Origin of the sequence: Gulosibacter sp. 10 (assembly GCF_900163695.1) — a bacterium.
In the GTDB taxonomy this organism is placed as follows: Bacteria; Actinomycetota; Actinomycetes; order Actinomycetales; family Microbacteriaceae; genus Gulosibacter.
On sequence record NZ_FUIC01000008.1, the window covers coordinates 1 to 56,068 of the forward strand.

Annotated in this window: 53 protein-coding genes, 1 tRNA gene and 1 pseudogene (1 of these 55 cut by a window edge); 23 read left to right on the forward strand and 32 right to left on the reverse strand. The window is 71.4% G+C overall.

Features of this window, described 5'->3' with window-relative positions:
* The 3 genes from FM112_RS02480 to FM112_RS02490 form a co-directional block, all read right to left on the reverse strand.
* A partial coding sequence (locus tag FM112_RS02480; protein ID WP_303394033.1) for a biotin/lipoyl-containing protein occupies positions 1-599 on the reverse strand: 599 nt, incomplete at its 3' end.
* A gap of 37 nt (positions 600-636) precedes the next feature.
* Complete coding sequence (lpdA, locus tag FM112_RS02485) at positions 637-2,010, reverse strand: dihydrolipoyl dehydrogenase (protein ID WP_087002969.1); 1,374 nt, start codon at positions 2,008-2,010, stop codon at positions 637-639.
* Between the two features lie 169 nt (positions 2,011-2,179).
* Positions 2,180-3,649, reverse strand: a complete 1,470-nt coding sequence (locus FM112_RS02490) for a leucyl aminopeptidase (RefSeq protein ID WP_087002972.1) — start codon at positions 3,647-3,649, stop codon at positions 2,180-2,182.
* An 85-nt stretch (positions 3,650-3,734) separates the two neighbouring features.
* Here FM112_RS02490 and FM112_RS02495 point away from each other — a divergent pair, with 85 nt between their 5' ends.
* From FM112_RS02495 to ectB, 5 genes are all read left to right on the forward strand, one after another.
* Positions 3,735-4,646 (forward strand): proteasome assembly chaperone family protein, encoded by a 912-nt coding sequence (locus tag FM112_RS02495; protein WP_087002975.1) that lies wholly within the window; start codon positions 3,735-3,737, stop codon positions 4,644-4,646.
* Between the two features lie 66 nt (positions 4,647-4,712).
* Positions 4,713-6,056, forward strand: a complete 1,344-nt coding sequence (locus FM112_RS02500) for a nitrate/nitrite transporter (protein WP_254910333.1) — start codon at positions 4,713-4,715, stop codon at positions 6,054-6,056.
* A gap of 176 nt (positions 6,057-6,232) precedes the next feature.
* Entirely contained in the window at positions 6,233-7,639 is a 1,407-nt protein-coding gene (locus FM112_RS02505; RefSeq protein ID WP_254910334.1) for an RNA polymerase sigma factor, read from the forward strand.
* Positions 7,640-7,741: 102 nt separating this feature from the next.
* On the forward strand, positions 7,742-8,443 hold the full coding sequence (locus FM112_RS02510) for a coenzyme F420-0:L-glutamate ligase (RefSeq protein WP_087002980.1): 702 nt from the start codon (positions 7,742-7,744) through the stop codon (positions 8,441-8,443).
* 32 nt (positions 8,444-8,475) lie between these two features.
* Entirely contained in the window at positions 8,476-9,738 is a 1,263-nt protein-coding gene (gene ectB / locus FM112_RS02515; RefSeq protein WP_087002984.1) for a diaminobutyrate--2-oxoglutarate transaminase, read from the forward strand.
* A gap of 80 nt (positions 9,739-9,818) precedes the next feature.
* Here ectB and FM112_RS02520 read toward each other — a convergent pair whose 3' ends face one another.
* The 3 genes from FM112_RS02520 to FM112_RS02530 are packed head-to-tail and all read right to left on the reverse strand — an operon-like array spanning position 9,819 to position 12,632.
* Positions 9,819-10,835, reverse strand: a complete 1,017-nt coding sequence (locus tag FM112_RS02520; protein ID WP_087002987.1) for a sugar-transfer associated ATP-grasp domain-containing protein — start codon at positions 10,833-10,835, stop codon at positions 9,819-9,821.
* Positions 10,836-10,881: 46 nt separating this feature from the next.
* The gene (locus FM112_RS02525; protein ID WP_087002990.1) at positions 10,882-11,949 is read right to left on the reverse strand and encodes an alanine racemase; all 1,068 of its coding nucleotides are present in this window, start codon (positions 11,947-11,949) and stop codon (positions 10,882-10,884) included.
* A complete protein-coding gene (locus FM112_RS02530; RefSeq protein WP_087002993.1) occupies positions 11,946-12,632 on the reverse strand; it encodes an alanine racemase in 687 nt (228 codons plus the stop codon). Before FM112_RS02530 ends, FM112_RS02525 begins: the two co-directional genes overlap by 4 nt.
* Positions 12,633-12,752: 120 nt before the next feature.
* Here FM112_RS02530 and FM112_RS02535 point away from each other — a divergent pair, with 120 nt between their 5' ends.
* Positions 12,753-14,834, forward strand: coding sequence for a type IIA DNA topoisomerase subunit B (locus FM112_RS02535; protein WP_254910335.1), 2,082 nt, complete (start codon positions 12,753-12,755; stop codon positions 14,832-14,834).
* 47 nt (positions 14,835-14,881) lie between these two features.
* Here FM112_RS02535 and FM112_RS02540 read toward each other — a convergent pair whose 3' ends face one another.
* The 3 genes from FM112_RS02540 to FM112_RS02550 form a co-directional block, all read right to left on the reverse strand.
* Positions 14,882-15,511, reverse strand: a complete 630-nt coding sequence (locus FM112_RS02540) for an HAD family hydrolase (RefSeq protein WP_087002999.1) — start codon at positions 15,509-15,511, stop codon at positions 14,882-14,884.
* Between the two features lie 49 nt (positions 15,512-15,560).
* Entirely contained in the window at positions 15,561-16,931 is a 1,371-nt protein-coding gene (locus tag FM112_RS02545) for a S1C family serine protease (RefSeq protein ID WP_254910336.1), read from the reverse strand.
* Positions 16,932-17,031: 100 nt separating this feature from the next.
* On the reverse strand, positions 17,032-17,979 hold the full coding sequence (locus tag FM112_RS02550) for a DUF4031 domain-containing protein (protein WP_087003005.1): 948 nt from the start codon (positions 17,977-17,979) through the stop codon (positions 17,032-17,034).
* Positions 17,980-18,048: 69 nt separating this feature from the next.
* Here FM112_RS02550 and FM112_RS02555 point away from each other — a divergent pair, with 69 nt between their 5' ends.
* The 3 genes from FM112_RS02555 to FM112_RS02560 all read left to right on the forward strand — a co-directional run bounded on the left by FM112_RS02555 (position 18,049) and on the right by FM112_RS02560 (position 19,801).
* Entirely contained in the window at positions 18,049-18,774 is a 726-nt protein-coding gene (locus FM112_RS02555; RefSeq protein WP_176386632.1) for a M50 family metallopeptidase, read from the forward strand.
* 262 nt (positions 18,775-19,036) lie between these two features.
* On the forward strand, positions 19,037-19,216 hold the full coding sequence (locus tag FM112_RS16755) for a hypothetical protein (protein WP_140400548.1): 180 nt from the start codon (positions 19,037-19,039) through the stop codon (positions 19,214-19,216).
* Positions 19,217-19,312: 96 nt separating this feature from the next.
* Complete coding sequence (locus tag FM112_RS02560; protein WP_087003007.1) at positions 19,313-19,801, forward strand: SRPBCC domain-containing protein; 489 nt, start codon at positions 19,313-19,315, stop codon at positions 19,799-19,801.
* 63 nt (positions 19,802-19,864) lie between these two features.
* Here FM112_RS02560 and FM112_RS02565 read toward each other — a convergent pair whose 3' ends face one another.
* Positions 19,865-20,641 carry an SDR family oxidoreductase gene (locus tag FM112_RS02565; RefSeq protein WP_176386633.1) on the reverse strand — a complete coding sequence of 259 codons (777 nt, stop codon included), beginning with the start codon at positions 20,639-20,641 and terminating at the stop codon, positions 19,865-19,867.
* A 67-nt stretch (positions 20,642-20,708) separates the two neighbouring features.
* On the opposite strand from FM112_RS02565, the gene FM112_RS02570 reads away from it, so the two are divergent.
* Together FM112_RS02570 and FM112_RS17495 are read left to right on the forward strand one after the other, a co-directional pair.
* A complete protein-coding gene (locus FM112_RS02570; protein WP_176386634.1) occupies positions 20,709-21,458 on the forward strand; it encodes a glycerophosphodiester phosphodiesterase family protein in 750 nt (249 codons plus the stop codon).
* Positions 21,459-21,584: 126 nt separating this feature from the next.
* Positions 21,585-21,929: pseudogene (locus FM112_RS17495) on the forward strand (RNA polymerase-binding protein RbpA); the annotation flags it as partial.
* A gap of 249 nt (positions 21,930-22,178) precedes the next feature.
* Here FM112_RS17495 and lnt read toward each other — a convergent pair.
* The 11 genes from lnt to FM112_RS02630 all read right to left on the reverse strand — a co-directional run bounded on the left by lnt (position 22,179) and on the right by FM112_RS02630 (position 33,615).
* Positions 22,179-23,813 (reverse strand): apolipoprotein N-acyltransferase, encoded by a 1,635-nt coding sequence (lnt, locus tag FM112_RS02580; RefSeq protein ID WP_254910337.1) that lies wholly within the window; start codon positions 23,811-23,813, stop codon positions 22,179-22,181.
* A complete protein-coding gene (locus tag FM112_RS02585) occupies positions 23,810-26,242 on the reverse strand; it encodes an RNA helicase (protein WP_087003016.1) in 2,433 nt (810 codons plus the stop codon). Before FM112_RS02585 ends, lnt begins: the two co-directional genes overlap by 4 nt.
* A 71-nt stretch (positions 26,243-26,313) precedes the next feature.
* Entirely contained in the window at positions 26,314-27,144 is an 831-nt protein-coding gene (tatC, locus tag FM112_RS02590) for a twin-arginine translocase subunit TatC (RefSeq protein ID WP_254910338.1), read from the reverse strand.
* Between the two features lie 8 nt (positions 27,145-27,152).
* Positions 27,153-27,422, reverse strand: coding sequence for a Sec-independent protein translocase subunit TatA (gene tatA / locus FM112_RS02595; RefSeq protein WP_087003024.1), 270 nt, complete (start codon positions 27,420-27,422; stop codon positions 27,153-27,155).
* A gap of 3 nt (positions 27,423-27,425) precedes the next feature.
* Positions 27,426-27,791: a hypothetical protein gene (locus FM112_RS02600; RefSeq protein ID WP_087003027.1), complete on the reverse strand. Its 366-nt coding sequence runs from the start codon at positions 27,789-27,791 to the stop codon at positions 27,426-27,428.
* A gap of 11 nt (positions 27,792-27,802) precedes the next feature.
* The gene (locus tag FM112_RS02605) at positions 27,803-28,780 is read right to left on the reverse strand and encodes a YafY family protein (RefSeq protein ID WP_087003030.1); all 978 of its coding nucleotides are present in this window, start codon (positions 28,778-28,780) and stop codon (positions 27,803-27,805) included.
* Positions 28,777-29,793, reverse strand: a complete 1,017-nt coding sequence (locus FM112_RS02610) for a YafY family protein (protein WP_140400549.1) — start codon at positions 29,791-29,793, stop codon at positions 28,777-28,779. Before FM112_RS02610 ends, FM112_RS02605 begins: the two co-directional genes overlap by 4 nt.
* Before the next feature lie 21 nt (positions 29,794-29,814).
* Entirely contained in the window at positions 29,815-30,789 is a 975-nt protein-coding gene (locus FM112_RS02615) for an FKBP-type peptidyl-prolyl cis-trans isomerase (RefSeq protein ID WP_087003036.1), read from the reverse strand.
* A gap of 27 nt (positions 30,790-30,816) precedes the next feature.
* A complete protein-coding gene (locus FM112_RS02620; protein WP_087003039.1) occupies positions 30,817-31,749 on the reverse strand; it encodes an FKBP-type peptidyl-prolyl cis-trans isomerase in 933 nt (310 codons plus the stop codon).
* Positions 31,746-32,849, reverse strand: coding sequence for a tRNA (adenine-N1)-methyltransferase (locus tag FM112_RS02625; protein ID WP_087003042.1), 1,104 nt, complete (start codon positions 32,847-32,849; stop codon positions 31,746-31,748). The genes FM112_RS02620 and FM112_RS02625 overlap by 4 nt, the downstream gene beginning before the upstream one ends.
* A gap of 67 nt (positions 32,850-32,916) precedes the next feature.
* On the reverse strand, positions 32,917-33,615 hold the full coding sequence (locus FM112_RS02630) for an HAD family phosphatase (protein ID WP_087003455.1): 699 nt from the start codon (positions 33,613-33,615) through the stop codon (positions 32,917-32,919).
* Between the two features lie 73 nt (positions 33,616-33,688).
* Here FM112_RS02630 and FM112_RS02635 point away from each other — a divergent pair, with 73 nt between their 5' ends.
* The gene (locus FM112_RS02635) at positions 33,689-34,612 is read left to right on the forward strand and encodes a PAC2 family protein (protein WP_176386635.1); all 924 of its coding nucleotides are present in this window, start codon (positions 33,689-33,691) and stop codon (positions 34,610-34,612) included.
* Between the two features lie 58 nt (positions 34,613-34,670).
* On the opposite strand, the gene mshC is transcribed toward FM112_RS02635, so the two are convergent.
* The 3 genes from mshC to FM112_RS02650 form a co-directional block, all read right to left on the reverse strand.
* A complete protein-coding gene (gene mshC, locus FM112_RS02640) occupies positions 34,671-35,915 on the reverse strand; it encodes a cysteine--1-D-myo-inosityl 2-amino-2-deoxy-alpha-D-glucopyranoside ligase (protein WP_087003050.1) in 1,245 nt (414 codons plus the stop codon).
* A gap of 37 nt (positions 35,916-35,952) precedes the next feature.
* Entirely contained in the window at positions 35,953-36,798 is an 846-nt protein-coding gene (locus FM112_RS02645; RefSeq protein WP_087003053.1) for an undecaprenyl-diphosphate phosphatase, read from the reverse strand.
* Between the two features lie 67 nt (positions 36,799-36,865).
* A complete protein-coding gene (locus tag FM112_RS02650; protein ID WP_087003056.1) occupies positions 36,866-38,182 on the reverse strand; it encodes a M20/M25/M40 family metallo-hydrolase in 1,317 nt (438 codons plus the stop codon).
* Positions 38,183-38,351: 169 nt separating this feature from the next.
* Here FM112_RS02650 and FM112_RS02655 point away from each other — a divergent pair.
* Positions 38,352-38,437, forward strand: a tRNA-Leu gene (locus tag FM112_RS02655).
* Positions 38,438-38,503: 66 nt separating this feature from the next.
* On the opposite strand, the gene FM112_RS02660 is transcribed toward FM112_RS02655, so the two are convergent.
* Both FM112_RS02660 and FM112_RS02665 read right to left on the reverse strand, forming a co-directional pair.
* Positions 38,504-39,394 carry a formylglycine-generating enzyme family protein gene (locus FM112_RS02660; RefSeq protein WP_254910339.1) on the reverse strand — a complete coding sequence of 297 codons (891 nt, stop codon included), beginning with the start codon at positions 39,392-39,394 and terminating at the stop codon, positions 38,504-38,506.
* Positions 39,395-39,494: 100 nt separating this feature from the next.
* Positions 39,495-40,184, reverse strand: coding sequence for a TetR/AcrR family transcriptional regulator (locus FM112_RS02665; protein ID WP_087003059.1), 690 nt, complete (start codon positions 40,182-40,184; stop codon positions 39,495-39,497).
* Between the two features lie 226 nt (positions 40,185-40,410).
* Between FM112_RS02665 and FM112_RS02670 the strand changes: the two genes are divergently transcribed.
* Genes FM112_RS02670 through FM112_RS02690 form a run of 5 tightly spaced genes read left to right on the forward strand, consistent with a single transcriptional unit; the run spans position 40,411 to position 46,181 of the window.
* Positions 40,411-41,412 carry an ABC transporter substrate-binding protein gene (locus FM112_RS02670; protein WP_087003063.1) on the forward strand — a complete coding sequence of 334 codons (1,002 nt, stop codon included), beginning with the start codon at positions 40,411-40,413 and terminating at the stop codon, positions 41,410-41,412.
* 1 nt (position 41,413) lies between these two features.
* Positions 41,414-42,190, forward strand: a complete 777-nt coding sequence (locus FM112_RS02675; RefSeq protein WP_087003066.1) for an ABC transporter permease — start codon at positions 41,414-41,416, stop codon at positions 42,188-42,190.
* Positions 42,190-43,026: an ABC transporter permease gene (locus FM112_RS02680; RefSeq protein ID WP_087003068.1), complete on the forward strand. Its 837-nt coding sequence runs from the start codon at positions 42,190-42,192 to the stop codon at positions 43,024-43,026. Before FM112_RS02675 ends, FM112_RS02680 begins: the two co-directional genes overlap by 1 nt.
* Complete coding sequence (locus FM112_RS02685; protein WP_087003071.1) at positions 43,023-43,820, forward strand: ABC transporter ATP-binding protein; 798 nt, start codon at positions 43,023-43,025, stop codon at positions 43,818-43,820. Before FM112_RS02680 ends, FM112_RS02685 begins: the two co-directional genes overlap by 4 nt.
* Positions 43,821-43,823: 3 nt before the next feature.
* Complete coding sequence (locus FM112_RS02690) at positions 43,824-46,181, forward strand: arylsulfatase (RefSeq protein ID WP_087003075.1); 2,358 nt, start codon at positions 43,824-43,826, stop codon at positions 46,179-46,181.
* 105 nt (positions 46,182-46,286) lie between these two features.
* Here the strand turns inward: FM112_RS02690 and FM112_RS02695 are convergent, their stop codons facing one another.
* Both FM112_RS02695 and FM112_RS02700 read right to left on the reverse strand, forming a co-directional pair.
* Positions 46,287-47,492 carry a CE1758 family FMN-dependent luciferase-like monooxygenase gene (locus FM112_RS02695; protein WP_087003078.1) on the reverse strand — a complete coding sequence of 402 codons (1,206 nt, stop codon included), beginning with the start codon at positions 47,490-47,492 and terminating at the stop codon, positions 46,287-46,289.
* 101 nt (positions 47,493-47,593) lie between these two features.
* A complete protein-coding gene (locus FM112_RS02700) occupies positions 47,594-48,868 on the reverse strand; it encodes an MFS transporter (RefSeq protein WP_087003081.1) in 1,275 nt (424 codons plus the stop codon).
* Positions 48,869-49,092: 224 nt separating this feature from the next.
* On the opposite strand from FM112_RS02700, the gene FM112_RS02705 reads away from it, so the two are divergent.
* The 3 genes from FM112_RS02705 (at position 49,093) to FM112_RS02715 (ending at position 50,319) form a co-directional block, all read left to right on the forward strand.
* A complete protein-coding gene (locus FM112_RS02705; RefSeq protein WP_087003084.1) occupies positions 49,093-49,629 on the forward strand; it encodes a YdeI/OmpD-associated family protein in 537 nt (178 codons plus the stop codon).
* 88 nt (positions 49,630-49,717) lie between these two features.
* Positions 49,718-50,143: a hypothetical protein gene (locus tag FM112_RS02710; RefSeq protein ID WP_217874400.1), complete on the forward strand. Its 426-nt coding sequence runs from the start codon at positions 49,718-49,720 to the stop codon at positions 50,141-50,143.
* On the forward strand, positions 50,140-50,319 hold the full coding sequence (locus FM112_RS02715; RefSeq protein WP_087003091.1) for a hypothetical protein: 180 nt from the start codon (positions 50,140-50,142) through the stop codon (positions 50,317-50,319). Before FM112_RS02710 ends, FM112_RS02715 begins: the two co-directional genes overlap by 4 nt.
* Positions 50,320-50,352: 33 nt before the next feature.
* On the opposite strand, the gene FM112_RS02720 is transcribed toward FM112_RS02715, so the two are convergent.
* Positions 50,353-50,904: a DUF1648 domain-containing protein gene (locus FM112_RS02720; RefSeq protein ID WP_087003094.1), complete on the reverse strand. Its 552-nt coding sequence runs from the start codon at positions 50,902-50,904 to the stop codon at positions 50,353-50,355.
* A 149-nt stretch (positions 50,905-51,053) separates the two neighbouring features.
* On the opposite strand from FM112_RS02720, the gene FM112_RS02725 reads away from it, so the two are divergent.
* Positions 51,054-51,722 (forward strand): DedA family protein, encoded by a 669-nt coding sequence (locus tag FM112_RS02725; RefSeq protein ID WP_254910340.1) that lies wholly within the window; start codon positions 51,054-51,056, stop codon positions 51,720-51,722.
* Positions 51,723-51,742: 20 nt separating this feature from the next.
* Here the strand turns inward: FM112_RS02725 and FM112_RS02730 are convergent, their stop codons facing one another.
* Complete coding sequence (locus FM112_RS02730; RefSeq protein ID WP_087003100.1) at positions 51,743-53,557, reverse strand: DEAD/DEAH box helicase; 1,815 nt, start codon at positions 53,555-53,557, stop codon at positions 51,743-51,745.
* A 63-nt stretch (positions 53,558-53,620) separates the two neighbouring features.
* Positions 53,621-54,484 carry an RNA methyltransferase gene (locus FM112_RS02735; RefSeq protein WP_087003103.1) on the reverse strand — a complete coding sequence of 288 codons (864 nt, stop codon included), beginning with the start codon at positions 54,482-54,484 and terminating at the stop codon, positions 53,621-53,623.
* 58 nt (positions 54,485-54,542) lie between these two features.
* Between FM112_RS02735 and FM112_RS02740 the strand changes: the two genes are divergently transcribed.
* Positions 54,543-55,397 (forward strand): Sir2 family NAD-dependent protein deacetylase, encoded by an 855-nt coding sequence (locus FM112_RS02740; protein ID WP_254910341.1) that lies wholly within the window; start codon positions 54,543-54,545, stop codon positions 55,395-55,397.
* Here FM112_RS02740 and FM112_RS02745 read toward each other — a convergent pair.
* Positions 55,394-56,068, reverse strand: the 3' portion of a protein-coding gene (locus tag FM112_RS02745) for an NAD(P)H-binding protein (RefSeq protein WP_087003107.1). The gene runs 42 nt beyond the window's last position; the window shows 675 of its 717 coding nt (coding positions 43-717); the start codon falls outside the window, past its right edge; the stop codon is at positions 55,394-55,396. The two genes, FM112_RS02740 and FM112_RS02745, sit on opposite strands and share 4 nt — an antisense overlap.

A 56,068-nucleotide genomic window follows, 5' to 3' on the forward strand; every position in this document is an offset into this window, starting at 1 on the left:
GCGAGGACTGCGCCGACCTCGACGGTCTCGTCCTCCTGGACGAGGATCTCCTGCACGGTGCCCGCCACGGGGGAGGGGACCTCGGTGTCCACCTTGTCGGTGGAGACCTCGAGCAGCGGCTCGTCGACCTCGATGGTGTCGCCCACGTTCTTCAGCCACCGCGTGACCGTGCCCTCGGTGACACTCTCGCCCAGGGCGGGCAGGAGGACGTCCTCCGAGTCGCCGGACGCGGCTTCGGGGGCGGGCTGCTCGGCCGCGGGAGCGCTCTGCTGCGCAGGCTCCTCCTGGGCCGCGGGGGCCTGCTCCGCGGGAGCCTCCTCGGCGGCCGGCGAGCCGGCGTCGTCCGAGGCCTCGGGCGCGGCGCCGTCGCCGACCCGGGCGAGGACTGCGCCGACCTCGACGGTCTCGTCCTCCTGGACGAGGATCTCCTGCACGGTGCCCGCCACGGGGGAGGGGACCTCGGTGTCCACCTTGTCGGTGGAGACCTCGAGCAGCGGCTCGTCGACCTCGATGGTGTCGCCCACGTTCTTCAGCCACCGCGTGACCGTGCCCTCGGTGACACTCTCGCCGAGTGCCGGGAGCGTTACTTCCTGACTCATTACAAGTTCTCCTAAGTGTTGTTCTACGAGGGCCGGACTACATCGCGTGCAGCGGAGTGCCCGCGAGGGCCAGCATGGCCTCGCCGATCGACTCGCCCTGAGTCGGGTGGGCGTGCACGAGCTGCGCAACGTCCTCGGGGTAGGCGTCCCAGTTCACGATCAGCTGCGCCTCGCCGACGAGCTCGCCCACGCGGCCGCCGATCATATGGATGCCCACGACTGGGCCGTCGTTGACCCGGACGACCTTGACGGACCCGGCGGTGCCGAGGATCGAGCTCTTGCCGTTGCCCGCGAGGTTGTACTCGTAGGACGAGATCGCGTCCTCGCCGTGCTGCTCCTTGGCCTTGGCCTCCGTGAGCCCCACCGAGGCGATCTGCGGCTCGGAGTAGGTGACCTTGGGGATGTTCACGTCCGGCACGAGCACGGGGCTCTGCCCGGCGATCTGCTCGGCGACGAAGATGCCGTGCTGGTAGCTGCGGTGCGCGAGCTGCAGGCCGGGCGTGATGTCGCCGATGGCGTAGACGCCCGGCACCGTGGTCTGCAGCGTGTCGTCGACCTTGACGAAGCCGCGGTCGAGCTCCACGCCGACCTCCTCCAGGCCGATGCCGGAGGTGACGGGGCCGCGGCCGATCGCGACCAGGAGGACGTCCCCGTCGATGGTCTCGCCCTTGTCGGTCTTCACGTGCACGCCGTACTCGTCCTGCGTGACGCCGTCGAACTTCGTGCTGGTCTGGAAGTCGATGCCACGCTTGCGGTACGCCCGCTCGAGCTGCTTCGAGATCGAGGCGTCCTCGGCCGGCGCGAGCGAGGGGAGGCCCTCGACGATGGTCACCTCGGCGCCGAAGGAGCGCCAGAGGCTGGCGAACTCGAGCCCGATCACGCCGCCGCCGAGCACCACGGCCCGCTGCGGGATCCAGTCCATCTGGAGCGCCTGCTCGGAGGTGATGACGTTGCCGGTGATCTCGAGGCCGGGGATCGACTTCGAGTACGAGCCGGTCGCGAGCACGACGTGCTTGCCGGTCAGCGTGTCGTCGCCCACCTGCACGGTGGTCGGGGAGGTGAGGCGGCCTTCTCCGTTGAACACCTCGACCTTCTTGGCCTTGAGCAGCCCCTGAAGCCCCTTGTACTTGCCCGAGACGATGCCGTCGCGGAACGCGGCGACCTTCTCGGCGTCCACGCCGTCCAGCGTGAGGTTCACGCCGACGCGGGCGCCCTCTTCGGCGGCCTCGGCGAGCTCTGCGCTGTGCAGCATCGCCTTCGTCGGAATGCACCCGCGGTGGAGGCACGTGCCGCCGAGCTTGTCCTTCTCGACGACTGCGGCGCTCAGGCCCAGCTGCTTGGCACGGATCGCGGCGGCGTAGCCAGCGCTACCACCGCCGAGGACGACAAGGTCAAAATTGTGATCTGACACCCGGATTGCTCCCCTGGTTGTGTTGGACATTTCGCCTGCAGCGTGGGATTGCCCGCTGCTTCAAAGCGCGGCTATAGCCACGGGCAAGCCTACACCTCGGCACCTTACCCTTCCTCAGGCGGAAAGTTTATTCCGTCAGGCGAGAAAGTTTCGGTGCCGAGGCGGGGCTCTAGCCGTTCAGCGCCGCGATGGTCTCCACGAGCGTGCGGACGGGCACCCCGGTGGCGCCCTGCGGCACGTATCCGTAGGCCGACTTCGTGTCCGCGGGACCCGCGATGTCGAGGTGGATCCACGGGATGGCCCCGTCCCCGTCCTCGCCGATGAAGCGCTCGAGGAACGCGGCCGCGAAGAGCATCCCGCCCGAGCGGTCGCCCGGCTTGGCGTTCACGATGTCCGCGACCGGGGAGGTCAGGCGCTCCTTGATCTCCTCGGGGATCGGCATGGCCCAGGTCGGCTCGCCGGCCCGCTCCGCCGCGGCGAGGACGCGGTCGCGCCACGCCTCCTCGTTGCCCATGAGCCCCGTGGTGCGGTCTCCGAGCGCGACGACCTGGGCGCCGGTGAGGGTGGCGATGTCGACGATCACGTCGGGGGCGGCCTCGGAGGCGAGGGCGAGCGCGTCGCCGAGCACGAGCCGGCCCTCGGCGTCCGTGTTGGTGACCTCGACGGTGGTCTTCGAGCGCATCGTGATGACGTCGTCGGGCTTCAGCGCGTTCGCCGAGGGGAGGTTCTCCGCGAGCGCGCACCACCCCGAGACGCGCACCGGCAGCCCGAGCGCGGCCACGGCCCGGATCACCCCGGCCACCGAGGCGGCGCCCGACATGTCGAACTTCATGCCCACCATCGACGCGGCGGGCTTGAGGGAGAGCCCTCCGGAGTCGAACGTGATGCCCTTCCCCACGAGCCCCACGTGCCGCTCGGCGCCCTCCGGCGCGTACTCGAGGCGCACGAGGCGCGGCGGGTTCGCGGAGCCCTGCCCGACGCCGGCGATCCCGCCGCAGCCCTCCTCGATGAGCTTCGCCTCGTCCCAGACCTCGACCGAGACGGGGCCGTCCCGGAACTCGGCGGCGATGTGGTCCGCGAAGCTCTCGGGCACGAGCTCGTTCGGCGGCGTGTTGATGAGGTCGCGGGTGAAGTGCACGGCATCGGCGAGCACCCGCGCGCGCTCGAGCGCGGCGGCGCGGCCCTCGGCGAGCACCGATACGCGCTGCTGCTCGGGTGCGGCGGACTCCTCGTCCTGCCCCGACTTGAACCGGTCGAACCGGTAGCCGCCGAGCGCGTGGCCCAGCGCGAGCGCCTCGACCTCCTCGGCGCCGGCGTCCGCGAGGTCGTACACGACGGCCTCCTCGGAGCGCAGCGCCCGGGCCGCCGTGCCCGCGGCCCGCCGGAGCGCCTCCGGCGTCCGGTGCTCGCCGATGCCGATCAGCAGCACGGGCGCCTCGGGCGCCGAGCCCGCCGAGGCGAGCAGGCGCTGCGTCGCGCCCGCCTTGCCGCTCACGTCGAGCGCGGCGAGGCGCTCCTCCGTCAGCCCCAGGTCCGTGCCTGCGAGCACTTCGACGGGATCGCCCTGGCGGACGGGGACCACGGTGATGGAGCCTGCTGCGTAGGCCTCGGTCGCGAGTGAAAATTCTGGAATGCTCATGCATCCGAGCCTAGCCACGGGCTGCGGCGCGACGCTCTCAGCGAACCGAACCCGGCGGCGGACCCCCAGCCCGTACCATGAGGGCATGGCAGGCAGCGGCTCGATCTTCCGACCGGGAAACGCGTGGCACAGGGTGCCCGCGGGGCTTCCCCTCGTGGTGCTGCTCACCGGATACCGGGACGCCGGGGCGACGGTGCGGCAGTCCATCGAGGCGATCCTCGAGCACGGCGAGGGCAGCGTGGTCGCTACCTTCTCGCCGGACGAGCTGCTCGACTACCGGGCGCGCCGCCCCGTCGTGAAGATCGACGGCAGCCTGATCACGAGCTACCGGACGCCCCGGCTCGATCTGCAGCTCATGGAGGACTCCCTCGGCAAGCAGTTCCTGCTGCTGAGCGGCTACGAGCCCGATTTCCGCTGGGGCGAGTTCGCCGAGGCGGTCGTGGGGTTCATCCGCCACTTCCGGGTGAGCACGACCACGTGGGCCCACGCCCTGCCGATGCCGGTGCCGCACACCCGCCCGCTGCGACTCGCGGTGACCGGGAACCGGGAGGACCTGGTGGACCAGCTCTCGGTGTGGAAGGCCAAGGTCGAGGCGCCCGCGCACGTGGCGCACCTCCTCGAATACGAGCTCGTGCAGGCGGAGCTGCCGGTGGTCTGCCTCGTGGCGCTCGTGCCGCACTACCTCGCCGACGGCGACGTCCCCGCGGGCGCGCTGCGCATCCTCGAGGCGCTCGGCACCGCGACCGGCCTGCTCATCCCCACGGAGGACCTCCGCGAGCGGGAGCGCTCCTTCCGCGCCGAGGTCGACGAGCAGATCGACTCGAACGAGGAGGTGCGCAAGCTCATCGCGGCGCTCGAGGCCAGGCACGACGGCTTCCTCAAGGGCACCCCGCAGGAGAATCCCTTCGCGGATGCGGCGGGGGAGCTGCCCACCGCCGATGAGATCGCCGCCGAGCTCGAGGGGTACCTCTCCGCGCGCCGCGACCGCGAGGACTGACGGCGGGGCCGTGCCCGGATCGGCGGCTCCGCACCGCGACGGCGGGAAAGTGCCACACTTGAAGCCGTGACCGAAACGCAATCCCTCCCGACGACCCAATCGCTCAGCCTCATCCCCAAGCGTCTGCCGGGCGTCATGTTCGCGCTCACGCTGCTCGCGTACGTGGTGGCGGTCACCCAGCGCAGCTCCCTGGGCGTCGCGGGCATCGACGCGATCGAGCGCTTCGACGCGACGGCCACGGCGCTCTCGACGCTCGCGGTGATGCAGGTCGCCGTGTACGCGATCATGCAGATCCCGGTGGGCATGCTGCTCGACCGCTTCGGGCCGAGCCGGCTGATCGTGAGCGGGGCCCTGCTCATGGCCCTCGGCCAGGTGGTTGTCGCCATCGCCCCTTCGCTCGAGATCGCGGTGCTGGGCCGGGTGCTCGTCGGCATCGGCGATGCGACGACCTTCGTCGCGGGCCTGCGGATCATCGGCGCCTGGTTCAAGCCCAGGCGGGTGCCGATCATGCAGCAGACCTTCGCGACGGTCGGCCAGGCCGGCCAGTTCCTCTCCGCGGTGCCCTTCGCGCTGCTGCTGCATCTCAGCGGCTGGACGGTGGCCTTCCTCACCGCCGCGTCGCTGTCGGCGATCGTGCTCATCGCCTGCCTCGCGGGGCTCCGGGACACCCCCTACCGCCGGTTCGCCGGGCAGTCGGTCTCGCTCCGCGGCGCGTTCGGCAAGCTCGGCGACGCCTTCGCCCGACCGGGCACGCGCCTCGGATTCTGGTCGCACTTCACGACGCAGTTCCCCGCGACCATCTTCGCCCTGCTGTGGGGCTACCCGCTCATGGTCGAGGGGCTCGGCTATCCGCCCGAGCTCGCGTCGGTGATGCTCATGCTGCCGGTCGTCGCGGGCATGTTCCTCGGCCCGCTGCTGGGCATCCTCACGGCGCGCTACCCGCTGCGGCGATCGAATCTGGTCATGCTCAGCGGGCTGCTCACCGCCGCCGTGTGGATCCTCGTCATCACGCTGCCGTTCACACCCCCGCTGTGGCTGTTCATCCTGCTGCTGGTCGTCATGGGCGGGGCGAGCACGGGATCGACCATCGGCTTCGACTTCGCGCGCACCTTCAACCCGACGTCGAGCTACGGCTCGGCCTCCGGCATCGTCAACGTGGGCGGCTTCACGGCGAGCGCGCTGTCCTTCCTGCTGATCGGCATCGGCATCGACTTCGGCAAGCACCAGGGCGTCTCCGACTGGTTCCCCTACCAGATCGCGATGTGGGCCGTGCCGCTCGTGGTCGGACTCGGCCTCATCGGCCTGCTCGTCGAGCGCCGTCGAGCCCGCTCGCGGATGGCGGCCGAGGAGGGCGTCGTCGTCGCGCCGCTGTGGAACGCCGTCATCCGTCGGTGGCGCCGCCGCCGATAGGGCGGCCGTCGCGGCGGGGAGCGGGAGCGCTCGAATCGCCGCGGAGGGGGCCTGGGAATAAACACAGCGCCCCGCGTGTAATACTAGTTGTCTGTCCCAAACAAGACCCGCGGGCATCGCCGCAGGACTTGACTTGGGCCTTCCTTTTGCCCAAATCCACGCGAAGGGGTTCACTCATGGCAACAACGACGAACAATGCTGCAACCGGCCGCTCCAAGGACGAGCTGTCCGCGATGAAGGTTGTGGACCTCCGCGCACTCTCCAAGGAGCTGGGCGTCCGAGGCGTGTCCGGCCTCGCCAAGTCGGCGCTGGTCGACGCCATCCTGGCGCACCAGTCGGGGGACGCGGCGGCACAGAAGCCCGCCCGGAAGACCGCCTCCAAGAAGAAGGCCGCCTCGAAGCAGTCCGAGGGCGGCGCGGAGGGCGAGGACAACGTCGTGATCGACCTCGACGAGGATCACGAGGTCGACGAGTCCGACATCGAGGGCGTCGAGACCGAGGAGCAGCGGGCCGAGTCCGATGAGGACGAGGACCTCGGCAAGCGCGACGAGAAGTCCGAGGACGCCGAGGAGGACGCCATCAAGGCCGAGTCCGCGGTGAAGGCGGCCGGCGCCCTGGTGCTCAAGCACACGGACGACGACGAGACCCCGGTGTACTCCGGGCAGATCACGGGCGCGACCGCCGACCCGGTGAAGGACTACCTCAAGCAGATCGGCAAGGTCCCGCTGCTCAACGCCGCCGAGGAGGTCGACCTCGCGATGCGCATCGAGGCGGGCCTCTACGCCGAGGACAAGCTGCTGCGGTTCCCGGACATCGAGCCGAAGCTCAAGCGCGAGTACAAGTGGATCATGCGCGACGGCCGGCGGGCCAAGAGCCACCTGCTCGGCGCCAACCTGCGCCTCGTCGTCTCGCTGGCCAAGCGCTACACGGGCCGCGGGATGCAGTTCCTCGACCTCATCCAGGAGGGCAACCTCGGCCTCATCCGCGCGGTCGAGAAGTTCGACTACACCAAGGGCTTCAAGTTCTCGACCTACGCGACCTGGTGGATCCGTCAGGCCATCACGCGCGCCATGGCGGACCAGGCCCGCACCATCCGCATCCCCGTGCACATGGTCGAGGTCATCAACAAGCTCGCCCGCGTCCAGCGCCAGATGCTGCAGGACCTCGGTCGCGAGCCCACCCCGGAGGAGCTGGCCCACGAGCTGGACATGACCCCGGAGAAGGTCGTCGAGGTGCAGAAGTACGGCCGCGAGCCGATCTCGCTGCACACCCCGCTCGGCGAGGACGGCGACTCCGAGTTCGGCGACCTCATCGAGGACACCGAGGCGGTCGTCCCGGCCGACGCGGTGAGCTTCACGATGCTCCAGCGGCAGCTCGAGTCGCTGCTCGACTCGCTCTCGGAGCGCGAGGCGGGAGTCATCCGCATGCGCTTCGGCCTCGGGGACGGCATGCCGAAGACGCTCGACCAGATCGGCGAGACCTTCGGCGTCACGCGCGAGCGGATCCGGCAGATCGAGTCGAAGACCATGGCGAAGCTGCGCCACCCGTCGCGTTCACAATCGCTGCGCGACTACCTGGAGTAGGCTCGGGCCATCCCCGCTTCGCCCAGGGCCCGCCCGTCGCGGGCGGGCCCTTCGGCCGATATCCCAACCAGCAACAGTGGCTCGCCCCAGAAAGTGATACGCATGCAGCCGAATGACGGCAAGACGCTCGAATCCCGCGTGGACGGAACGACCTACCAGCGCATCCCGATCAAGACCCACGTCGTGATGCCCGAGGACGATCTCCGCCAGGTCATCCGCCAGTACGCGCTGCCCGAGGTGCAGGACGGCGACGTGCTGTTCGTCACCGAGAAGATCGTCGCGATCACCCAGGGCCGCTCGATGCTGCTGGACGAGATCGAGCCGCGCCCGATGGCGAACCTCCTGGCGAAGTACGTCACGCAGACGCCGCACGGCATCGGCCTCGGCATGCCCGAGACGATGGAGATGGCGCTGCAGGAGTGCGGCACGCCGCGCATCCTCGCCGCGGCGGCCGTGGCGGCCGTCACCAAGAAGCTCGGGCGGAAGGGCGACTTCTACCGCATCGCGGGCGAGAAGGCGCGCTCGATCGACGGCCCGACGTCCGGCACGATCCCGCCGTACAACAGGTCCGTCGTGCTCGGCCCCGCGAATCCGATGCTGGTGGCCCGCGACCTCAAGATCCTCCTCGGCAACAAGGTGGACGTGCTCGTCGTCGACATCAACGACATCGGCGGCAACATCCTCGGCACCACGCTCGACCCCAAGCTCAACGACGTCTGGGTGCGCGTGCTCCAGGACAACCCGCTCGGCCAGGGACACCAGTCGACGCCCCTCGGCATCCTCCGCAAGACCGACGCCAACTAGCGGCTGACCCCACCAGCAAGAAAGGAGTGGCCGTGGATCTTTCCGTCTTCGCCACCATGGAATCCGAAGTGCGCAGCTACGTCCGCGCATTCCCGACGGTGTTCGACACCGCGCAGGGCTCGATCCTCACCGACGTCGAGGGCAACGAGTACATCGACTTCTTCTGCGGGGCCGGCACCCTCAACTACGGGCACAACCACCCCGCGCTGCAGAAGGACATCATCGAGTACCTGAGCGGCAACAAGATCCAGCACGCGCTGGACATGGCGACCGACGTCAAGAAGCGCTTCCTCGAGCGGTTCCGCGACGTGATCCTCGAGCCGCGCGGGCTCGAGTACAAGCTCCAGTTCTCGGGCCCCACGGGCGCCAACGCGATCGAGTCGGCGTTCAAGGCCGCCCGCATGGCGACCGGGCGCAGCACCATCGTGGCGTTCACCCACGGCTACCACGGCCTCTCGATCGGCGCCCTGGCCGCGACGGCGAACAGCTGGTACCGCCAGGCCGCCGGCGTCGGGCTCGACGACGTCGTCTTCCACCCCTACGACGGCTACTACGGCGAGGACATCGACACGGTCGCGCTGCTGCGCAAGCACCTCGAGGACCCCTCGAGCGGGCTCGACCTGCCGGCGGCCGTCGTGGTCGAGACGGTCCAGGGCGAGGGCGGCGTCAACGTCGCGAGCGCCGAGTGGCTGCGCTCGCTGCGCGAGCTGTGCACCGAGAAGGGCATCGTCCTCATCGTCGACGAGATCCAGATCGGCATCGGCCGCTCGGGCAAGTTCTTCAGCTTCGAGGAGTCGGGCATCGTGCCCGATATCGTCACGCTCTCCAAGTCGATCTCGGGCTACGGCTTCCCGATGTCGCTCGTGCTGCTCCGCCCCGAGTTCGACGTCTGGAAGCCCGGGATGCACACCGGCACCTTCCGCGGCAACTCGATCGCCTTCGTCGGCGCCGTGCGCTCGATCGAGGAGTTCTGGGCGAACCCCGAGTTCGAGGCGCAGATCGCCGCCCGCTCGGAGATCGTCGTGCAGCGCCTCGAGGAGATCGCCGCGCGCCACCCCGGCGTGTTCTCGGTGCGGGGGCGCGGCCTGCTGCAGGGCCTCGTGAGCGAGCAGGATCCGGAGCTCGGCGGCGCGATCGCCCGCGCGGCGTTCCAGGAAGGCCTCGTGATCGAGACCTCCGGCGCTCACGACGAGGTCGTCAAGGTCATGCCTGCGCTGGTCGGCGACGAGGAGACCCTGCGCGAGGGGCTCGACCGCCTCGGGCGCGCGGTGGACGCGGCCCTCGCCGCGGCGTAGCCCCGCCGAGTCGAAGAAGGCGGGCCCTCCCGATCGGGAGGGCCCGCCTTTTCCGCGCCGCGGTCCGGCCGCGGAGGGGATCAGATGTCGATGTACTCGCGGATGCGGGGGAGCGAGCCGGTCCAGATGCCGGTGGCGCTGGGCTTGTTCTCGTAGGCGCCCGGGGTGCGGTTGCCCTCGACGATGATCGGGCCCTCGGGAGTCACGACCACGTCCCAGGCGATGTAGGGGATCTCGGGGATGGTCAGTGCCAGCTCGGCGCAGAGCCGGAGCACGGCGGGGGTCTCGGGCAGCTGGAAATCGGGGATCGAGGCCCCCGTCTCGGGGTGCACCCCGTAGATGTGCTGGTGCGAGCCGTAGCCGGGGCTGATGGCGCGGCCGTTCTCATCGAGGAGGACGAAGAAGCCGCCGAACGCCTGCTGATCGCTCGCGCCCGAGCCCACGCCGAACTTCTGGGCGAACGAGACCACCTCGACCTCGCCGTCGTGGAGGAAGGTGGTCACGCGCGTGGTGTTCACGGTGCCGGGCGCGACCGCCATGAGGTCCTCATGCTGCACGATGTACTCCTCGAGCAGCGTCTGATCGCGCTTGACGAGGAACTCCCGGAACCCCTCCCAGTCGTCGACCTCCTCGGCGCGGTAGAGATCGACCCCGTAGCCGGAGTTGCTGACGGGCACCTTCGCGATGACCTTGCCCTGGCGGGTGACGAACTCGCGCAGCTCCTCGGCCGAGTGATCGGTCACCACGAACCATTCGCGGTGGAGGAACTCGCCGAAGCGCTCGTTGAACTTGATCTTGTTCTCGAGCTGGTCGAAGTACTCGGGGTCGTTGTACTTGGCGACGATGTGCGCGCTGATCGCGTTGGTCAGGTAGGTGCGGCGCTCGGCCTTCTTCAGGATCGCGAAGTCCCAGTCGAGGTAGTCCTGGAAGTTCGTCCCGTGGATGAAGGATTCGAGGAGCATGTCGCCGAGCACGACCGGCCAGCAGCGCGAGTGCTGCCGTGCCGTCTGCTTGGCGCGCTCGACGACGCTCGCGAGATCGAGCACGCGGGCGCGCTCCACGAGATAGCCCACGCGGGAGGAGAGGTTGATGCCCAATGGTCTGCTTTCTTGGTTGACGGTCAGGGGTGGATCCGCGGTCGCGCTAGCGGATGCGGCGCGTGACCCGGGCGGTGACGCCCGTGACGATCTCGTCGGGCACGGTGCGGAAGGCTTCCGCCCATCGCTCCGCGGTGGCCTCGCCGTGTTCGCCGTCGCCGAAGCAATACGCTAGCGAACCCGGCCCGATGTCGATACCCGGCACCCGGTCGACGATCGTCCGGTCGACCTCGACCCGGCGGATCGGATGAGGCGCGCCGTCGATGCTCAGCCACATCTCGCCGTCCGGAGCGCTCTGCAGCCCGTCGCCGAATCCGACGCCCACCGCGGCCTCGGACTCGGCGACGCTCAGCACGGGCGCGGTGAGCTCGAGCGCCAGCCGGAGGCCGAGATCCCGGCCGTCGCGATCCTCGAACGGCGAGATGCCGTAGGCGCCGAGGCCGAGCCGGACGAAGTCGAGCCGCGATTCGGGGAAGTCGATGCCCGCGCCCGAGGCCGCCGCGTGCAGCACCTCGAACTCGGCGCCGCGCCCGCGGGCCCGGTCGACGGCGGCGGTGAACTGCGCGAAGGAGCGCTCGTCGTCCTCCGGGCTCGTGTCGGAGAAGTGCGTCCAGGCGCCGCGGACGCGCAGCCGACCCTCGCGCTGGAGCGCGAGCGCGGCGTCGACCAGCGCATCCCATTCCGCGGGATCGGCGCCGCCCCGATGCAGGCCGGTGTCCAGCTTGAGGTGCACCGCGAGCCGCCCCTCGGCGGCGTCGAGCGTTGCGATGCGCTCGAGCTGCCACCGGCTCTGGACGCCGAGCTCGAGCCCCGCGCGCTGGGCGAGGGCGAAGTCGCTCGACGGCCCGATCCGCCACACGAACAGCGTGCCGGCCGCCCCGAGGGACCGGAGCTCGGCGCCCGTCTCGATGTCGAGGGCCGCGAAGTCCTCGACGCCCTCGGCGAGGGCGGTCTCGTAGACGGGGCGGAGCCCGTGCCCGTAGGCGTCGGCCTTGACCACGAGCATGATGCGCGACGGGGCGAAGGCCGTGCGCAGCGAGCGCAGGTTCCAGGCGATGGCCTCGCGGTCGGTGGTCAGCACGGCGCCGGGCGCGCCGTCGGCGGTCTCGGTCATCGGCGGACCTCGATTCGGGGGACGGAGGACTGGATGCGGCTCGTGAGCGCGAGCGCGGGGATGCCGGTGGCCGCGGACCACCCGGCGACCGGGCTGCCCGGCCCGAAGAGCTCGACGCGATCGCCGACCTGCGCATCGAGATCGCGGATGTCGACGCTCAGCAGGTCCATCGAGATGGCGCCGGCGATGCGGCAGCGCTCGCCCGCGGCGACCGCGTCGCAGCGGTTGGAGGCGCGGCGGGCGACGCCCTGCGAGTAGCCGATCGCGACGAGCGCCAGGACGGTGTCGCGCTCGGGCCGGTAGGTGAAGCCGTAGGAGACGCCCTCGCCGGCGCCGATGGGCTTGCGCATGATGATCTCGGCCCGCAGGGACATGACGGGGGCGGCCGCGCCGTCGGTGCCGAGCACCGCGCCGGGCGCGACGGCTTCCGCCGCCGCCTCCTCCGCCGAGGCCGTCCGGAGGCCGCGCAGAAGGTCCGCGGGCAGGCCCCCCGGTCCCTCGGGGCTGAGGATCACGCGCTCAGGCACTCGGCCGATGTCGGCGGCGGTGCGCAGCACGCGCTCGAGCCCGTGCCCGTAGGCGTCCGCGCGGAGGTCGAGGATCTCGGGCTCGACCGCCCGAAGGTTGTCGGCGAGGGCGCCGAGATCGATCTCGGCCGCCCGCGGTGGTGCGCTTGCGCTCATGCTGTTCCTTCCGAAGCGCCGAGTCTATCGCGGAGCGGCTCCGTTCGGCCCGAGCGCGGTGTGGTGCCGAGCCGTGTCCGGGGTATGCCATACCCTGTGTGCTGGAGAAGAAGGAGCACCGTGACGGAAGCGTATTCGGCGGCACAGCTGCAGGTCCTCGAGGGGCTCGAGGCGGTTCGGAAGCGGCCCGGCATGTACATCGGGTCCACCGACTCGCGCGGCCTCATGCACTGCCTGTGGGAGATCATCGACAACTCGGTCGACGAGGCGCTGGCCGGCCACGGCCGCCGCATCGAGGTGATCCTGCACGAGGACGGCTCCGTCTCGGTCCACGACGAGGGCCGCGGCATCCCGACCGACGTCGAGCCCCGCACGGGCTGGACGGGCGTGCAGGTGGTCTTCACGAAGCTGCACGCCGGCGGCAAGTTCGGATCGGCGAACTACGGCGCCGCGGGCGGCCTCCACGGCGTCGGCGCCTCGGTGGTCAACGCGCTCTCGGCGCGGCTCGACGTCGAGGTGGACCGCGGCGGCAAGACCCTGGGGATGAGCTTCCAGCGTGGGCACGCCGGCGTGTTCGAGGACGGGGGAGCGCCCTCGCCGGACGCGGCCTTCACGGAGACCCCGGGCAAGGCGGATCTGCGCGTGGTCGGCAAGACGAAGAAGGGCGTGACCGGGACCCGCGTGCGCTACTGGGCGGATCCGCAGGTGTTCGTGCGGGACGCGCAGTTCCAGGTCGAGCAGCTCCGCGATCGCGCCCGGCAGACCGCCTTCCTGGTGCCCGGCCTCGAGATCGTGCTCGAGGACCGCCGCGATCCGGAGGCGCCCACCACCGAGCGCTTCCAGTACGAGGGCGGCATCTCCGAGTACGTCGAGTACCTCGCCTCCGACGGCGCGCTCACGGACGTGTGGCGCATCGAGGGGGAGGGCGGCTACACCGAGACCGTGCCGGTGCTCGACGAGAGCGGGCACATGGTCTCCCGCGAGGTCGAGCGCACGATGCAGGTCGATCTCGCCCTGCGCTGGGGCGTCGGCTACGAGACGGTCGAGCGCAGCTACGTGAACATCATCGCGACGCCCAAGGGCGGCACCCATCTGTCCGGCTTCGAGAACGGCCTCCTCCGCACGGTCCGCGAGGAGGTGCAGAAGAACGCCCGCCGGCTCAAGGTGGGCAACGACAAGATCGAGAAGGACGACGTCCTCGCGGGGCTCACGGCCGTCGTGACGGTGCGCATCCCCGAGCCGCAGTTCGAGGGGCAGACCAAGGAGGTGCTCGGCACCCCGCAGGCCCGCACGATCGTGCAGAAGACGATCAGCGAGGGGCTGAAGCAGCGGTTCTCCTCGACGAAGCGGCAGGACAAGACCGAGGTCTCGATGCTGCTCGAGAAGATCGTCACCGAGATGAAGAGCCGCATCGCGGCTCGCGCGCACAAGGAGACCCAGCGGCGCAAGAACGCCCTCGAGAACTCTTCTCTGCCGAGCAAGCTCGTCGACTGCCGGGTCAACGAGGTGGAGCGCTCGGAGCTGTTCATCGTCGAGGGCGATTCGGCGCTCGGCACGGCGAAGCCCGCGAGGAACTCGGAGTTCCAGGCGCTGTTCCCCATCCGCGGCAAGATCCTCAACGTGCAGAAGGCCTCGCTCGCCGACATGCTCAAGAACGCGGAGTGCGCGAACATCATCCAGGTGCTCGGCGCGGGATCGGGGCGCACCTTCGACCTCTCGCAGATCCGCTACGGCAAGGTGATCATCATGTCGGATGCGGACGTCGACGGCGCACACATCCGCACGCTGCTGCTCACGCTCTTCTTCCGCTACATGCGCCCGATGCTCGAGGACGGCCGCGTGTTCGCGGCCGTGCCGCCGCTGCACCGGGTGGTCGTGATGCACCCCGGCAAGAAGCCGAACGAGACGATCTACACGTACTCGGAGCAGGAGCTGCAGCGACTGCTCGCGAAGCTCGAGCGCACGGGGAAGAAGTACCAGGAGCCCATCCAGCGCTACAAGGGCCTCGGCGAGATGGACGAGGACCAGCTCTGGGAGACCACGATGAACCCGGAGCACCGCCTGCTCCGACGCATGACCATGTCGGATGCGGCCGAGGCCGAGGAGGTCTTCGAGATCCTCATGGGCAGCGAAGTGGCTCCGCGCAAGGAGTTCCTCGTCGAGGGCGCGCAGGAGATCGACGCCCAGCTCATCGACACCTAGGCCGCCGCGAGGGGCCGATCGGCGCCCCGTCAGAGTGCTCGGCCCCGTCAGTGCTCGGGGTGGAGCAGCCGCTGCAGGTCGATGAGCGAGCCGATGGCCTGCACGCCCTCGGGCAGCGGGCTGCCGGGCGTGTGCAGCTGCACCGCGCGCAGGCCGGCCGCGGTCGCGGCGAGCGTGTCGAGATCCCGGTCGCCCACGCCGAGGCACTCCCGGGGATCGAGCCCATGGCGCCGCAGCAGCTCGAGGTGCATGGAGGGGTCCGGCTTGCGCGGCATGGTCTCGGACGCGCAGACGACGTCGTCCACCCGCAGACCCGTCACGCGGATGAGCATCGTGGCGCTCGCCTCGTCGCGATTCGTCACGACCAGGTTCATCCCGCGCAGCCGACGCACCTCGTTCATCGCGCGCATCGCGCCCGGCATGATCGGCGCGGGCGTCTGCGCCCATTCCCGCTTGAGCCGCTCGTAGGCGTCGTGGAACTCCTGCGGCTCGATCCCGTAGCGGGCGGCGAGCACGTCGATGGTCGAGCCGATCGAGGCGTTCAGGAGGCGCTGCAGCTCCGGCTCGGTGAGCAGCGCCCGGTGCGCTTCCAGCACCCCCAGGAAGGCTCGTCGGATCGACGGGTAGGAGTCCACGAGCGTGCCGCCGAGGTCCCAGAACACGTGCCGAATTCGCATGCCGCCATTCTCGCGGATCCGGCTCCGCGCGAGATGCGAGGGAACCCGATCAGTCGCCGAGGTCGTCCGAGACGCCCATCGTGACGTCGATCTGCTGCTCCTCGCCGTCGCGGACGACCGTGAAGGTCGCGACCTCGTCGGCGTTCAGGGTGCGGACGGTGCCGACGAGGTGCTCGGACCCGGTGATCGGCTTGTCGTTCACGGCCACGATGAGGTCGCCCTCCTCGATGCCCGCGGATTCCGCGGGGCTGTCGGCGACGACCTCGCGCACCTCGGCCCCGACGATCGCGCTGCCCTCGAGCTCGGCCGTGCCGTTCGTCGTCTTGGTGCCGAGGAAGGCGTGCTGCACCTCGCCGGTCTCGATGAGCTGCTCGGCGATGTTGGCGGCCAGCTGGATGGGGATGGCGAAGCCGATCCCGATGCTGCCGGAGGACTGCCCGCCCTGGCCGAGCGTCGCGATGGCGGAGTTGATGCCGATGAGCTGCCCGGCCGCGTCGACCAGCGCGCCGCCGGAGTTGCCGGGGTTGAGCGGGGCCGAGGTCTGGATGGCGTTCGTGACCACGAGGCTGTCCGAGGACTGGCCGGTGGAGACCGGGCGGTCCAGCGCCGAGACGATCCCCGTGGTGACGGAGCCGGAGAGGCCGAGGGGGCTGCCCACCGCCATGACGTCGTCGCCGACCGTGATCGCTTCGGAGTCGCCGCGGGCGATGGCCGTGAGCCCCTCGGGGATCTCGTCGAGGCGCACGACCGCGAGATCGGTGGCGGCATCGGAGCCCACGAGCGTGGCGGGATACGCACGGTTGCCCACGAGCACGGTGATGTCGCCCTCCTCGGCGGCGGTTGCGATGACGTGGTGGTTCGTGAGGATGTGGCCCTGGTCGTCCCAGACGACGCCGGATCCCTGGCTGGTGCCGTCGGCTCCGGAGACCTGGAGCGAGACGACCGATTCGGAGACGGCCTCCGCCACGGCGGTCCAGTCGGTGCCGCCGCCCTCGCCCTGTACGACCGTGGGGGAGGAGCCCCCGATCGCGGGCGCCGCGAGATGCATGCCGTAGGCGCCTCCGGCGCCGCCGACGAGGCCCGCGAGGAGCGCGCCGATGAGCAGTACGGAGGCCCGCGGCGCGCGACGCGGCTGCTGCGCGCGCACGGCTCCGGCGGCAGGACTGTCCGGGCCGCCGGCCGGGGGAGCGCCGAGCGGGGCCGTCTCCGGGCCGCCCGCGGGGGGATCGGCGGGCGCCGGAGCGCCGGATGCCGGCGCCTCGGGCGTCGGACCGCCCGCCGCGGCCGCATCCGAGGAAGGGCCGGCCGGCCCCGCGGCTCCCGCCGCCGACGATGCGGACGTCGGCGGGACGCCGTACTGCGAGGGGAGGGGCGGCAGCGGAGGCATGTCGTCGCCAGGGCGGGATTCCGGTCCGGTCATTGAAGAGCGTGCTTTCTGCGATGGTTCGGGGGAGGAGCGTCGAACCGCTCCGGGCTCCCGAAGGGGCCCACTGCATCCTGCTCGCCGACGCCTGGATTTTCTATGACAGCCCGCTTCGGGAAAGCCGGTCGATCTCGAGCGCGAGGTTGCGCCGGGCCCGCTGCTCCCAGAGGGCGCGGGCCTCGTCGGTGCGGTAGATCCTCGGCCGATCCAGGTAGCGGAGCAGGATGCGGGCGCGCCCCCGGCGGAAATCGGCGTCGTCCACGTGCGCGTACTCCTCGCGCACGGCGTCGGCGTAGTCGCGATACCGGCGCTCACCGGCGGCGAAGACCGACAGATCGGCGTCGAGCAGCGGGGCGAGGGGGAGCGGGGCCTCGGAGACCTCGGCGGCCGGATCCGTGGCGAGGACGTAGTCGCGCACGGCGGTCGCCTCCGCGTCGCGGCCGAGCACCGCGGCGATGCGCTCGTGGGCCAGGGCGGCCGAGGCGCGCTCGTCGTCCTCCCGGCCCCGGTAGACGGCGTCGTGGAACCACGCCGCCAGCAGCGCGGTCGGCTCGACGACGGCACCTGCGAGCCGCAGCTGGTCCAGTGCGAGGAGGACGTCCTCGAGATGCCGCTCGTCGTGATAGCGGCGGTGCGGCTCGTTCCAGCGGCGCACGAGCTCGTCGCCGAGGCCGTCCCACGCGTCCCGCCGGGGTCCGGGATCGTCCTCGATGCCGAGCATGCCGCCGAGGGCCGCCCACTCCTGCAGCAGGTACAGGCGGCGCGCGTCGGCTCTGGCGCCGTCGCGATCCCGCGCGCGGATGCGGAGGCCGGAGACGATGAGCCTGCGGACCAGCTCGCCGCCGGACACGGCCCGCGCCCCGGCGGATACCGCGGCCTCGTAGGACGACTCGGCCACGTCGTAGTGGTCGAGGTCGAAGCTGCGCCGGGGGAGCCGCAGGCGCCGCGCGAACCCGTGCAGCTCCGCGACGCTCGTATCGGAGATCAGGTGGCTCCAGCGCGTGCCGTGCGCCGGCCAGCTGGGCGGATCGATGAAGACGGCCATCGGCCAAGCCTAGCGAGCGTGCGGGGGAGCGGTGGCGCCGTTCGGCCGGGGGCGCTAGCGTCGTCCATCGTGAACGCATCCGAGACCCCCTGGTACGAGCACCTCTGGGAGCGCGTGGCGCCCGCGGGGGAGCCCGTCGAGCTGCCGCAGGCCGCGGTGCTCGTCGTGCTCGCGGTCGCTGCGGCCGTGGTGCTCGTCCCGGTGCTCTGGCTGCGGCTGCGGCTCGTCGTCACGCTCGTGCACGAGCTCGGCCACGCGATGATCGGCCTGCTCGCGGGCAGGCGGTTCAACGGCTTCGTGCTCAACGGCGACATGTCCGGACACGCCGTGACGACGGGGCCGACTCGCGGCTTCGGGCGCGTGGCGACGACCTGGGCGGGCTATCCGGCGCCGGCCGTGGTCGGCGCCGTGCTCGTGTGGCTCTCGGTCCGGGGGTGGGCGGCCCCCGCGCTGACGATCGCGCTCGTGCTGCTGCTCGTGTCCTTCGTGCGGGTGCGCTCGTGGCTCACGGCGCTCATCATGATCATCGCGCTCGGCGCGACCGGGGCGCTCTGGTGGTTCCGCGACGACGAGCTCCAGGCGCCGATCCTGCTGGCCGTGGGCATCGTGCTCGTCGTCGGCGCCTGGCGGCACCTGGCGGCCGTCTTCGCCGGCGGCGGCCCCTCGAGCGATCCCGGCGTGCTCGCGCAGCTCACGCGCGTGCCGGTGTGGCTCTGGAACGCGTCCTTCGCGCTGGTGTGCGCCGGCGCGACGCTCGTCGTCGTCCTCGTGCTCCGGGAGCTGCTGCCCGGCTAGCGGGAGCTCATGCCGGCCCGGTCGATCGTCGTGGCGGGGAGGGGAGCCGTCGTCCGCGAGGCGGAGCGGACCGGATGGGGCGGCTCTCCCGGGTGCACGAGTTGGATTGTCATAATGTGCATTATCGGATATCGCCCGTAGGCATGCGGGGTGCCGCGCCGCCCGCCGTGCGCGTGGCATCCCTGGAATCGCGTAGTATGAGTGCATTCATTCGCGCCCGCCGCGAAGAGTTCGTACTTCTCGTCACGTTTGGAGATTCTCTGTGAGCGCCCTCATCGCCATTGGTTGCATGATCGTCTTCGCCGCTGGCATCGCATGCTACCCGCTGGCCTTCCACATGGATTCCGATCTGCTCTCGCTGCTCGTGTTCTCCGCCGGCGTCCTGCTCAACGCGCTCGCATTCTTCATCCCCTGGCAGCTCGTCGGCCACAGCCGCAAGTAGCTCGAGGCACTCCTTCGATGCGCCGCTGGTTCATTCCGGTGGCGCATCGCTTCGTCTCGGCCGAACCGGCCCCCGGAAACGCGATCGGACTGACGCATGCCCTTCACGCCATCGCTCGACATCTCCATCCGCTTCCGCGCCGATGCGGAGATCGTCTGGGCGGCGCTCGTCGACAAGAAGCTCCGTCGCGACTGGTGGCCGCACGTGCGGATCCGCACGCCGGAGACGAGCTCCAAAGTCACCGGAAAAGGTGATTTTTCCCTGGTCAACCCGGAAAAAGAGCGCTCCTGGTCCCGTGCCGAGGCCAGCGGGAGCATCACGAAGATCAAGGCGCCGCGCAAGATCCGCGCCGATCTGGTCTCGCAGCCCGGCGGGTTCGAGACCGCGCTGCGCATCGATCTCACCCAGCTCGAGCGGAAGACCAAGCTGCAGCTCGTAGAGCAGGGCTTCCCCGAGGGCAGGCACTGCGAGCGCATCGTCGCCGAATGCCGCGACTGGTGGCGCGCGATGCTCGAGGCGCTCGACGACTACCTCGCCGAGCCGGAGAACGTCGAGCGGATCGAGCGCCGCATCCGCGCGGGATAGCGTCCCGGCCCGCCCGTCGAGGCGGAGGACGGGCGGGCCGAATGCGAAGCGGCGCGCGGAGGGCTACTCGGCGGTGAAGCTCGAGAGGTCGCCGATCAGCCGCAGGTGATCCGCGGGCACGGGCTCCACCGCGGCCTTCGCGACCTCCGCCGCGAACTCGGCGACGTTGAGGAGCTTGCCGGCCTGCGCACGGCGCTCGTCGATGGCCCCGGGGTTGAGCCGGTTGAGGAGCGTCGCGGTGATGGTGCCCTCGATCATGTCGGCGGAGACGACGACGAACGAGATGCCCTCGGCCTCGAGCTCGGGCACGAGGGCGAGCAGGGCCTGCTCCCCCGCCTTCTTCGACCGAGCGACGGGCTCGTACTCCGGCATGGTCGGGGTGGTCTCGATGAAGTGCGCCTGGTGGCTCGTGACGAACACGACGCGAGCGTCCTCGGCGAGGACGCGACGGGCCGCCTGGAGCATGCCGACCTGCGCGTCGCGGTTGAGGCGCAGCGCGTAGTCCTCCCCCAGGTTCGACTCCATGCCGCCGGAGGCGTTGAGCACGAGGATGTCGAGCCCGCCGAACTCGCGCTCGACGGTGTCGATCATCGTCTGCACCGACGCCTCGTCGGTGAGGTCGGCGCCGATGGCGATGGCGGTGCCGCCCGCGGCGTTGATCGCGTCGACGAGCTTCTTCGCCCGCGCCTCCTTGTTGCGGTAGTTGATGACGACGCTCGCGCCGGCCTCCGCGAAGAAGCGGGCGGTGTCGGCGCCGACGCCGCGCGAGGAGCCGGTCACGAGGACGCGCTTGCCGGTCAGCGAGCCGGGCGCGAGGGGGGATTCGATTGCTTCAGCCATGCGAGCGAGTGTACTGTGCCGAGCGCGTCGCAGCGGCGCTTCAGGTGGCGCGGTGCAGACTTGGGCCATGAGGTATTTCGAGCCGACGCCGCCTCGGATCCTGGCCCATCGGGGACTGGCACTCGAGGCGCCCGAGAACACGCTCGCCGCGTTCCGCGCCGCGTTCGATATCGGCGTCACGCACATGGAGACCGACGCGCACGTCACCAAGGACGGCGTGGCCGTGCTCTGGCACGATCCGACGCTCGAGCGATGGGACGGCTCGAAGACCAGGATCGCCTCGCTCACGCTCGGAGAGCTGCATCAGCGCACCCGGGACGGCCATCAGATGGTCACCGTGTCGGAGGCGCTCGAGGCGCTGCCGGACGCGTTCTTCAACATCGACGTCAAGGATCCAGCCGCCACCGACGCGGTCTGCGACGGCGTGCAGTGGGTGGAGGCGGAGGAGCGGGTGCTCCTCACCTCCTTCAGCGAGGCCACCTGCCGCCGGCTGCGCGCCCGGCTCCCCCTCGCCGCGCACGGCGCGTCCGCACGCCGCGTCGCCGCCGCCGTCTGGGCGATCCTGCGGGGCAACGAGCGCAAGCTCGACCTCGCGCTCGGCGACTGCGACGTCGTGCAGGTCCCGCCGCGGATGGCGCGGGTCGACCTCGTGACGCGCAAGCGCCTGGCCGCCTACAAGCGGCATGTCGACGAGGTGCACGTGTGGACCATCAACGACCCCGGCGAGATGATGCAGCTGCTCGACATGGGCGTGGACGGCATCGTCACCGACCGCGCCGACCGGGCGATGAGCCTGCTCAGCGACTTCCGCGGATAGCCGGCCGCCCGCGCGCCGGCGGTTCCGCCGCCCGGGAATAGTCCCGCGCCCCGCGTCGTTTAGACTGGGTGGATGTGTGCGCGGCGCGGTCTGCGTCGCGCGCGAGGATGTGAAAGGAGTTGCGCCATGGCAGATCGCAGCCTGCGCGGGATGCGCCTCGGAGCCCAGAGCCTGCAGAGCGATGAGGGCGTGGTGCTCGTCGACCACCAGCTGCGCACCTACGCCGCCGAGGACGGCGAGCGCTTCGTCGTGACCTTCGCCGCCGACGCGGAGGCCCCCGAGGTATGGGTCTCCCCGAAGACGGGCGTCGAGGGGCGCCTGCTCGACGCGGAGGGCGACTTCGTGCCCTACGAGGCGCCCGAGGCCAAGCCGCAGCGGACCCACTGGGACATGCTGCTCGAGCGCCGCACCGCGGAAGAGCTCGAGGAGGTGCTGCAGGTGCGCCTCGACTACCTGCGGGAGCGCCGGGGTACGACGGGACGCGCCGCGGCCGCCGACAAGGTGAGCGACGAGGCGGCCGCCGAGCTCGACCTCACGCAGGTGCCCGAGCTGCCGGACCGCGCCCGCGCCCTGACCGCAGAGGAGAAGGTCGCGGCCGAGAAGGCCGCCAAGGCCGCCAAGCGCAAGAAGGCGGCGGCGAACGCGAAGAAGAAGTAGGCGCCCTCGCGGGGTCGGCCGGGCATCGGCCCGGCCCCGCGCGCCGACGAGGCGCCCCGGTCCTCAGCGGCCGGGGCGCTTCGCTGTTCCGGGGGTCCCGGCGGGGCCGCGCCGCGGTGCGAGCAGCACGAGCACGAGACCGAGGCCGGAGACGAGCACCTCGAGGCTCCTCCCCCACAGCATCGCGCCGGTATCGCCGGTCGCCACGGGCAGCTCTACCACGAACGCGCCGGGGGTGTACCAGTCGAGCGCCGCGACCTCGCCGCCGTCCGGGAGATACGCCGCCGACCACCCCACCGTCGACGCCTGCACCGTGGCGCGCCCCGTCTCGACGGCGCGCAGCCGCGCGGTCGCGAGCTGCTGCGCGGACTCCTCCGTGGTCCCGAAGTCGGCGTTGTTGGTGGGTGCGAGCAGGATCCCCGCACCCTGCTCGACCGTCTGCCGCACCAGGGCGTCGTCGACGATGTCGTAGCAGATGAAGACGCCGAACCCGGTCCCGGCCCGCTCGAGCACGTTGCTGCGCGTGCCCGGGGTGTACTCGCGCTGGATGAGTCCGATGAGGTCCGGCGCGAGCGCCATGAAGAACTCGCGGTTCGGCACGTACTCGCCGAACGGGATGGGGTGCGCCTTGTCGTACTCGGCGACGGAGCCCTCCCCCGGCGACCAGAGGAACTGGGTGTTGTAGTACCGCGTGTCGGGGTCCTCGTAGTCGCCGTCCATCGTGACGGTGTTCGCGAGCACCGGCGCCCCGTACTCGGCCGCCAGGCGGTCCAGCGCGGCCGCCGCGCTCGGACTCGCGAAGGGGCTCACGTCCATGGAGCCCTCGGGCCAGAGGATCAGGTCGACGTCCGCATCGGGGTCGACCGCGCGGGTCGCCTCGAGGTGCGCTGCGAGCACCTCCCCCCGCTCCGAGGGGATGAAGTAGCTCGCCCCCGGGGTATCGCCCTGCACCGCGAGCACGCGGACGGTGCCGTCGGTCGGGGTGGGCCAGAGCGGCCAGGCGCACAGCAGGCCGGCCGCGACCGCGAGGGCGCCGAGCCGCAGGCCGAGCTCCCGGGCCCGCGAGCCCGGCCCGCGGCCGATCTCGGGCCCGCGAGGACGACCGGCGAGCAGCAGCTCCACGGCGAAGGCGCAGAACCAGACCATGAGGAAGGAGAGGCCGCTCAGGCCCACCCAGGAGACCAGGGCGGTCAGCGGCGAGTCGGACTGGGACTGCGCGAGCCTGCCCCAGGCGAATCCCCCGTACGGCACCGTCGACGAGAGCGCCTCGCGCAGCGTCCAGATGCCGGCCACCGCGACGGGCAGGGCGCCGAGGGCCCGGATCCCGCCGGGGCCCCGCGCGGAGGGCAGGCGCCGGTAGGCCAGCGCGATGAGGGGGAAGGCCGCCGCCCACCACGCCGCCATGAGCGTCGAGAGCGCGACCCACGGCAGGGCGCCGAGGAACAGGGAGGTCCATTCGACGTGGAGCAGGTAGAAGACGAGGCCGCTGCCGAAGCCGAGCAGCGCGGCGAAGCCCGGACGCTGTCCGCGCACCGCGAGCAGGAGGAGCGTCACCGCGAGCAGGGCCATGGGCCACCAGCCGCGATCGGGGAAGGCGAGCGGCAGCAGCAGCGCGCCGGCAGCGGCGGCGCACGACGCCTGCGCACGGGAGAGCGCATTCGCCGGCGCGGCGAGGTTGGGGCCGGGCAGCGCCGTCACCGGCCTTCCCCGCCGTACGCGACGATGCCCCGCCGGACCAGGTCGCCGGCCTCGCGAGCGGTGCGGGAGAGCCGCCCCGACTCGACCTGGACGATCTGATCGAGCAGGTCCAGCACCTGCTTGCACCAGCGGACGAAGTCGCCGGCGGCGAGCTCGGCGATCTCGAGCACGCGGTCGAGCGGGACGCCCTGGGCCCACTTGTACAGGGCCGGCACGAGCCCCGTGGCGAGCGGCCCCGTGCGCGGCACCCGGTACTCGTGCTCGAGCTCGTCGAGCTTCTGCCACTGCTCCTCGGTCTTCAGCAGCGCCTCGCGGAAGGCGCCCTTCGGCATATGCCCGAGCGGCGGGTTCTCCTCGTCCCGGCGCGGCTCGAACGTGAGCGCGCACGCCATGGCGGCGAGCTGCGGCGCGTCGAGGCCCTGCCACAGCTCCCGCCGGATGCACTCGGCCACGAGCAGGTCCCGTTCGCCGAAGATCCGCTGGAGCCGGCGGCCGTGCACCGTGGCGACGAGCTCGTCGCCGTCCTCGCCGGGCTTGAGATAGCCGAGCTTGAGCAGCAGCTCCGTGAGCCGGTCGAAGGTGCGCGCCACCGCGCCGGTGCGCTGCGAGATCTGCCGCGTGAGGCGGTCGGTGTCGCGCATGAGCTTCCAGTAGCGCTCGGCCCAGCGCGCGTGCTCCTCGCGGCGCGGACAGCCGTGGCAGCCGTGGTCGCGCATCTGCGCGCGCAGCTCCTGCAGCTGCCGGCTGCGCTCCTCCCGCGCGCCGTGGGCGCCGGGGACATCCTTGGGGATGCGATGCCGCTCGAGGTCGCTGAGCCGGCGCCGCAGCGCGGAGTACTCGAAGAAGTCGCCGCGATCGCAGGCCATCGACTCGGCGTAGCCGTCGAGCGCCTCGCGCTGCTGCCGCACCTTGCGCGCGATGTCGACCACCGCGCGATCCGCCTGGAACTGCGCGAAGGAGGACTCGAGCATCGTCCTGGTCCGCTCCCGCCCGAAGCGGTCGGTGAGGTTCACGGTCATGTTGTACGTGGGGCGGAAGGAGGAGTTGAGCGGATAGGAGCGCTTGGACGCCAGGCTCGCGACGGTCTCGGGCTGCACGCCGTCGCGCCACTGCACGATGGCGTGCCCCTCCACGTCGATGCCGCGGCGGCCCGCCCGGCCGGTGAGCTGGGTGTACTCCCCCGCCGTGATCTGCACGCGGGAGACGCCGTTGAACTTCTCGAGGCTCTCGAGCACGACCGTGCGCGCCGGCATGTTGATGCCGAGCGCGAGGGTCTCGGTGGCGAACACCACCTTCACGAGCTTGCGCTGGAAGAGCTCCTCCACGATCTCCTTGAACACGGGCAGCAGTCCCGCGTGATGCGCCGCCACGCCGCGCTCGAGCGCATCCCGCCACTCCCAGAAGCCGAGCGCCGCGAGATCCTCGTCGAGCATTCCCCGCGTGCGCTCCTCGACGATCCAGCGGATCTCGTCCGCCTCCTGCCGAGTGGTGAGGCGGGCGCCCCAGCCCGCGACCTGCTGCACCGCGGCGTCGCAGCCCGCGCGGGAGAAGATGAAGAAGATCGCCGGCAGCAGCTCCATCTCGTCGAGGGTCTCGACGAAGGGGCCGCGGTCCAGCCGGTTGGGCTGCCGGAACGAGGGCCTCGAGCTGCCGCGCTTGTTGGACCGTCCGTGGCCGCCGGTGCCGCGGTAGCGCTGCACCGCCTGCACGAGCTCGGGATTGACCTGCTCGCTGCTCCTGTCGCGCTCGGTGCGGAAGAGATCGAACATGCGCGACCCGACGAGCATGTGCTGGAACAGCGGCGTGGGCCGCACCTCCGAGACGACGACGACGGTGTCGCCGCGCACCGCCTGCAGCCAGTCGCCGAACTCCTCGGCGTTCGAGACCGTCGCGGAGAGCGAGACGAGCCGGACCTCGCTCGGGAGGTGGATGATGATCTCCTCCCAGACCGCGCCGCGGAAGCGGTCGGCCAGGTAGTGCACCTCGTCCATCACGACGTAGGCCAGGTCGTCGAGCAGGGCGCTGTCCGCGTAGATCATGTTGCGCAGCACCTCGGTGGTCATGACCACGATGCGGGCCTGCGAGTTGATGTTCACATCGCCCGTGAGCAGGCCGACCTCGCTCGCGCCGTAATCGGCGACGAGCTCGCGGTACTTCTGATTCGAGAGCGCCTTGATCGGCGCCGTGTAGAAGATCTTCGCGTTGGGGTCGCGCATCGCGAGAAACACCGCGAACTCGGCCACGACGGTCTTGCCCGCGCCGGTCGGCGCCGCCACCAGCACGGAGCTGCCGGCCTCGAGGGACTCGCACGCGGCGACCTGGTAGTCGTCGAGCTCGAAGGCCTGCAGGCTGCGGAACAGCTCCACCTCGCGGTGCACCGCGCGCTGCTTGGAGCGGGCGAACCGCTCCGCCGGACTCAGGTCGGTCACGCCGTCCTCCTCTTTCGGTACTGCGGTCGCGGGGCGGCTCCGAAGCCGCGGGTGCCGTCGATCGGCCGCCCCTACTCGACCGGGAGCTCTGCCAGCGGATCGACGATGCCCAGTCTCTCATCCCGCTTGCGCTGCCGTCGGTCGTGCAGCAGGGCGATGCCCACGGCGAGGAAGTACAGCGCGATCATGGGGACCATGAGCAGGATCATGCTCAGCACGTCCGCGGCCGGGGTCGAGATGGCGCCGAACAGGGCGGCGATGAGGATCGCGATGCGCCAGCCCTTGAGGATGGTCCTCCCGGACAGGATCCCGGCGAAGTTGAGCATCACGAGCAGCACCGGCACGACGAAGGCGACGCCGACCGCGAGGCACAGCGTGAGCACGAACGAGTAGAACGTCTTCGCGTCGTAGAAGACCGTGTCGTCCTCGGGCACGAACATCGCCATCACCTCGACCATGCGGGGCATGAGCACGAAGCCCAGCACCACGCCGCCGAGGAAGAGCGGGATGGCCGCCCCCAGGAAGCCGAGGACGTACCGGCGCTCGCCCTTCTTCAGGCCGGGCATGAGGAACATCCACACCTGGTAGAGCCACACGGGCGAGGCGATGACCACGCCGAGCGTCAGCGCGATCTGCAGCCGCAGATCGAAGCCCGTGGTGACGTTGGCGAAGTTGATCGAGACCCGCCCGCTGCGCGTGGCCTCGAGGATCTCGATGGGGCGTCGGATGATGTCGAGCACCAGGTCCGTGAGGAGGAACCCGCCGATCATCGCGATCACGACGGCGATGGCGCAGATGATGAACCGGTTGCGGAACTCGATCAGGTGATCGGCGAGCCGCATCCGGCCGTCAGGGTTCTTCTTCCTCGAGTACTTGGGGCGCCGCCGGGATGTGGCCGCCATTCCCCCGGCTACCTCGTGGACGTGTCAGAGCCGTCGGAGGGCTTCGGGTCGGCGGCGGACTCCCGCCGCGCCTCGCCCTCGGGCGCCTCCTCGGACGCGGGCGTCGGCTTCGCCTCGCCCGGCGAGTCGTTCTTCATGGTCTTCATCTCGCCCTTGAAGATCCGCATCGACTCGCCGAGGCTCTTCGCGAGCCGCGGCAGCCGGGGCGCCCCGAAGAGCAGCAGGATGATGACGACGAGGATGACAAAGGACCACCCTCCCATATTTCCGAACGGCATTGCCTATCCCTTCTTGGGGGTATCGACCAGATGCCGGAACTGCATCGGGTCGGCGTGGATGAGGCCCTTCGCGCGGTCGAGCTTCCGCTCGCGCTTGGCCTCGCGACGTTCATCGCGGCGGTCGACGAATTCGGAGCGCTCCTGCCGCACCGTGCGCCCGCCCCGCAGCAGGGCCACGGGGCGCCGCCGATAGGGCTCGACGCTCTCCTCGGCGAGTTCCGCGAGCTCGCGCTGCAGCGCCTCGAGGCGGTCCACCTCGGGCATGAGCGCCGCGGCCTTGCGGAGCACGAGGACGGCCCCGAGCACGAGCACGCCGAGGAGGAGGAGGACGAGTCCTCCCCAGATGAGAATCCAGGACCACCACGGCATAGTGCCCAAGTCTACGCCCTCGAGCCCGGGACCGGGCGTGCCGCGTCGATGGCGCTCCGGGCCCAGCTCCGGACGGCGGCGCGCGCCTCCTCGGGCCCCTCCACGACCACGGCGCCCGCGTGCTCGGCGCACAGCTGTGCGAGCACCTGGTAGGAGCGGAAATCGACCGGGCAGTGGGAGAAGCCGTCGTCCTCCGGCTCCGGGAAGGCCCTCCCGGGCGGAAGATACGGCCGCACGGCCGGATACGCGCTCGGGGCCACCGCGAGCCGCACCGTCGCGAGCCGGTGGCCGGAGACCTCGAGCGGCCGGTTCCGGTCCGCCTCCGAGTATTCGCCGATCGGGCTGTCGAGCGCCTCGTGCTCGAGGATGCGGTCGTGGCGGAACCAGCGGAAGCCCCGGCGCTTCGTGCAGTAGGCGTTGAGATAGACCATGGCGCCGCGCACCTCGAGCCGGAGCGGATCGACGACCCGCCATTCCGGGGCGTCGGCGCCCGAGGCGAAGTACCGGATGCGCAGCTGCGCGCCCCGGTCGATCGCGCGCCGGAGGGCGTCGACGAGCGGGCTCCCGCTCCCCTCCGCCGGGGCGTCTGCGTCCTCGCCGCCGCGCAGCTTCGCGGAGAGCCTGTCGATCACCGCGCGCTCCTCCGCGCTCCGATGCTCCCGCAGGGCGTCGAGCCCGATCAGGACGGTGGCGAGCTCCTGCGGGTCGAAGCGGCGGCTGACCCTCGCGGTGGGGTCGTGGGTGAGCCGGACCCAGGGCTCCTCGTCCTCGAGCCCCTCGGCGTCGAAGTCGAACATGCTCTCCGGGCCGAGCAGGGCGGTGCCCGGGAACTCCACGGTCCACAGGAAGTCGATGATGCCCCGCATCCGAACAGCGGAGACGCCGAAGTGCCGGGCCATCTCGCCGAGATCCGCGCCGTGCTCGTGGCGGCGCAGGAAGTTCAGCACCGAGACGAGCAGCACCGGATCGATCTTCGTCGACTCGTTCATCGCGGCTCCGCCTTCCGGTCCTCATGGCATTCGAGCACGCGCTGCAGGCGCCGCGCGACGGCCTCGCGCATCGCGTCGGGCTCGATGACGCGCACCGCGGCGCCCGAGGCGGCGAGCTCGTCGGCGAGCAGTCCGAGATCCCAGTCCCGCAGCTCCAGCTCGACCCAGTCGCCGGTCGACTCGCCCGGATCGGGGGCGTCCACCGCCCGCGACCGCAGTCGCGCGTCGGCCTCCCCCGCGCTCCGCACCGCCACGCGCACCGGCTGCGACTCCGCGAGGGCGTCGAGCTGCGCGGTGAGCTCCGCGGTGGACGGGGCCTCGCGATCGTGCTCTCCGAGCGTCTCGATCTCGCCGAGGATGCGGGCGAGCAGGAAGTTGCGAGCGGCGCCGCGCCGGTGGTCGAACGCGTGGAGGAGCCACCGGCCCCGGTAGACGAAGAGGTGGAGTGCGTCCACGTCCCGGGCCTCCGGCTCGCGCGCCTCCTGCTTGACGTACTCGAAGCCGATACGGCGGCGCTGCGCGACCGCATCGCGCAGGGCGGCGAACTGCGGCGGCGTGGAGACGAGGGTGCGGGGCGCGGACGCGGGGGCGATGCCGCCGGAGTCGCTCTCGCCGAGGAACTTCACGCGGGCGATGGTCGCGGCGTCCCGAACGGCCGGATCCAGCCAGGCCTGCGTGGCCTCGTTGATGAGCAGCGCGTCCTCGGCGGTCAGCTCGAAGCTCGCGCCGCCCGCCGCATCCTGCCGCACCCGGAAGCGCCACTGGGCGCGGTCGCCGGGGGCCAGCGGATCCTCGACGGTCTCGATCTCGATGCCGGTGGCCCGGAGCGCCTTGCGATCGCGCTCGAACAGCTTGTCGAGCGCCTGGGTCCGGCCGCCCTCGGCCTCGAACCGCTCGCGGTAGCCGTCGACCGATTCGAAGATCTCGGCCGAGGACAGCGGCCGGCTCGATTCGAGCAGGCGGATGAGCAGGCGCATCTGGCGGTCGTGCTGCTCCGACAGGGGTGGCTTCATCGACGGGACCATAGGGGCAGGCTACAGAGTCCCGACGATGTCCACGACGAAGACGAGCGTCGCGCCGCCCGGCACGGCGTCGCCGGAGCCCTGCTCCCCGTAGCCGAGTTCGGGCGGGAAGACGGTGACCACGCGGGATCCGACCGTCTGGCCCACGAGCGCGGCCGAGAAGCCTGGTACGACGCGATCGGTCGCGAAGGCGCTGGGCAGACCGCCGCGGCCCCAGCTGGAGTCGAACTCGGCGCCGTCCTCGAAGAGCAGCCCCGTGTACTGGACGGCGACGAAGTCGCCCTCCTCGACCGTGTCGCCGTCGCCCGCCAGCACGACGTCGATCACCTGCTCCTGCGGCGCGGGGCGGTCCGAATGCACGGCGATCTCCGGCTGCTCGCCCGGGAGGGCCGATACCTCGACGAGGTCCTGCGCGGGCTCCCGGGGCTCGCCGTCGGCGGCCTGACCCGACTCGATCGCCAGGACGTCGAGGATGAGCAGCATCGCCGCGACGTCCTCGGCGCCCGTGGCCGTGCCGAGCATCACCGGCGCGGGCACCACGACGGCGACGCGCGAGCCCGAGGGGACCCCCTCGAGCGCGGCCGCGTAGAACGGGGGCAGCTCCGGGTTCTCGAGGGCGAGCGGCGCCTCGACCGGCTGGTACGGCCCGCTCTCCCCCGTGCCGAGGTCGTGGACCTGCTGCTTGACCACCACGGTCGATGCGGAGGAGATCGCGGGGCCATCGCCCTCGACCACCACCTCGCGCTCCATCAGGTCGCCCACGAGTCCCGCATCGGGCAGCGCGACCTCGGGCTCCTCGCCGAGCTCGGCCGAGATCTCCGCGGCGTCGATCGCGTCGCCGCCGTCGAGCACCTCGTAGCTCACGGCCTCGTCCGCCGGTGCCTCGGCGCCGGAAGAGGCGGGCGCCCCCGGCCCCGAGGCGCATGCGCTCAGGCCGAGGGCGAGGAGCAGGGCGCCGACGAGCGGCGTCATGCGGCGGAGTGCCATTCGGTTCTCGTTTCCGGGTAGTCGGCGCTATTCGGCGCCGAGGATGTCGATGACGAACACGACGGCCGCGCCCGTGTCGAGCGCCGACGAGTAGGCGGTCTGCTCGCCCGCGAACGTGCTCGCGGGGGCGACGATCACGACCTGCGAGCCGACGGGCGCGCCGATCAGGTGCTCCGAGATGCCGTAGATGCCGTCCTCGGCGCCGGCGGCGAACTGCAGCGCGGGCCCCGGGTTGCCCCAGGTGGAGAGGAGCTGCCCGCTCGTCTCCCAGTCGAAGGCCGACAGGTGCAGCGTGAGCTCGTCGCCCTCCTGGACCTCCGGACCGAATCCGCGGATGGTGGTCGCCACCCGGAGCTCCTCGGGCGAGGGCTCCTGCGGCATCGTCACGCCCGGCGTGCCGTCGGGCGCCGTCACCACCGCGGGGATCCCGTTCTGCTGGGGGCTGATGCGGCCCGTCGCGGCGGAGTGGTACACGCGGTCGACGTCGGCGGCGACGACGACCTCCTGGGCGAGCGCCTCCTCGGGGGCGCCCTCGGACTGCGCCTCCCCCACGAGCTGCCCGAGGGTCATGGTCGCCTCGACGTGCTGGCCGGACTGCGCGCAGCGGAGCGCCTCCGCGACGCCCTCGAGGCTCGTGGTCTGGCCGTAGGCGTTCATGGGGAAGGAGCCGAGGATGTTCAGGTTCACGGGCATCGACTCGCCGTCCTGCTGATAGCCGGGGACGGTCGGGATGAACTCGGAGCCGTCGACGCCGGTCACCGAGAAGGTGAATTCGGCGATGGCGTTCTCGTCGATCACCGAGCCCGAGCCCTCCCCGGTGTGCGTCACGGGGAACGCCTCCGTGGGCGAGCAGTTCTCGACCCGCTCGCTCGCGGGGATCTGCGCGCACGCGGAGAGCGCGATCAGCGCCCCCGCGCTCAGCGCGGCTGCGGCGGTCTTGCGGAATCCTGCGAGGGTCACTCGGCGACCTTCCCTTCTTCGGTCGTGCCCGGCTGGCTGCCGGTGTCCATTATGTCCCCTTCGGGGCGGCTTTCCGCGGCATCCGAGGCGCGCGCCCGATCGGCGCCCCGGGTCGCCTCGCGGCCGCGCTTGCGCAGCACCTTGTCGCTGACCCGGCGCTCCCCGACCGCCTCGGCGGTCCAGGCCGCGGGATCGCCCGGCGTCCAGGCCTCCGTGTCCTCCGCGGAGGCCGGAGTCTTCGAGCCCCGCTGCTGGCGGGCGGGCAGGACGGTGCCCGGGGCGAGGCGCCTCGCCGAGATGAGGAAGCCGGTGTGCGCCACCATGCGGTGATCCGGGCGCACCGCGAGCCCCTGCACGTGCCAGCCGCGGACCATGGTCTCCTCCGCCTCCGGCTCGGTGTACCGCCCCGTGGCGCGGATCTCCTCGGCGATGCGGGACAGCTGCGTGGCCGTGGCCACGTAGCAGAGCAGGACGCCGCCCGATACCAGGGCGTCGCTCACGGCGGGCAGGCACTCCCAGGGGGCGAGCATGTCGAGCACGACCCGGTCGACGCTGCCCGGCGGGCACGTCTCCGGGAGCGCCTCGGCGAGGTCGCCGAGCACGATCTCCCAGTTCGCGGGGTCCTCGCCCGCCACGCTCACGACGTTGCCGCGCGCCACCTGGGCGAACTCCTCGCGCCGTTCGAAGCTCGTGAGGCGCCCGGTGCCCGCGAGCTGGCGGAGGATCCACACCGACAGCGCGCCGGACCCGACGCCGGCCTCGACCACCCGCGCGCCGGGGCGGATGTCCGCCTTCGCGAGGATCATCGCGGCGTCCTTGGGGTAGATGATCGCGGCCCCGCGGGGCATCGACATGACGACGTCCCACAGCAGCGGCCGCAGCGCGAGGAAGGGCACGCCGCCCGTGGTCTCGACGACGGAGCCGTCGGGCAGGCCGATCAGCTCGTCGTGGTCGATCGTGCCCTGGTGCGAGTGGACCTGCCTGCCCGATTCGAGCCAGGTCGTGGTGATCCTCCCCTTGGGGTCGGTGAGCTGCACCCGCTCCCCCGAGCGGAAGGGCCCGGAGGCCGGAGCGGCGGGCGGGATCGGTGTCTGCGGCATGGGACTCGTTTCGTCGTCTCGGGAGGTCGCGCGCCGTGCCGAGGCGCGCTCCGGGGTGTCGTGCGCGCTAGCGCGCCTGCGCGGCGGCGCTCGCGCGCCCCGCGCGGAACTCGAGGTAGAGCTCTCGCAGCCGGCTCCAGCCGACGCCCTCGAGGGTGTCGACGCGGAGGTACCGCTCGGTGTCCTCGAGCTCGATCTCGAAGGGGATGCCGATCGGCACGGCGCCGGCCGCGACGGCCCCGCCGAGGCCGTTGATGGAGTCCTCGAGCACGATGCAGCCCTCGCTCGGCACCCCCAGGCGCCGCGCCGCGAGCAGGTAGCCCTCGGGATCGGGCTTGCCCCGCCGCACGTCCTCGCAGGTGACGATGTGCTCGAATTCGTGACCGCCGAGGTGCGGGAGGACGGCGTCCACGATGCGCCGGCCCGAATTGGTGACGATCGCCGTCGGCACGCCGTGCGCGCGGAGGTCGTCGAGCAGCTCCTGGGCGCCTGGGCGCCTGGTCAGCCCGCCCTCGATGCGCGCGATGACGCGCTCGGACACGAACTCCCCGATCTCGGGCACCTCGAGCGGCACGCCGAGGCTGCGGAAGAGCTCCGCCGCCGCGGGGAGGGAGGAGCCGATGAGCGCGGCGTCCTGCTCGGGGGTCAGCGGGGGCAGGGAGAAGCGGTCGAGCAGATCCGACTGCGCCTCGATCCAGTAGGACTCGGTTTCGACGAGCGTGCCGTCCATATCCCAGAGAACGGCCGCCGGAGCATTGGCGGTCATATCCGACCAGTCTACGCGGAACCGCAACCCCACGTACCCTGGATGGGACCGTCGACCCCAGGAGTGTTTACCCGTGACAGATTCCGAGTTCCCCGCCGACTTCCGCGCAGGACGCACGCTCGTGCTCTCGCTGCTCGGCTGGAGCGACGCCGGCGAGGCCGCGAGCGAGGCGGTCCGCGACCTGGGACGCAGGCTCGGGATCGCTCGGGTCGTGCACCGGATCGACGACGAGGCGTACTTCGACTACGCCGCCCACCGGCCCCGGTCCGAGTTCGACGAGCATGGCGAGCGGGTCATCCGCTGGCCTTCGACGGTGCTCGCCGGACCGGTGCGGCCCCAGTCCCCCGACGAGGCCGCGATGGCGCCGGGCGAGAGCCGCATCTACACCCTCACCGGCACCGAGCCCACCCTGCGCTGGCGCTCCTACGTCGAGGAGGTCGTCGAGCGCTGCCGCTCGGAGCGGATCACCCGGCTCGTGATCGTCGGCGCGCTGCTCGCGGATGCGCCCCACACCCGCGACATCCAGGTGTTCCTCACGAGCGATCAGCCCGAGGTCCGGGAGGAGCTCGGCATCGAGGCGTCGAAGTACGAGGGGCCGACCGGCGTGCCCGGCGTCATCGCCGATGCGGCGCGCCGGGCCGGCATCCAGGTGGTTTCGATGTGGGCCTCCGTGCCGCACTACACTTCGGGTCCCGACACCGCCTCGCCGAAGGCGCACCTCGCCGTCTTGGACGAGCTCGCGAAGCTGCTCGGCTTCGAGTTCGAGCGGGAGGAGCTCGTCGAGAAGGCGTCGGTCTGGGAGCGGCAGGTGACCGAGGCGGTCGAGGCCGACGAGGACCTCCAGACCTATGTCCGCTATCTCGAGGAGGCCCGCGACGTGGTGGATTCCGAGGCCGCGACGGGCGACGCGATCGCGGCCGAGTTCGAGCGCTTCCTCGCGGCCGACGACTCCGACGACGAGGATCCGCGCCCGCGGGGCAACGAGCCGCGCAGCTGAGCGGCCGCCCGCGACGGTCCGGAGGGCGTCCGGACCGTCGCGGGCCGGACCGCGATGCTCAGAGCCGGATGCCGAGCAGGGCGTCCACCGCCGTGCGCATGGCCGCCGAGGGACGCTCCTGAGCGGCCCACTCGTCGACGAGGCGGATGGCTGCCGGCGTGTCGAGGTCGTCCGCGATCGCCTCGCGGAGCCGCTGCACCGGAGCGTGCTCCGGCGAGGGCTCGCTGCGCGCGGCGGCTGCGCGCCACGTGTCGAGCCTCGCGGCGGCGGCGTCGAGCTCGCCGTCGAACCACTCCCAGTCCTCGCGGTAGTGGTGCGAGAGCACGGCGAGCCGGATGGCGGCGGGGTCGTGGCCCGCGGCCACCAGCTTCGAGACGAGCACGAGATTGCCGAGCGACTTCGACATCTTCGTGCCCTCGTAGGCGATGAGCCCGGCGTGGGCGTAGTGGTCGGCGAAGGGCTTCCCGGTCAGGCCGCTCGCGTGCGCGGCGCTCATCTCGTGGTGGGGGAAGCGCAGGTCGCGCCCGCCCGCCTGGATGCTGACGTGCTCGCCGAGCGCGCCCGTGGCGATGATCGCGCATTCGACGTGCCAGCCGGGGCGGCCGCGGCCGACGGGAGAGGGCCAGCTCGGCTCCTCGGGTCGCGCCGCCCGCCAGAGCAGCGGGTCGAAGGTCGAGCGCTTGCCCTCGCGGTCGGGGTCGCCGCCGAACTCGACGAAGGCCTCGGCGAGGCGCTCCGGCGCGAAGTGGCTCACGAAGCCGGGCTCGTAGAGGCCGCTCGCCTCGACCGCGGCGAGGTCGAAGTAGATGTCGTCGCCGTCGGCGTCCGGGGTTGGCACAGCGTATCCGAGGTCCCGCTCGACGAGCCGGCCGACGGCGTCGGCCGGCTCGACCAGCACGTCCTGGACGCGCACGTAGGAGTCCGGCGGGATGACCCGCAGCGCCGCCATGTCGCTCCGGAAGAGGTCGGTCTGCTCCTGCGCGAGCTCCTGCCAGTCGACGTTCGTGGCGTTCGCGCGCTCGAACAGCGGGTCGTCCACGTCGGTGATGTTCTGCGCGTAGTCCACTTCCACGCCCGACTGCCTGAGGGCGCGGCCGAGCGTGTCGAAAGCCAGGTAGGTGGCGGCGTGGCCGAGATGCGTGGCGTCGTAGGGCGTGATCCCGCACACGTACAGCCGGGCGACGCCGTCGACGGTGCGGACCGGTTCGAGGCGCTCGCTCGCGCTGTTGTGGAGATGCACCGGCACGGGCTCGCCCGCCGGTCGGGGAACGTCGGGGGCTGCCCAGGTCGAAGTCCGAATCACCCGGCCAGTCTACGCGCGGACGGCCCGCGGCTCGAACTCAGATCGCGGGGCCGGACAGCGGGTCGAGCACGCCGAAGGCGAGCAGCACGAACACGAGCGTGCCGAGCGCGATCCGGTAGATCACGAAGGGCATGAAGCTGCGGGTCTCGATCCACTTCATGAGGAACTTGATCACGACCCAGCCCACGACGAAGGAGATGATCGTCGCGAGGATCGTCGGGCCCCACGCGATCGCGGTCGCCTCGTTCGTCTCGGTGAGCGCGTTGTACATCTCGTAGCCGCCCGAGCCGAGCACCGCGGGGATCGCGAGCAGGAACGCGTAGCGGGCGGCGGAGGGACGGTCGTAGCCCATCATCCGGCCGGCGGTGATCGTGCCGCCCGAGCGGGAGACGCCCGGGATGAGCGAGAGCGCCTGGGCGAAGCCGTAGATGATGCCGTCCTTGACGGTCAGCTGCTGCAGGGTCTTCTGCCGGCGCGCGAGCACGTCCGCGAGCCCGAGGATGATGCCGAAGACCACGAGCATGGTCGCGACGATCCAGAGCGAGCGGAACTGCGAGCGGATGAGGTCCTGCAGCAGCAGGCCGAGGACCACGATGGGCACCGAGCCGATGATGATGAGCCAGCCCATCCGCACATCGGGGTCGTTCTTCGGCACCTTGCCCGCGAGCGAGGCGCACCAGCGCTTGATGATGCGGACGATGTCGCCCCAGAAGAACACGACCACCGCGAGCTCGGTGCCGATCTGGACGATGGCCGTGAACGTCGCCCCGGGATCGCTGCCCAGCCACTCGCCCACGAGTCGCAGGTGCGCGCTCGAGGAGATCGGGAGGAACTCGGTGAGGCCCTGCACGATGGCGAGGACGATCGCATCAAACCAGCTCATGCATCCATGCTTTCTACTTCCGGGATTGCCAGCCAGCGAGTCTACGCCGCGATCGGCTGGGAGCGCGTCAGTACGAAAGGAGGAAATCGGTGAGCACGCGACGGCCGAACACGAGCGAGTCGAGCGGGACGCGCTCGTCCACGCCGTGGAACATGGCCGGGAAGTCGAGGTCTTCGGGCAGTCGCAGCGGGGCGAAGCCGTAGCCGTCGATGCCGAGGCGCGAGAGCGATTTGTTGTCGGTGCCGGCGGGCAGGAGGTACGGGATGATCGTGGCGCCCGGGTCGTGGCGGTCGAGGGCGGCCACCGCCGCGTCGACGAGCGGGCCGGACGAGGGGGCCTCCGTGCCGGGCAGCTTCCAGTTCATCTCGATCTCGATGTCGGGGCCGACGATCTCCTGCACCGTCGCGAGGAACTCCTCCTCGGTGTTCGGCAGCGGACGGGCGTCGATCGTCACCTCCGCGACCGCGGGGATGACGTTGCTCTTGTATCCGCCTTCGAGGATGGTCGGGTTCACGGTGTCCCGCAGCGAGGCCGTGAGCCAGCTCGCCGCCGAGCCGGTGCGCAGGGCGAGTTCGTCTGGCGAGATCGCGCTCGGCCGCTCGCCCGTGAGCGTGCACAGCGCGGCGACCATCTCGCTCGTCGTATTCGTGAGCCGCATCGACCAGTCGTGCCTCGAGAGCTTGACCACCGCCTCCGCGACCTGGGTGATGGCGTTGTCCGCCGCGGGGACGAAGCGCGAGCCGTGGCCGGCGGGCCGCTTGGCGCGCAGCTTGAACCAGAGCATCGCCTTCTCCCCCGTCTGCAGCAGGTAGGCGCGCTTGCCGTCCACCGTGATCGAGTAGCCGCCCACCTCGCTGATCGCCTCGGTGGCGCCGGCGAACAGCTCCGGGCGCTCGCTCACCGCGTGGTACGCGCCGAGCTTGCCGCCGTCCTCCTCGTCCGCGAAGAAGGCGATGATGAGCTCGCGCTCGGGCAGCGCGCCGCTCGCGTTGATCTCCTCGAGCGCCGTGACGATCATGGCGTCCATGTTCTTCATGTCCACGGCGCCGCGCCCCCAGATGCAGCCGTCGCGCACCTCGGCGCCGAAGGGGTCCACGCTCCAGTGGGATGCGTCGGCCGGCACCACGTCCGTGTGGCCGTGCACGACGAGCGCGGGCTTCGCGGGGTTCCGGCCGGGGACTCGCGCCACGACGGAGGTGCGCCTCGGCTCCGATTCGAAGACGACGGTCTCGAGGCCCATCGCGCGCAGCCGGGCGTCGAGGTACTCCGCGGCCTCCCGCTCCCCCGTGCTCTTCCCGTTCCCCCAGTTGGTGGTGTCGAAGCGGATGAGATCGCGAGTCGCGATCACGGTCGGGTCGTGGAGCAGATCGTCGTGGGAAGCCATGGCTGACACTGTAGTGACCGACCCTCGACGGCGGCGTGTCGCCCGTAGCCATGCGTCATACGCAACGCCGGTCGCCCCGATTTGCGCTTCCTCAGAATGCACTGGTAATGTTTCTATTCGTGCCCGGCACGACGGAAGTCGCAAAGGGAACGAGAAAACTGCACAGATCGCGCGGGTGGCGGAATAGGTAGACGCGCTAGCTTGAGGTGCTAGTGACCGCATTAGGTCGTGGGGGTTCAAGTCCCCCCTCGCGCACGCGATATGAAACGGCCCCCGGCCTGAGAAGAACTTCTCAGGCCGGGGCCGTTTTCGTGCCCTGCGCTATCCCTGCGACACGGTGCGGAATCCCGCGTTGCCCATCGAGGAATCGGGGGTGTTCCGCGAGCGGGCCGAGTTGCGGTACCGATTGCAGTACGACGGATGGCACAGATAGCTGCCGCCCCGCAGCACCCGCTCGGAGCCCTGCGCCGGCCCCGCCGGGTCGTGCAGCGGAGCGGACTCGTACGCGTCGGCCGCGAACCAGTCGGCGCACCACTCCCACACGTTGCCCACGGTCTGCCACAGCCCGTAGCCGTTCGGGGCGTAGGAGCGCACGGGCGCGGTGCCGATCCATCCGTCCGCGGCGGTGTTGTGCGCAGGGAACGTCCCCTGCCACACGTTCGCGCGCCATACGCCGTCGTCTCCGTCGATCGGCTCCTCGCCCCAGGGGAAGGTCGCGCCGACGAGGCCGCCGCGGCTCGCGACCTCCCACTGCGCCTCGGTCGGCAGGCTGCGGCCGGCCCACGCGCAGTATGCGAGCGCGTCGTTCCAGGTCACGTGCACGACCGGATGCGAGGCTCGGCCCGCGAGCGAGGAGGCCCGCCCCTCGGGGCGGCGCCAGTCGGCGCCGCGGACCGTGATCCACCACGGCGTCCTCGGAACGGGGCCGCCGATGTCCCCGGTCGGCGCGTCGACGAGCAGGTGGAAGACCGCCGACGCGCCGAGGCGCTCCGCCTCGGTCGCGTATCCGGTCGCGTCGACGAAGCGCGAGAACTGCGAGTTGGTGACCGGCGTCGCGTCGATCTCGAACTCGTCGAGCTCGACCGGGTGCACGGGCGTCTCGCCGTCGGCTGGGAGGCCGTCGCCGGAGGCGTCGCCGATGCGGAAGCGGCCGCCCGGCACGAGGCACTGCTCGATCGCGTGCGCGGATCGCGACTCCGCGTCGGGCGGCACGGCCTCGACGGGGCGGACTCGAGGGGCTGGCGATTCTCCCGCTGCCTCCGGGGCGGCCCCGCCCGTCGGACGTGCCCGACGGGGCGCGCAGCACGAGGCGTCAGGCGGCGGCTGCGTCACCGCTGCGCTCCTCCGACGGCTCGACGGGGGCCGATGGTTCGGGCTCGCGGGTCTCGGCCGGATCCGGTTGCGCCGCAGGCCGCGCCCCCAGCGAGGCCATGACCGCGGAGATGCTGTTCGCCATGCTCTCCTCGGTGGCGGCCTCCGGTACGAGCACCGCGAGCATCTGCCATCCGGCGTTGTGCGCGGACACGCGGTTCACCGCGTTCTCGATGTCGATCCCGGAGTCGAGCTCGCCGTCCTCCGCCGCCTCGGTCAGGAAGCGGCGGATCAGCGCACGGCGGCTGACGATGTTGTCGTGATGGATCTGCCACAGGCGCTCGTCCTGCGCGGCGCGGTCCCAGAAGGAGAGCACGACGCGGGAGCGGTTCGCCCCGTCCTCCTCGAACGGCAGCAGCTCCTCGGTCATGAGCCGCAGCGCGTCGAGTCCCCGGAGCCCCTCGACCCGCTCCAGCGTGCGCTCGTGCGAGTCGTTGAAGACCCGGAGGAAGGCGGCGGTGAGGAGGCTCTGCTTGTCGGGGAAGTACCGGGAGATGGCCCCGTGGGCGTAGCCGGCCTCGGCGGCGATCTCGCGCATCGTCACGCGATCGAACCCGTCCCTGACGATGATCTGCGTGACGGCGGCGACGATGTGCGCACGTCGTTCTTCGTGGTCGACGATCTTCGGCATGGTGCGTTTCCACCTCTCCCTGGTCTCCCCCGATCCTATTCCGGGAAAGGCGGCCGTTCCCGATGATCGGCGCGAGCGCGATGGGAAAAACACCACATGGAGACGAATCGTTACCTCGCCGTTACTTGAAGTCACCACTTGGAGATTATTCTTGGGTCACCATTTGGTGTTTTATCCGGCGGCGGGTCTCCGGCCCCGCGCCGAACCGACAAAGGAGTCGTAAGCCATGAAGAAGACCAACCGCCTCATCCGAGGGCTCGCGCTCGCCGCGACCGCGGCGCTCGCCCTCACCGCCTGTTCCTCGGGCGGCGGCAGCGACGAGGGCGGCGGCGAGGGCGGACTCACGACCCTCAAGGTCGCCACGATCGGCCTGACCTCCGACGGCAGCCTGCTCACGGGGATCGAGCAGGGGTTCTTCGAGGAGGAGGGACTCCAGATCGAGACCTCGATCGTCGCGAATCCCCCGGCCGGGCTCGCGGCCGCGCAGAGCGGTCAGGTCGACATCACCTACACCCCGAGCATCCCGCTGCTCAACGCGCTGAGCCAGGGAGTGCCGGTCCAGGTGATCGGCGCCGCCGACGGCTACCCGGCGACTGCCGAGGCCATCGACGATCCGGCCGAATTCGACGATACCGGGCTCTTCGCGAGCGCCGACAGCGGCATCGCGTCCGTCGCGGACCTCGAGGGCAAGACCATCGCCGTGCCCGCGCGCAACGCCCAGCTCGAGGTGGTCATCGCGAATGAGCTCGAGGAGGCCGGCATCGATCCGTCGACCGGCGTCGAGTGGGTGGTGCTCGATTTCACCTCCGCCGTCCAGGGACTGCAGAACGGCACCGTCGACGCGGCGGGCCTCGTCAGCCCGTTCACCATCGAGGCCGAGGAGATCGGCGCCGTCCAGATCTCGGCCCCGTCGATCTCCTTCTTCGAGACCGGCGCGACGGGCCTCTGGGTGTCCGGGGCATCGACGATCGAGGGCGACAGGGAGGCGATCGAGGCATTCCAGCGAGCGATCGTGAAGTCGAACGAGTACGCGACCGAGCACCCGGAGGAGGCCATGCAGGCCGGCCTCGACTACACGAACTCCGAACTCGCCATCGATCAGGTGAAGGTTCCCGTCTGGCCCACCGAGGTGCTGCCCGAGAACCTCGAGACGCCGAACGAGAAGATGGTGAACCTCGGATTCCTGCCCGAGCCGGTGGACCTCGACGATGTCATCTACGGGGGCTGACATGCGGCGGACCCGTGTGCTGCGGTACGGCGCGGGCGCGCTCGGCATCGCCGTCGCGCTGGGCGCGTGGCAGCTGGCGGCGGTCGGCCCGATGGCCTCGTCGCCGCTGCCTCCCGCGAGCGATTCCATCGCGGCGATGCTCGAGCTGCTCGGCACCGCCGAGATGTGGCAGGCGACGGGGGCGACCCTGGCGATGGCGCTCGGCGGGCTCGTGCTCGCGGCCGTCGCGGGAGTGATCATCGGCATCGCGGTCGGCGTCTCCCCCGTCGCGATGCACGCCACGAGGGTGCCCCTCGAGTTCCTCAAGCCCATCCCGCCGATCGTGATCCTGCCGATCGTCGTGCTGGTGCTCGGGCCGACGGCCCAGATGGGCACGTTCCTGGTGTTCTTCGGGAGCTTCATCGCGATCGCGGTGCAGACCTCCGCCGGCGTGTTCGACACCGATCCGGTGACGCGGGATACGGGACGGTCCTACGGGATGCGGTCCGGCGAGATCCTGTCGAGCATCGTATTGCCGAGCGCGCTGCCGTACATCGGGACGGCGATCAGAGTGGCCGCGCCGACGGCGCTCATCATCGCCGTGGTGGCCGGCCTGCTCGGCGGCGGGCCCGGGCTCGGGCAGTCCTTGCTCCTCGCGCAGATCTCGGGCAATCAGCCCCAGCTGTTCGCCTACGTGCTCATCCTCGGAATCCTGGGGCTCATCGTGCAGGGGCTCGCGCAGTGGGGCGAGCAGCGCCTGCTGCACTGGCACCCGCAATACCGGAAGGCGGCGGTCTGATGACGTTCACCTCTTCGATTCAGGTCCGCACCAGGGTCGCTCGTAAGCAGCGCCGCAGCGGTGTGCCGCGCGGCGTGCTCATCGGCGTCGAGATCCTCGTGCCGATCCTGCTGCTCGCACTGTGGTGGCTGGCGTCGGCGAACTCGACGAACACGTTCTTCCCGCCGCTGCAGTCGATCCTCGAGCGCATGTGGCAGCTGCTCCAGACGCCCGTGTTCTGGACGAACGTGGGCGCTTCGGTGGGCAACCTCCTGCTCTCGTTCGTGCTCGCGAGCGCGCTCGGGGTCGTGCTCGGCGCGGCGCTGGGGCTCGTGAAGCCGATCGCGTGGCTCGTGGAGCCCACGGTGCACTTCTTCCGCGCGATCCCTCCGGTCGCGCTCGTGCCGATCTTCGTGTCGCTCATCGGGTTCGGCAACGAGACGCGCATCCTCTCGATCACCCTGTCGGCGCTGTTCCCGGTGCTCATCTCCACGATCGACGGCATCAAGGGCGCCGAGCCGACGCTCGGCATGGTGTCGCGGGTGTACCGGATCGGCTGGCTGGACCGGCTGCAGTCGGCCGTGCTCCCGGCGGCCTCGCCGAGAATCCTCTCGGGCATGCAGGTGGGCCTGATGGCCGCCTTCGTGGTGATGATCGCCTCCGAGATGCTCGGCTCCTCGAACGGCCTCGGCGCGATGACGCTGCAGGCGCAGCAGTCGTTCATGATCGCCGACATGTGGGTCGGCATCCTCACGCTGGGCGTGCTCGGCTATGCCGCGACCGCACTCTTCGTACTCTTCCGGCGCCGCGTGCTGCGCTGGTACATCGCCTCCCAGAAGCAGGAGAAGAACGCATGACCACCCAATCCCGGAGCCGGCTCGACGCACCGCGTCTGAGCGTCAAGGGGCTCGCGAAGACCTACGAGACGAAGAAGGGCGCGGTGCCGGTCATCGCGGATCTCACCTTCGACGTCGCGGCCGCCGAGATCGTGTGCATCGTCGGCCCCTCGGGCATCGGCAAGACGACGCTGCTCAAGTGCCTCACCGGACTGCAGTCGATCACCGCCGGCCGCGCGGAGATCGACGGGCACCCGATCGACGGGCCGCCGGAGGAGATGGCGCTCGTCTTCCAGGAGTACACGCGCTCGCTCATGCCGTGGCTCACGGTCGAGAAGAATGTGCGCCTGCCGCTCAAGCACCTGCGCCTGCCGAAGCGGGAGCAGGAGGAGCGCATCTCCTCGGCGCTGGCGGCCGTCGGGCTGGCGGGCGCGGAGCAGAAGTACCCCTGGCAGCTGTCGGGCGGCATGCAGCAGCGCGTGGCGATCGCCCGCGCGATCGCCTACCGGCCGGAGGTGCTCATCATGGACGAGCCCTTCGCGTCGGTCGACGCGCAGACCCGATTCGAGCTCGAGGATCTCTGCCTGCGCATCCGCGAGCAGTTCGGCATGACCATCGTGGTGGTGACCCACGACATCGATGAGGCCGTGTACCTCTCCGACCGCGTCGTCGTGCTCGGCGAGCGGCCCGCGCGGGTCACGCGCGTGCTCGAGATCGACTTCGGCGGGCCGCGCGACCAGATCACCACCCGTTCGATCCCCGAGTTCGCCGAGCTGCGCACCGAGATCCTCGAGCTCATCCGGAAGGCGGGTTGACGGGTGGCGGACGAGACGGCGGCCGGCGGACGCGAATCGGGTACGGAGGGCGGACCGCCGCCGTACCGGGCGTACGAGGGCTTCGGCGGCCGGATCGCCGAGTTCGCCTCCGAGTCGACCCCGTGGTGGCCCGAGCGGCCGAAGGCTCGGGAGGGCTCGCCGAACGTCGTCGTGATGCTCGTGGACGACCTCGGGTTCAGCGATCTCGGTCCGTTCGGGGGCGAGATCCCGACGCCGAACATCGACGCGCTGGCCGGCGACGGCTGGGTGTTCACGAACTACCGCACCGCCCCGATGTGCTCGCCGGCCCGTGCCGCGCTCATGACCGGGTTGAACCCGCACCGTGCGGGCTTCGGCTTCGTCGCGCACACCGATCCGGGCTACCCGGGCTTCACCTGCGAGCTGCCGGAGGACGCGCCGACGCTCGCCGAGTCGCTGCGGGCCGGAGGCTACGCGACCTTCGCGGTCGGCAAATGGCACCTCACCCTCGAGTCCCGCCTGCACGACGCGGCCGACAAGTCGTCGTGGCCGCTGCAGCGCGGCTTCGACCGCTACTTCGGCAGCATGGACGGCTTCACCTCCCTCCATCATCCGCATCGGCTCGTGCGCGACAACTCGGTCGTGGACGTCGAGGAGTTCCCCGAGGGCTACTTCCTCACCGACGAGCTCACGGGCGAGGCCCTCGCGATGCTCGACGAGCTGCGCGTGAACGACGCGACCAAGCCCTTCTTCCTGTACTACGCCCACACCTCGGTGCACGGCCCCATCCAGGCGAAGCGGACAGACATCGAGCGGCACCGCGGTCGATACGAGGCCGGGTGGAACGCGCTGCGCGAGGCCCGCTTCGCCCGGCAGCGGGAGCTCGGCATCGTGCCGGATCATGCGGAGCTGCCCGCCGACGCGATCGCCGACGGGGATCGGATCCCGCGTTGGGAATCGCTCGACGAGGACGAGCGGCTGCTGTTCGCCCGGCACATGGAGGCCTACGCCGCGGCGGTCGAGGAGGTCGACCAGAGCGTCGGGCGCCTGGTCGAGCACCTCCGGCGCCTCGGCGAGTTCGAGAACACGATCGTGATGATCGCGAGCGACAACGGCGGCACCGCCGAGGGCGGCCCGAGCGGCACCCGCAGCTACTTCGCGCAGTTCGGGCACTCCGCCCCCGTCCCCGAGGACTGGGTGCGCGACGTGCCGCTCGACCCCGAGGACATCGGCGGGCCGAAGGTCTTCAACCAGTACCCGACCGGGTGGGCCCGCGTGTCGAACACGCCCTTCAGGTCGTTCAAGTCCTCCACCTACGAGGGGGGCGTGCACGCGCCGCTCGTCGTGTCGTGGCCGGCTGCCCCCGCGAAGGCGAGGGGCCTCCGCGACCAGTTCGTGTTCGTCTCCGACCTCGCTCCGACCGTCCTCGAGCTCGCGGGGGTGCCGGCGCTCGCGGAGCGCCACGGCAGACGGGCGCGGCCCGCGGACGGCCGCAGCGTCGCCGACGTGCTCGACGACCCCGGCGCCGAGGGCCGCGAGCAGCAGTACTTCGAGTGCGTCGGCAGGCGCGCCATGATCGACGGCGCCTGGAAGGCGGTCTCCCCCGAGCCGCCCACGCGCGCCGCCGGCGCCGCGGGCGGGCGCTGGGAGCTCTACCACCTCGCCGACGACCCGACCGAGTCCCGGGACCTCGCCCCGGACGAGCCCGAGCGCGTCGCGGCGCTCGCCGCGCGCTGGCGCGAGGAGGCGTGGGACAACGCGGTCTTCCCGCTCGACGACGGCGCGCTCCACGCGAACCGCCCCGAGACCGAGGCTGCGCTCGAGGCGCCGGCCGAGCTCGTCGCATTCCGCCCGCCGCTCGAGCGCTTCCGGGCGTCGAAGCTCACGGTGCTCAAGTCGTTCGCGGTCGAGGCGAGGGTTCGCCTCGACGCGGGCGCCGCGGGCGTGATCGTCGCCCACGGCGACCAGGGCGGCGGATATCTGCTCGCGATCGAGGCAGGCGCCCCGCTCCTCTCCTACAACGCCTACGGCGACATGCACCGCGCGCGCGGCGCCGACCTCGTACCGGGCCCGCACGAGCTGCGTCTTCGCTTCGACGAGATCGAGGGGCTGCGCTGGCGGATCCGCCTCGACGTCGACGACGAGCCGGCCGCGGAGCTCTCGGCCGTCCCGATGCTGCTCGGCATGGCGCCGTTCACCGGCATCAGCGTCGGCTACGACTACGGCGGCCCGGTCGATTGGGAGCTGCACGAGCGGCATCGATCGTTCCGATTCTCGGCCGGCACGATCGAGCGCCTGCGCTACGTGCCGGGAGCGCGCTCCCGGCACGATCGCACGGTGCTGCACGCGATCGGCGCGGCCGTCGCCCGGATCGCCGACTGAGCGACGGGCGACGCCGTGGCGCGCGCTGCGATGCCGAACCGCTCGACGATCCGCCGCATACCGCGCGACTCGGCCGAACCTGTCGCCCGGGAACGGCCCCGAGCCTCACGCGATGGGCAGGTCCCGGGAGTCGAGCGCGCAGCCGCGTCCATCGCGGGCGTCGAGATACGGCGATCCTCCCGTCACGTTGTCGCCGCGGTTCGGCCGCGGCCTCGGCCGCCGGGGCTCCTCCTCGCCGTACTTGCGGCGCACCAGCTCGGCGTGCGAGGGGGCGGTCTCCGGCACCGAGGGGTCGCGCACGTCCGCGAGTTCGCGGCGGAGCACCGGGACCACCTCCTCGCCGAGCAGCTCCAGCTGCTCGAGCACGGTCTCGAGCGGCAGCCCGGCGTGATCGATGAGGAACAGCTGCCGCTGGTAGTCGCCGAAGGTCTCCCGGAACGAGAGCGTCTTGTCGACGACCTCCTGCGGGCTGCCCACGGACAGCGGCGTCTGCCGCATGAACTCCTCCATGCCCGGCCCGCGGCCGTAGACGGGGGCCTCGTCGAAGTACGGCCGGAAGCCCTCGCGCGCGTCCTGGGATCGCTTGGCGATGAAGGTCTGTCCCCCGAGCCCCACGATCGCGTCCTCGGCCCTGCCGTGGCCGTGGTGCTCGTACCGCTCGCGGTAGAAGTCGACGAGCCGGAGCGAGTGCCCTGACGGGGCGAAGATGTGGTTGGCGAAGAATCCGTCGCCGTAGTACGCGGCCTGCTCCGCGATCTCCGGCGTCCTGATGGAGCCGTGCCAGACGAAGGGCGGCACGTCGTCGAGCGGGCGCGGCGTCGAGGTGAAGCCCTGGAGCGGGGTGCGGAAATTCCCGCTGTGGTCGACGACGTCCTCTCGCCAGAGCCGGTGCAGCAGGTTGTAGTTGTCGAGCGCGAGCGGCAGGGCCGAGCGGATGTCCTTCCCGAACCAGGGATACACCGGCGCGGTGTTGCCGCGACCGAGCATGAGATCCGTGCGCCCCTTCGACAGGTGCTGCAGCATCGCGTACTCCTCGGCGATCCGCACGGGGTCGTTCGTGGTGATCAGCGTGGTCGCGGTGCTGAGCTTCAGCCGCTCCGTCCGTGCGGCGATGAAGGCGAGCAGCGTCGTCGGCGACGAGGAGAAGAACGGCGGGTTGTGGTGCTCGCCGATCGCGAAGACGTCGAGCCCCGCCTCCTCCGCCTTCGCCGCGATCCTCGTGACGGCGTCGATGCGCTCGGCCTCGCTCGGGGTGCGGCCGGTCGTGGGGTCGCGCGTGACGTCGCTCACGCTGAAGATGCCGAATTCCATGCTGTGCGCTCCTCGAGGGGCGGCCGACGCCACCCCGGTTCATGCATTTGCATATAATCTAACGCAGACCGGGGGCATCTGCTCCCGGGCGCCGGCGGCGGTCAGCGGATCGGCCGCAGCACGAGCACCGCGAGCGGCAGCAGCACCGTCAGCGCGAGCAGCGAGAGCACCGAGAAATCGCTCACGGCGAGGAGCGGGCCGGCCGCGAAGGCCGCAGTGGCGCCGAAGAGGTTCGCGAGCGCGTCCACGCCGCCCTGCGAGGCCGCGCGCACCTCGGTCGAGATCGACGAGCTGAACAGCGCGGAGGCCGAGACGTTCACGAAGGACCATCCCACGCCGAGCAGGACCAGCCCGACGATGACCCAGCCGCCGTCGTCCGGCCAGACCGCCCCGATCGCGAGCGACGCGGCGAACACGAGGATGCCGATCCAGATGGGGAGCCGATGGCCGAAGCGGTCGGCCAGGAACCCCACGAGGGGCGAGAGCACGTACATGCCCGCGACGTGCAGGCTGATGGCGATGCCGACGATGGTCACGGTCCCGCCCATATGCGCCATGTGCACCGGGGTCATAGTCATGACCGCGACCATGACGACCTGCGCGACGACGATGGCGATGAGCGCGATCCTGGCCGGCCGATTGCGCCGGATCTCGCCGAGGATCATCCGGATGCGGCCGCGGGAGCGGGCCGGCCGCGCGGCGCTCGCCCCGGCTTCGCTCGAGAGCAGGGTCAGCAGCGGATCGGGCCGCAGCAGCAGGAAGACGATCGTGCCGGCGAGCGCGAGGCAGACGGCGGCCAGCAGGAACGCGTTCGCGAACACGTTCAACCCGGTCAGCGCGCCCAGCAGCTCCCCCGGCGCGCCGAGGTTCGGCCCCAGGACCGATCCCAGCGTGCCGACCCAGACGATGAGCGAGAGCGAACGGGCGCGGTGCTCGGGCGGCGCGAGATCGGTCGCGGCGAAGCGCGACTGCAGGGCGACCGCGGAGCCCGAGCCGATCAGAAGCAGGCCGATGAACAGCGGCACGACGAGGCTCCCCTGGGCGGCGGCGACGAGGATGCCGCTGCCGACCGCGGCGAGCCACCATCCCCCGGCGAGCGCGAAGCGCCGCCCCAGGCGCGCCGCGACGGTGCCGAGCGGGAGCCCGAGCAGGGCCGCGCCGAGCGTGCTCGCGGTCCGTGCCAGGCCCGCCCACGCCTCGTTGTCGGTGACCTCCCCCGCGAGCAGCACGCCGATCGAGGGCGCCACGCCGACGCCGACGGTGCCGATGATCTGCGTGATCACGAGCACGACCATGGTGCGCCGCTGGACGCGGGCCAGCTCCTCCGCGGCGGGCGTGTTCGGCTGCGGATGGTGCGTGCTGACGGAGGCGGGCATGCGGGCTCTCGGATTCGGGGCGTGCGGTGCCCCGATTGTATGGACATCGCGCCGGCGACGGTAGGCGGCGCGGGCGAATGCGGCGATAGTCCCGCGCTATGGCTGGTCGCCGCGGACGGGTCTCCGGGCCGGACCGATCGGCGGCGGATCAGGAATCGAGAAGCGGCGCGCCGTCGGCGCGTCTACGCTGAGATCCGTACGATCCCGCTCGAACGGAGCACACCATGAACGCCACCGCCGAACCCATCCGCTTCCGGGGTCGCCTCGAGCGCATCGGGGACCGATCCCTCGTGCGCCTCCCCGAGGACGCCAGTGCGGCGCTCCCCTCGCGCGGCCAGGTGGCCGCCTCGGCCGTCGTCCAGGACCGGCCGTTCGCGACCGTCGTCGAGCCCGACGGCCGGCGCGGGCACTGGCTCCGGATCGACGAGGCGCTCGGGGCCGAGCTCGAGACGGGGGCGGCGGTCGCCGTCGAGCTGCGGCCGGCCGACGCGTGGCCCGAGCCCGAGCTCGCCGAGGATTTCCGGGCCGCGCTCGACGCGGCCCCCGATGTGCTGCCGCTCTGGGAGGACATCACCCCGATGGCGCGGTGGGAATGGATGCGGTGGGTCGGCGCGACGAAGAACCCCGCCACCCGGGCCCGGCGCGTCGAAGTCGGCATCGACAAGCTGCGGAGCGGCAAGCGCCGCCCCTGCTGCTTCGACCTCTCCTCCTGCACGGACCCCGAGGTCGCGAAAAGCGGCAAGCTGATCGAGGCCGAATAGCCGACCGCTTGGTAGGATGGCGGCAGCATCCACCGTCGCGGGTACGGAGCCGTCGGCTCCCTGGGCTCGCATCGAGCAGAGGAGACGGATGAGCTCGACGAGCATATCGACGACTCGACCGGAGCACGTCGAAGAAGCCCCCGCCGGGAGCAGGGCCGATCGCTTCATGCGCCGCCTGCTGCGGGTCCGCACGATCGAGAAGTCCGTCAAGAACGAGCGCGAGGCGCATCGGGGCTTCCAGATCTCGATGGTGGTCTCCGGCGTGCGCTGCCTCATCACCTACCTGCTCGTGCCGATCCTCGTCCCCGTGCTCGGGTTCGCCGGCGTCCTCGCCGCGCCGATCGGCATCCTCCTGTGCGTGGTCGCGGCGGTCAACGGCGTCATCAGCGTCCGCCGCTTCTGGACCAGCGATCACCGGGCCAAGTGGATGTACACCTGGTTCATCGCCGTCGTGTTCGTGGTGCTCGCGATCGCGCTGGCCACCGACATCGCGAGACTCCTGGGGGCGGCATGACCCCGCAGCACGCCGATCGCCCCGTCGCCGATGGCGCTCATGAGGAGCGGCCCTTCGTCGACCCCGCCGACGAGGCGCCCGAGAACCTGCCGCCGCGGGCCTGGGTCACCCTCGGCATCTTCGCGCTCTTCGTCATCGGCGCGGGCACGTGCATGACCACGTGGATGTTCAACTAGGCGCACCCGCCCGAGCCGCCGCGGCGGACGCCACTACAGCGAGCGCGACATCCTCACCGCGCCGATGATCGGCACCGCCACGCAGCCCGCGATGCCGATGCCGATGAGCGCGGCCGTCTGGAGCTGGAAGACCGCGATTCCCGCGATCCCTCCGAAGAGGAGCGCGATCGCGATGCCGAGCCACACGATCGTCCGCTCCCCCTCCCGGTACACGCGCGGGGCGTTCTCCTCGGTGACCGGGAAGGGGTACTGCAGCACTCCCGGGTAGGCCGAGAGCCACGCGACGCCCGCGCATATCGGCACGAAGACCGCCACGAGGCCGAAGACGGCGTTCCGGGATCCCCAGCCGTCCGCCTCGCCGAGGGCGTTGAAATGCGTCGGGATCGTCTCGGGCAGGGACGGATACCGCAGGAGCACCGCGATGCCGATCGCGAGGGCGGCCAGCAGCGACAGCCTTCGCAGCCAGCGGGTGACGGGGTCGGTCGTGAACCCGCGCGACGCGCGCGCCCTGCCGCGTCTTCCGTACGCGGGCGAGTCGGCCCCGTCCTCGGCACGGTCCGGGTCCTCCCCCTCGTGGTGCTCCATGCGTCCCCTTCTGATCCTCGGCGGAATCGGCCCTCCCACCGTATCCGCAGCTCCGCCGTCGCGCACACTGAGGCCCGCCGAGACGGCTTCCCGGCGATCTTCGGGAAATCCCCCAAGATCCCGCGGACCGGCCCGTCTACGCTGACCTGATGCGCTCAACCATGCACGCCCTCGCGGCCTCCGGCGACGGCTCCGCGTTCGGCACCATCGGCGAATGGGCCGTCTCGATCATGAACCTGCTCGGCGCTCCCGGGGTGGGCCTGATGGTGCTGCTCGAGAACCTGTTCCCGCCGATCCCCTCCGAGATCGTGCTGCCGCTCGCGGGCTTCGCGGCGGGGGCGCCGGAGGCGGAGTTCACCTGGGTCGCCGCGCTCCTGTGGGCCACCGCCGGCTCCGTGGTCGGCGCGTACGCGCTCTACGGGCTGGGCGCCTGGCTCGGCCACGAACGCACCGTGCGCATCCTTGCCGCGCTGCCGCTGGTCGACCGGGAGGACATCGATCGCACCATCGCGTGGTTCAACCGGCACGGCTACTGGACCGTCTTCCTCGGCCGCATGATCCCGATCTTCCGATCGCTGATCTCGCTCCCCGCGGGCGTGGAGCGCATGAGCTGGTGGCGATTCGGGCTCTTCACCCTGGCGGGGTCGGCGATCTGGAACACCGTGTTCGTCTACGGCGGGTTCCTGCTCGGCGCGAACTGGCAGGTGCTCGAGGAGGCCGCCGGCTGGTTCCAGTACGTCGTGATCGCCGCGGTCCTCGCCGTCGTGGTCGGCTATGTGGTGCTCAAGCTCGTCCAGCGCAGGCGCTCGCGCACCTGAGCGGCGCCCTCGCGCCGCCCCTAGTGCAGGCGCCGGCGGAGCAGGTCGATCCGCTGCTGGATCTGATGCGAGGTGGCCTGCCCCACCGCCGGCCCCCCGCACGTGCGGCGGAGCTCGTTGTGGACCTTCCCGTGCGGCAGGTTCTGCTGCCGCGCATACACCGAGACGAGCGAGTTGAGCAGCGAGCGCTGCTCCTTGAGGCTGCGGTGCAGCGGCTGCACCGTGCGGTGCCCGTCGTCGAGCTGCTGGCGCGCGCGGGCGTCCTGGATCTTCTCCTGCTTCTGCGCCCGCGCCTCGAGCAGCGCGCTCACCTCCTCGGCCTCCAGCAGGCCGGGCAGGCCGAGGTATTCGAGCTCCTCGAGCGATCCCACCTCGGCGGCGTAGCCGAAGTCGCCGCCGTCGTAGAGCACCCGCTCGAACCGGGCCTCCGAGGACAGCGCCTCGAATGCGAACTCGGTGAGCTCGCTCGAGGCCTGCTCCTCCTTCTGGGCCGCTGCGAGCTCCTTCTCCTCGGGCGTCATGCCCGCGCCCAGGTCGTCGCCCTCGCCCTGCTTGCGATCGAGCGCGTGATCCCGCTCGAGCTCCAGCTCGTGCGCGAGCGCCGAGAGCTTGGGCACGGAGGGGATGAAGACCGTCGCTGTCTCGCCGCGGCGGCGGGCGCGGACGAATCGGCCGATGGCCTGGGCGAAGAACAGGGGCGTCGAGGAGCTGGTCGCGTACACGCCGACGGCGAGTCGGGGCACGTCGACGCCCTCGGACACCATGCGCACCGCGACCATCCACCGCTCCGAGGAGTCGGAGAACTCCGAGATGCGGTCGGAGGCGCCCTTGTCGTCGCTGAGGATCACCGCGGGCTTCTGCCCCGTGAGGTGCTCGAGGATCTTCGCGTAGGCGCGCGCGGTCTGGTGATCGGTCGCGATGACCAGGCCGCCCGCGTCGGGAACCTCCTCGCGGACCTCGGCGAGCCGCCGGTCCGCGGCCTCGAGCACCTGCTGCATCCACTCGCCCTTCGGGTCGAGCGCGGTGCGCCAGGCCTGCGAGACGATGTCCTTGGTGTTGTCGTCGCCGAGCCCCGCCGACATCTCCTCGCCGGAGGTGTCGCGCCAGCGCACGTCGCCCGCGTAGGCCATGAACATGACCGGGCGCACCACGCCGTCCTCGAGCGCGCGGCCGTACCCGTAGGTGTAATCCGCCTTCGAGACCCGCACCCCCGCGCTGTCCGGCTCGTAGCGCACGAAGGGGATGGGCGCGGTATCGGAGCGGAAGGGCGTTCCGGTGAGCGCGAGACGGCGGTCGGCGTGCTCGTAGGCGTCGCGGAGCGCGTCTCCCCAGGAGAGCGAGTCGCCGCCGTGGTGGATCTCGTCCATGATCACGAGCGTCCGGGCGGATCCGCACAGGTGCTCGTGCACATAGGGCTTCATCGCGACCTGCGCGTAGGTCACCGCCACGCCGTGGTACTCCCGGGAGATCCCGCCCTGCGCGTTCGAGAAGCGCGGATCGAGTCGGATGCCGACGCGCGCCGCGGCCTCGGCCCACTGCGTCTTGAGGTGGTCCGTGGGCGCGACCACGATCACCCGGTTCACCGTGGAGTCGGCGAGCAGCTCCGTCGCGAGCCGGAGGGCGAACGTCGTCTTGCCAGCGCCCGGCGTCGCGGAGGCGAGGAAGTCGCGGGGCTGCCGCTCCAGGTAGAGCGCGAGCGCCTCCTGCTGCCAGGCGCGCAGGCTGCCCGCGGTACCCCACGGCGCCCGCTGCGGGAACGCGGGAGAGAGGTGCTCGGCGGCGTAGGTGCCGACCTGGTGCGCTGAACGATTCGAACCGGTCTGAGCGGTGCTCATGCGGCTATCCGGCCTCGCTTTCGTACCCAGGGATGCGTGTCCTCGGATCGGGACCCACCTACGCTACTCCCCGCCTCCGACATCGGAAACCTCATCCGCGCGGGTCCGGGGCTCGGGAGCCCCGCCCTCGCCGAGCGCGTACAGCGCGACGGCCGATGTCGCGGCGACGTTGAGCGAATCCACGCCGTGGTGCATCGGGATGACGACGCGATGCCCGGCCTCCCGCAGCGCGGCCCGGCTGAGCCCCTCGCCCTCGGTGCCGAGCATGAGCGCCACGCGCTCGGGCCGGTTCCGTGCGAAGTCCCGCAGCGGCACCGCGTCCCCGGCGAGGGCGAGGGCCGCGAGCTCGAAGCCGTGCTCGCGGAGGAGCGGCCCGGCCTCGGGCCACTCGGGCAGCCGCGTCCAGGGCACCTGCAGCACGGTCCCCATCGAGACGCGGACGCTGCGCCGGTACAGCGGGTCCGCGCACTCGGGGGTCACGAGCACGGCGTCCGCGCCGATGCCCGCGGCGTTCCGGAACGCCGCGCCCACGTTCGTGTGGTCCACGACGTCCTCGAGGACGAGCACGGTGCGCGCCTCGCGCAGGATGTCGGCGGGTCGCGGGAGCTCGGGCCGATGCATCGCCGCGAGCACGCCGCGGTGCATCCGGTAGCCGGTCAGCTGCTCGAGCAGCCGCTCCTCGCCGACGAACACCGGCACCTCGGGGTAGGCGGCGAAGAGCGATTCCGCCTGGGGCAGGAACTTCTCCTGGGTGAGCAGCGAGCGCGGCCGATGGCCGGCGGCGAGCGCCCTGCGGATGACCTTCTCGGACTCGGCCATGTAGAGGCCGCCCGCGGGCTCGAGCTTGCGGCGCAGGGCCACGTCGGTGAGTCGCGCGTAGTCCTCGAGGCCGGGATGCTCGAGCGAATCGATCGGGAGAATTCGCATCCCCCGATCCTCTCACGCGCAGACGGGACGCCGGGGGCCGGTCGGGTATCTTCGGGGCGTGAACGAAACACGCGTGGAGCCGAGCGGCTATGTCAGGGCCGGCGCCGAGGAGGTCGCGGATCTCCTCCGGGCGCGCCGTACGGCGGTCATCACCGGGGCGGGCATGTCCACCGACTCCGGGATCCCCGACTACCGGTCGCCGGGGGCGCCGAAGCGCACGCCGATGACCTGGCAGCAGTTCCTCGCCTCGGAGGAGCGCCGGCGGCGGTACTGGGCCGGCGCGGCCCTCGGCTGGCGCCGGTTCGACGACGTGCATCCGAACCGCGGGCATCTCGCCCTCGCCGCGTTCGAGCACCGGGGGCTCGTGGCGGGCGTCGCCACGCAGAACGTCGACGGCCTGCATCAGCGCGCCGGGTCGCGGAACGTCGTCGAGCTCCACGGCCACCTCCGCACCGTGCGCTGCCTCGAGTGCGGCGCCGAGGAGGACCGCGACGCCCTGGTCCGGCGGCTGCGGCGGGAGCATCCCGCCGTCCTCGAATGCTCGCGGAGCGCGGAGGGGAACCCGGACGGCGACGCCGAGATCCCCGCGGACGTGCTCGCGGAGTTCGAGGTGCCCGTCTGCCTCGTATGCGGGGGCATGCTCGCGCCGAACATCGTCATGTTCGGCCAGTTCGTCAGGCCGCAGGACGCGCGCGCCGCGGAGCTGCTCGTCAACCGGGCGGACGCGCTGCTCGTGGCGGGCTCCTCGCTCGCCGTCAACACCGCCGTGCGCCTCGTGCACCGCGCCCATCGCCAGGGCAAGCCGATCGCGATCGTCAACCGGGGCGCGACGCCCTGCGACGGCCTCGCCCAGTTCCGCGTGGACGCGGGCGTGAGCGAGGTGCTCGACGGCGCCCGCGCGCTCCTCGGCTAGCGGATGCCCGCCGCGTCGAGCGCGGCGTCGAGCGCCCGGTCGAGCGGGGCCTCGCCCTCCACGACGTCGAGATCGCGCCACACGGTGCGCTGGTCGGCGAGCACGAGGCGGATGGCGTGCGCGACGTCCGCGCGGCGGGTCTTGACGCCCCGCTGCAGGGGCTCGAACGAGATCGCGCCCCGACCGGTCGCCGGCCCGTCGAGCAGCCCGCCGGGCCTCACCACCGTCCAGTCGAGCGCCTTGCTGCGGAGCACCTCGTCGGCCTCGCGCTTGGCGTCCCAGTAGGCCGCGAACACCTCCTCGGTGCCCTCCGGGGTGGGCGCCTGCGCGCCGATGAAGCTGATCTGCACGAATCGCATCGCGCCGGAGAGCAGCGCCGCGTCCGCGGACTTCACGGACCCGTCGCGGTCGACGGTCCGCTTCCGCGCGGCGCCGGATCCCGGCCCGGCGCCGGCGGCGAACACCACCGCATCCGCGTCCGCAAACGCGTCGGCGAGGCCGTCGGCGTCCTCGCGCTCGATGTCGCAGACCACCGGCTCCGCGCCGAGCGCCCGGAGCGATCCGGCCCGCGCATCGCTGCGGAGGATCGACCGCACTCGGACGCCGTCGCGCACGAGCAGCTCCGCCAGCATGCTCGCGATCTGCCCGCCGCCGCCGACGATCGCGACCTC

Coding starts and splice junctions, on each gene's coding strand:
- FM112_RS02490 (WP_087002972.1), bottom strand. CDS start 3,649: ATGAGCATTCCAGAATTTTCACTCGCGACCGAGGCCTACGCAGCAGGC.
- FM112_RS02495 (WP_087002975.1), top strand. CDS start 3,735: ATGGCAGGCAGCGGCTCGATCTTCCGACCGGGAAACGCGTGGCACAGG.
- FM112_RS02505 (WP_254910334.1), top strand. CDS start 6,233: ATGGCAACAACGACGAACAATGCTGCAACCGGCCGCTCCAAGGACGAG.
- FM112_RS02510 (WP_087002980.1), top strand. CDS start 7,742: ATGCAGCCGAATGACGGCAAGACGCTCGAATCCCGCGTGGACGGAACG.
- FM112_RS02525 (WP_087002990.1), bottom strand. CDS start 11,949: ATGACCGAGACCGCCGACGGCGCGCCCGGCGCCGTGCTGACCACCGAC.
- FM112_RS02530 (WP_087002993.1), bottom strand. CDS start 12,632: ATGAGCGCAAGCGCACCACCGCGGGCGGCCGAGATCGATCTCGGCGCC.
- FM112_RS02540 (WP_087002999.1), bottom strand. CDS start 15,511: ATGCGAATTCGGCACGTGTTCTGGGACCTCGGCGGCACGCTCGTGGAC.
- FM112_RS02545 (WP_254910336.1), bottom strand. CDS start 16,931: ATGACCGGACCGGAATCCCGCCCTGGCGACGACATGCCTCCGCTGCCG.
- FM112_RS02550 (WP_087003005.1), bottom strand. CDS start 17,979: ATGGCCGTCTTCATCGATCCGCCCAGCTGGCCGGCGCACGGCACGCGC.
- FM112_RS02560 (WP_087003007.1), top strand. CDS start 19,313: ATGCCCTTCACGCCATCGCTCGACATCTCCATCCGCTTCCGCGCCGAT.
- FM112_RS02565 (WP_176386633.1), bottom strand. CDS start 20,641: ATGGCTGAAGCAATCGAATCCCCCCTCGCGCCCGGCTCGCTGACCGGC.
- FM112_RS02570 (WP_176386634.1), top strand. CDS start 20,709: ATGAGGTATTTCGAGCCGACGCCGCCTCGGATCCTGGCCCATCGGGGA.
- tatC (WP_254910338.1), bottom strand. CDS start 27,144: ATGGCGGCCACATCCCGGCGGCGCCCCAAGTACTCGAGGAAGAAGAAC.
- tatA (WP_087003024.1), bottom strand. CDS start 27,422: ATGCCGTTCGGAAATATGGGAGGGTGGTCCTTTGTCATCCTCGTCGTC.
- FM112_RS02600 (WP_087003027.1), bottom strand. CDS start 27,791: ATGCCGTGGTGGTCCTGGATTCTCATCTGGGGAGGACTCGTCCTCCTC.
- FM112_RS02605 (WP_087003030.1), bottom strand. CDS start 28,780: ATGAACGAGTCGACGAAGATCGATCCGGTGCTGCTCGTCTCGGTGCTG.
- FM112_RS02610 (WP_140400549.1), bottom strand. CDS start 29,793: ATGAAGCCACCCCTGTCGGAGCAGCACGACCGCCAGATGCGCCTGCTC.
- FM112_RS02615 (WP_087003036.1), bottom strand. CDS start 30,789: ATGGCACTCCGCCGCATGACGCCGCTCGTCGGCGCCCTGCTCCTCGCC.
- FM112_RS02625 (WP_087003042.1), bottom strand. CDS start 32,849: ATGCCGCAGACACCGATCCCGCCCGCCGCTCCGGCCTCCGGGCCCTTC.
- FM112_RS02630 (WP_087003455.1), bottom strand. CDS start 33,615: ATGACCGCCAATGCTCCGGCGGCCGTTCTCTGGGATATGGACGGCACG.
- FM112_RS02645 (WP_087003053.1), bottom strand. CDS start 36,798: ATGAGCTGGTTTGATGCGATCGTCCTCGCCATCGTGCAGGGCCTCACC.
- FM112_RS02650 (WP_087003056.1), bottom strand. CDS start 38,182: ATGGCTTCCCACGACGATCTGCTCCACGACCCGACCGTGATCGCGACT.
- FM112_RS02665 (WP_087003059.1), bottom strand. CDS start 40,184: ATGCCGAAGATCGTCGACCACGAAGAACGACGTGCGCACATCGTCGCC.
- FM112_RS02670 (WP_087003063.1), top strand. CDS start 40,411: ATGAAGAAGACCAACCGCCTCATCCGAGGGCTCGCGCTCGCCGCGACC.
- FM112_RS02675 (WP_087003066.1), top strand. CDS start 41,414: ATGCGGCGGACCCGTGTGCTGCGGTACGGCGCGGGCGCGCTCGGCATC.
- FM112_RS02680 (WP_087003068.1), top strand. CDS start 42,190: ATGACGTTCACCTCTTCGATTCAGGTCCGCACCAGGGTCGCTCGTAAG.
- FM112_RS02685 (WP_087003071.1), top strand. CDS start 43,023: ATGACCACCCAATCCCGGAGCCGGCTCGACGCACCGCGTCTGAGCGTC.
- FM112_RS02695 (WP_087003078.1), bottom strand. CDS start 47,492: ATGGAATTCGGCATCTTCAGCGTGAGCGACGTCACGCGCGACCCCACG.
- FM112_RS02700 (WP_087003081.1), bottom strand. CDS start 48,868: ATGCCCGCCTCCGTCAGCACGCACCATCCGCAGCCGAACACGCCCGCC.
- FM112_RS02705 (WP_087003084.1), top strand. CDS start 49,093: ATGAACGCCACCGCCGAACCCATCCGCTTCCGGGGTCGCCTCGAGCGC.
- FM112_RS02710 (WP_217874400.1), top strand. CDS start 49,718: ATGAGCTCGACGAGCATATCGACGACTCGACCGGAGCACGTCGAAGAA.
- FM112_RS02715 (WP_087003091.1), top strand. CDS start 50,140: ATGACCCCGCAGCACGCCGATCGCCCCGTCGCCGATGGCGCTCATGAG.
- FM112_RS02720 (WP_087003094.1), bottom strand. CDS start 50,904: ATGGAGCACCACGAGGGGGAGGACCCGGACCGTGCCGAGGACGGGGCC.
- FM112_RS02725 (WP_254910340.1), top strand. CDS start 51,054: ATGCGCTCAACCATGCACGCCCTCGCGGCCTCCGGCGACGGCTCCGCG.
- FM112_RS02730 (WP_087003100.1), bottom strand. CDS start 53,557: ATGAGCACCGCTCAGACCGGTTCGAATCGTTCAGCGCACCAGGTCGGC.
- FM112_RS02735 (WP_087003103.1), bottom strand. CDS start 54,484: ATGCGAATTCTCCCGATCGATTCGCTCGAGCATCCCGGCCTCGAGGAC.